The sequence below is a fragment of the Micromonospora sp. RV43 genome (assembly GCF_001029515.1).
GTDB lineage: Bacteria > Actinomycetota > Actinomycetes > Mycobacteriales > Micromonosporaceae > Micromonospora > Micromonospora aurantiaca.
On the sequence record NZ_LEKG01000038.1, the window covers coordinates 1 to 44546 of the forward strand.

48 protein-coding genes, 3 tRNA genes and 2 pseudogenes are annotated in these 44546 nt (G+C 72.7%); 30 read left to right on the forward strand and 23 right to left on the reverse strand.

Features of this window, described 5'->3' with window-relative positions; translation table 11 throughout:
- From ABD52_RS12210 to ABD52_RS12235, 6 genes are all read left to right on the forward strand, one after another.
- Positions 1-671, forward strand: a 671-nt coding sequence (locus ABD52_RS12210) for a type II secretion system F family protein (protein WP_047891866.1), incomplete at its 5' end; no start/stop codon positions are given.
- A gap of 25 nt (positions 672-696) precedes the next feature.
- Complete coding sequence (locus ABD52_RS12215) at positions 697-906, forward strand: hypothetical protein (RefSeq protein ID WP_013283462.1); 210 nt, start codon at positions 697-699, stop codon at positions 904-906.
- Positions 906-1388: a TadE family protein gene (locus ABD52_RS12220; protein ID WP_047891890.1), complete on the forward strand. Its 483-nt coding sequence runs from the start codon at positions 906-908 to the stop codon at positions 1386-1388. The genes ABD52_RS12215 and ABD52_RS12220 overlap by 1 nt, the downstream gene beginning before the upstream one ends.
- A complete protein-coding gene (locus tag ABD52_RS12225; RefSeq protein ID WP_047891867.1) occupies positions 1385-1858 on the forward strand; it encodes a TadE/TadG family type IV pilus assembly protein in 474 nt (157 codons plus the stop codon). The genes ABD52_RS12220 and ABD52_RS12225 overlap by 4 nt, the downstream gene beginning before the upstream one ends.
- The gene (locus tag ABD52_RS12230; RefSeq protein WP_047891868.1) at positions 1855-2286 is read left to right on the forward strand and encodes a pilus assembly protein TadG-related protein; all 432 of its coding nucleotides are present in this window, start codon (positions 1855-1857) and stop codon (positions 2284-2286) included. The genes ABD52_RS12225 and ABD52_RS12230 overlap by 4 nt, the downstream gene beginning before the upstream one ends.
- Positions 2287-2301: 15 nt before the next feature.
- Positions 2302-3318, forward strand: coding sequence for a LysM peptidoglycan-binding domain-containing protein (locus ABD52_RS12235; RefSeq protein ID WP_013283458.1), 1017 nt, complete (start codon positions 2302-2304; stop codon positions 3316-3318).
- A 1-nt stretch (position 3319) separates the two neighbouring features.
- Here the strand turns inward: ABD52_RS12235 and ABD52_RS12240 are convergent, their stop codons facing one another.
- A complete protein-coding gene (locus ABD52_RS12240) occupies positions 3320-4171 on the reverse strand; it encodes a Rieske 2Fe-2S domain-containing protein (protein WP_013283457.1) in 852 nt (283 codons plus the stop codon).
- A 110-nt stretch (positions 4172-4281) separates the two neighbouring features.
- Here ABD52_RS12240 and ABD52_RS12245 point away from each other — a divergent pair, with 110 nt between their 5' ends.
- From ABD52_RS12245 to ABD52_RS12255, 3 genes are read left to right on the forward strand one after another with little or no spacing between them, the layout of a single operon-like run.
- A complete protein-coding gene (locus ABD52_RS12245; RefSeq protein ID WP_047891869.1) occupies positions 4282-4491 on the forward strand; it encodes a type II toxin-antitoxin system VapB family antitoxin in 210 nt (69 codons plus the stop codon).
- Positions 4488-4913, forward strand: coding sequence for a PIN domain nuclease (locus ABD52_RS12250; protein ID WP_047891870.1), 426 nt, complete (start codon positions 4488-4490; stop codon positions 4911-4913). Before ABD52_RS12245 ends, ABD52_RS12250 begins: the two co-directional genes overlap by 4 nt.
- A 40-nt stretch (positions 4914-4953) precedes the next feature.
- A complete protein-coding gene (locus ABD52_RS12255; protein ID WP_047891871.1) occupies positions 4954-5718 on the forward strand; it encodes a crotonase/enoyl-CoA hydratase family protein in 765 nt (254 codons plus the stop codon).
- 4 nt (positions 5719-5722) lie between these two features.
- Here ABD52_RS12255 and ABD52_RS12260 read toward each other — a convergent pair.
- Positions 5723-7206: pseudogene (locus ABD52_RS12260) on the reverse strand (NAD(P)/FAD-dependent oxidoreductase).
- 92 nt (positions 7207-7298) lie between these two features.
- On the opposite strand from ABD52_RS12260, the gene ABD52_RS12265 reads away from it, so the two are divergent.
- Positions 7299-8399, forward strand: a complete 1101-nt coding sequence (locus ABD52_RS12265) for a serine hydrolase (RefSeq protein WP_047891872.1) — start codon at positions 7299-7301, stop codon at positions 8397-8399.
- Between the two features lie 370 nt (positions 8400-8769).
- Here ABD52_RS12265 and ABD52_RS12270 read toward each other — a convergent pair whose 3' ends face one another.
- Positions 8770-10092 (reverse strand): deoxyribodipyrimidine photo-lyase, encoded by a 1323-nt coding sequence (locus tag ABD52_RS12270; RefSeq protein ID WP_047891873.1) that lies wholly within the window; start codon positions 10090-10092, stop codon positions 8770-8772.
- A complete protein-coding gene (locus ABD52_RS12275) occupies positions 10089-11015 on the reverse strand; it encodes a phytoene/squalene synthase family protein (RefSeq protein ID WP_047891874.1) in 927 nt (308 codons plus the stop codon). Before ABD52_RS12275 ends, ABD52_RS12270 begins: the two co-directional genes overlap by 4 nt.
- Positions 11016-11079: 64 nt before the next feature.
- On the opposite strand from ABD52_RS12275, the gene ABD52_RS12280 reads away from it, so the two are divergent.
- From ABD52_RS12280 to ABD52_RS12315, 8 genes are all read left to right on the forward strand, one after another.
- On the forward strand, positions 11080-12234 hold the full coding sequence (locus ABD52_RS12280) for a polyprenyl synthetase family protein (RefSeq protein ID WP_047891875.1): 1155 nt from the start codon (positions 11080-11082) through the stop codon (positions 12232-12234).
- Between the two features lie 29 nt (positions 12235-12263).
- A complete protein-coding gene (crtI, locus tag ABD52_RS12285) occupies positions 12264-13745 on the forward strand; it encodes a phytoene desaturase family protein (protein ID WP_063778306.1) in 1482 nt (493 codons plus the stop codon).
- The gene (gene idi, locus ABD52_RS12290) at positions 13742-14335 is read left to right on the forward strand and encodes an isopentenyl-diphosphate Delta-isomerase (RefSeq protein WP_047891876.1); all 594 of its coding nucleotides are present in this window, start codon (positions 13742-13744) and stop codon (positions 14333-14335) included. The genes crtI and idi overlap by 4 nt, the downstream gene beginning before the upstream one ends.
- A complete protein-coding gene (locus ABD52_RS12295) occupies positions 14325-15272 on the forward strand; it encodes a MerR family transcriptional regulator (protein ID WP_047891877.1) in 948 nt (315 codons plus the stop codon). Before idi ends, ABD52_RS12295 begins: the two co-directional genes overlap by 11 nt.
- 76 nt (positions 15273-15348) lie before the next feature.
- Positions 15349-16137 carry a polysaccharide deacetylase family protein gene (locus tag ABD52_RS12300; RefSeq protein WP_047891878.1) on the forward strand — a complete coding sequence of 263 codons (789 nt, stop codon included), beginning with the start codon at positions 15349-15351 and terminating at the stop codon, positions 16135-16137.
- 143 nt (positions 16138-16280) lie between these two features.
- Positions 16281-16353: transfer RNA gene (locus ABD52_RS12305), tRNA-Glu, on the forward strand.
- 33 nt (positions 16354-16386) lie between these two features.
- A tRNA-Asp gene (locus tag ABD52_RS12310) sits at positions 16387-16460 on the forward strand.
- Positions 16461-16536: 76 nt separating this feature from the next.
- Positions 16537-16610 (forward strand) — tRNA-Phe (locus ABD52_RS12315).
- A gap of 96 nt (positions 16611-16706) precedes the next feature.
- Here the strand turns inward: ABD52_RS12315 and ABD52_RS12320 are convergent.
- Positions 16707-17234 carry a hypothetical protein gene (locus ABD52_RS12320; protein ID WP_047891879.1) on the reverse strand — a complete coding sequence of 176 codons (528 nt, stop codon included), beginning with the start codon at positions 17232-17234 and terminating at the stop codon, positions 16707-16709.
- Between the two features lie 202 nt (positions 17235-17436).
- Between ABD52_RS12320 and ABD52_RS12325 the strand changes: the two genes are divergently transcribed.
- The gene (locus ABD52_RS12325) at positions 17437-18357 is read left to right on the forward strand and encodes a hypothetical protein (protein ID WP_235437447.1); all 921 of its coding nucleotides are present in this window, start codon (positions 17437-17439) and stop codon (positions 18355-18357) included.
- Positions 18358-18420: 63 nt separating this feature from the next.
- Here ABD52_RS12325 and ABD52_RS12330 read toward each other — a convergent pair whose 3' ends face one another.
- The gene (locus ABD52_RS12330) at positions 18421-18858 is read right to left on the reverse strand and encodes an ArsI/CadI family heavy metal resistance metalloenzyme (protein WP_013283444.1); all 438 of its coding nucleotides are present in this window, start codon (positions 18856-18858) and stop codon (positions 18421-18423) included.
- Between the two features lie 180 nt (positions 18859-19038).
- On the opposite strand from ABD52_RS12330, the gene ABD52_RS12335 reads away from it, so the two are divergent.
- Positions 19039-19791, forward strand: a complete 753-nt coding sequence (locus ABD52_RS12335) for a hypothetical protein (protein ID WP_047891881.1) — start codon at positions 19039-19041, stop codon at positions 19789-19791.
- The gene (locus tag ABD52_RS12340; RefSeq protein WP_013283442.1) at positions 19788-20168 is read left to right on the forward strand and encodes a transcriptional regulator; all 381 of its coding nucleotides are present in this window, start codon (positions 19788-19790) and stop codon (positions 20166-20168) included. Before ABD52_RS12335 ends, ABD52_RS12340 begins: the two co-directional genes overlap by 4 nt.
- Before the next feature lie 57 nt (positions 20169-20225).
- On the opposite strand, the gene ABD52_RS12345 is transcribed toward ABD52_RS12340, so the two are convergent.
- Positions 20226-20984, reverse strand: a complete 759-nt coding sequence (locus ABD52_RS12345) for a hypothetical protein (RefSeq protein WP_047891882.1) — start codon at positions 20982-20984, stop codon at positions 20226-20228.
- Positions 20985-21243: 259 nt separating this feature from the next.
- Between ABD52_RS12345 and ABD52_RS12350 the strand changes: the two genes are divergently transcribed.
- Positions 21244-21759 carry an SRPBCC family protein gene (locus ABD52_RS12350; RefSeq protein ID WP_041784039.1) on the forward strand — a complete coding sequence of 172 codons (516 nt, stop codon included), beginning with the start codon at positions 21244-21246 and terminating at the stop codon, positions 21757-21759.
- Between the two features lie 25 nt (positions 21760-21784).
- Here ABD52_RS12350 and ABD52_RS12355 read toward each other — a convergent pair whose 3' ends face one another.
- Both ABD52_RS12355 and ABD52_RS12360 read right to left on the reverse strand, forming a co-directional pair.
- Positions 21785-22489, reverse strand: a complete 705-nt coding sequence (locus tag ABD52_RS12355; RefSeq protein ID WP_047891883.1) for a DUF2786 domain-containing protein — start codon at positions 22487-22489, stop codon at positions 21785-21787.
- A gap of 45 nt (positions 22490-22534) precedes the next feature.
- Positions 22535-22924 (reverse strand): hypothetical protein, encoded by a 390-nt coding sequence (locus ABD52_RS12360; protein ID WP_013283438.1) that lies wholly within the window; start codon positions 22922-22924, stop codon positions 22535-22537.
- Between the two features lie 166 nt (positions 22925-23090).
- Between ABD52_RS12360 and ABD52_RS12365 the strand changes: the two genes are divergently transcribed.
- On the forward strand, positions 23091-24428 hold the full coding sequence (locus ABD52_RS12365) for an ABC transporter substrate-binding protein (RefSeq protein ID WP_047891884.1): 1338 nt from the start codon (positions 23091-23093) through the stop codon (positions 24426-24428).
- Positions 24429-24491: 63 nt separating this feature from the next.
- On the opposite strand, the gene ABD52_RS12370 is transcribed toward ABD52_RS12365, so the two are convergent.
- A complete protein-coding gene (locus ABD52_RS12370) occupies positions 24492-25235 on the reverse strand; it encodes an enoyl-CoA hydratase/isomerase family protein (protein WP_047891885.1) in 744 nt (247 codons plus the stop codon).
- A 52-nt stretch (positions 25236-25287) separates the two neighbouring features.
- Positions 25288-26145 (reverse strand): 3-hydroxyacyl-CoA dehydrogenase family protein, encoded by an 858-nt coding sequence (locus ABD52_RS12375; protein ID WP_047891886.1) that lies wholly within the window; start codon positions 26143-26145, stop codon positions 25288-25290.
- A 162-nt stretch (positions 26146-26307) separates the two neighbouring features.
- Between ABD52_RS12375 and ABD52_RS12380 the strand changes: the two genes are divergently transcribed.
- On the forward strand, positions 26308-26595 hold the full coding sequence (locus ABD52_RS12380; protein WP_013283434.1) for a hypothetical protein: 288 nt from the start codon (positions 26308-26310) through the stop codon (positions 26593-26595).
- A 53-nt stretch (positions 26596-26648) separates the two neighbouring features.
- Here the strand turns inward: ABD52_RS12380 and ABD52_RS12385 are convergent, their stop codons facing one another.
- On the reverse strand, positions 26649-27428 hold the full coding sequence (locus ABD52_RS12385) for a bifunctional 2-polyprenyl-6-hydroxyphenol methylase/3-demethylubiquinol 3-O-methyltransferase UbiG (protein ID WP_013283433.1): 780 nt from the start codon (positions 27426-27428) through the stop codon (positions 26649-26651).
- 55 nt (positions 27429-27483) lie between these two features.
- On the opposite strand from ABD52_RS12385, the gene ABD52_RS12390 reads away from it, so the two are divergent.
- Positions 27484-27876 (forward strand): PPOX class F420-dependent oxidoreductase, encoded by a 393-nt coding sequence (locus ABD52_RS12390; protein ID WP_013283432.1) that lies wholly within the window; start codon positions 27484-27486, stop codon positions 27874-27876.
- Between the two features lie 71 nt (positions 27877-27947).
- Here the strand turns inward: ABD52_RS12390 and ABD52_RS12395 are convergent, their stop codons facing one another.
- Complete coding sequence (locus tag ABD52_RS12395) at positions 27948-28157, reverse strand: BldC family transcriptional regulator (protein WP_007073996.1); 210 nt, start codon at positions 28155-28157, stop codon at positions 27948-27950.
- A gap of 256 nt (positions 28158-28413) precedes the next feature.
- Positions 28414-29253, reverse strand: coding sequence for a hypothetical protein (locus tag ABD52_RS12400; RefSeq protein ID WP_013283431.1), 840 nt, complete (start codon positions 29251-29253; stop codon positions 28414-28416).
- Positions 29254-29428: 175 nt separating this feature from the next.
- Here ABD52_RS12400 and ABD52_RS12405 point away from each other — a divergent pair, with 175 nt between their 5' ends.
- Positions 29429-30511 (forward strand): Glu/Leu/Phe/Val dehydrogenase, encoded by a 1083-nt coding sequence (locus tag ABD52_RS12405; RefSeq protein WP_047891887.1) that lies wholly within the window; start codon positions 29429-29431, stop codon positions 30509-30511.
- 291 nt (positions 30512-30802) lie between these two features.
- Positions 30803-31018, forward strand: a complete 216-nt coding sequence (locus ABD52_RS12410; protein WP_013283429.1) for a DUF3073 domain-containing protein — start codon at positions 30803-30805, stop codon at positions 31016-31018.
- Positions 31019-31168: 150 nt separating this feature from the next.
- Here the strand turns inward: ABD52_RS12410 and amcA are convergent, their stop codons facing one another.
- The 5 genes from amcA to ABD52_RS12435 all read right to left on the reverse strand — a co-directional run bounded on the left by amcA (position 31169) and on the right by ABD52_RS12435 (position 35833).
- Positions 31169-31381, reverse strand: a complete 213-nt coding sequence (amcA, locus tag ABD52_RS12415; protein WP_013283428.1) for a multiple cyclophane-containing RiPP AmcA — start codon at positions 31379-31381, stop codon at positions 31169-31171.
- Positions 31362-32453 carry a cyclophane-forming radical SAM peptide maturase AmcB gene (gene amcB, locus ABD52_RS12420; protein WP_174361756.1) on the reverse strand — a complete coding sequence of 364 codons (1092 nt, stop codon included), beginning with the start codon at positions 32451-32453 and terminating at the stop codon, positions 31362-31364. Before amcB ends, amcA begins: the two co-directional genes overlap by 20 nt.
- A gap of 128 nt (positions 32454-32581) precedes the next feature.
- Positions 32582-33736, reverse strand: coding sequence for a phosphoribosylformylglycinamidine cyclo-ligase (gene purM, locus ABD52_RS12425; protein WP_047891888.1), 1155 nt, complete (start codon positions 33734-33736; stop codon positions 32582-32584).
- A 57-nt stretch (positions 33737-33793) separates the two neighbouring features.
- Entirely contained in the window at positions 33794-35311 is a 1518-nt protein-coding gene (gene purF / locus ABD52_RS12430) for an amidophosphoribosyltransferase (protein ID WP_013283425.1), read from the reverse strand.
- Between the two features lie 168 nt (positions 35312-35479).
- The gene (locus ABD52_RS12435; protein WP_041798746.1) at positions 35480-35833 is read right to left on the reverse strand and encodes a sterol carrier family protein; all 354 of its coding nucleotides are present in this window, start codon (positions 35831-35833) and stop codon (positions 35480-35482) included.
- A 160-nt stretch (positions 35834-35993) separates the two neighbouring features.
- On the opposite strand from ABD52_RS12435, the pseudogene ABD52_RS41575 reads away from it, so the two are divergent.
- A pseudogene (locus ABD52_RS41575) lies at positions 35994-38092 on the forward strand (carboxypeptidase regulatory-like domain-containing protein).
- Positions 38093-38182: 90 nt separating this feature from the next.
- Here ABD52_RS41575 and ABD52_RS12445 read toward each other — a convergent pair.
- The 4 genes from ABD52_RS12445 to purS form a co-directional block, all read right to left on the reverse strand.
- Positions 38183-38932, reverse strand: coding sequence for a 2-phosphosulfolactate phosphatase (locus ABD52_RS12445; RefSeq protein ID WP_047891892.1), 750 nt, complete (start codon positions 38930-38932; stop codon positions 38183-38185).
- A 10-nt stretch (positions 38933-38942) separates the two neighbouring features.
- On the reverse strand, positions 38943-41654 hold the full coding sequence (gene purL / locus ABD52_RS12450) for a phosphoribosylformylglycinamidine synthase subunit PurL (protein WP_047891889.1): 2712 nt from the start codon (positions 41652-41654) through the stop codon (positions 38943-38945).
- Between the two features lie 64 nt (positions 41655-41718).
- On the reverse strand, positions 41719-42402 hold the full coding sequence (gene purQ, locus ABD52_RS12455) for a phosphoribosylformylglycinamidine synthase subunit PurQ (RefSeq protein WP_013473440.1): 684 nt from the start codon (positions 42400-42402) through the stop codon (positions 41719-41721).
- A complete protein-coding gene (gene purS / locus ABD52_RS12460; protein ID WP_013473439.1) occupies positions 42399-42662 on the reverse strand; it encodes a phosphoribosylformylglycinamidine synthase subunit PurS in 264 nt (87 codons plus the stop codon). Before purS ends, purQ begins: the two co-directional genes overlap by 4 nt.
- 470 nt (positions 42663-43132) lie before the next feature.
- Between purS and ABD52_RS12465 the strand changes: the two genes are divergently transcribed.
- Positions 43133-43816 carry a trypsin-like serine protease gene (locus ABD52_RS12465; protein WP_013473438.1) on the forward strand — a complete coding sequence of 228 codons (684 nt, stop codon included), beginning with the start codon at positions 43133-43135 and terminating at the stop codon, positions 43814-43816.
- 12 nt (positions 43817-43828) lie between these two features.
- Positions 43829-44404, forward strand: a complete 576-nt coding sequence (locus ABD52_RS12470) for a YbjQ family protein (protein WP_200905184.1) — start codon at positions 43829-43831, stop codon at positions 44402-44404.
- Positions 44405-44546 lie beyond the last annotated feature (142 nt).

The following is a 44546-nucleotide window of genomic DNA, read 5'->3' on the forward strand; positions in this document are numbered from 1 at the left end:
GGCTGCGCCCGCCGCACCGGCAACTCGCCCTGCTCGACCGCACCCCGGAGCAGTACGCGCTGTCGGTGCTGCTCTCCTCGCTCGTCGGCTTCGCCACCCCGGCGGTCGCGTCGGCGGTGCTCTTCGTCGGCGGGGTGGCGCTGCCGGTGGCCGTACCGGTGGTGGCCAGCCTGGGCCTGGCGCTCGGCGCCGGACTGCTCGCGCACCGCACGGTCCTGGCCAAGGCGGACGCCGCCCGGGACGAGTTCCGGCAGGCGGTCTGCACCTACCTCGACCTGGTGGCGTTGCAGCTGTCCGCCGCGCACGGCCCGGTGCAGTCGCTGGAACGCGCGGCGGCGGTCTGCGACGGCTGGGTCTTCGACCGGATCCGGGAGGCGCTGCGGCTCGCGCAGCTCCAGATGCACTCGCCCTGGGACGAGTTGCAGGAGCTGGCCGAGCGCATCGGCATCCCGGAGCTGGGTGATGTGGGCGCCATCATGCGCTCCTCCGGCAGTGAGGGCGCCCAGGTGCACGAGACGTTGCGGTCCCGCGCCGACTCGCTGCGCGACCAGATCCGCACCGACAACCTGGCCCGGGCCGAGGGGGTCACCAGCAAGTTGGACATCCCCGGCTCGCTGCTGGTGTTCGTCCTGCTCGGCTTCGCCGTCTATCCGTTCCTCGCCCGTCTGTGAACCCACCTTCGAGAAGGAGACGACCATGCACCTCTACGCCTACCTGTACGTGGCGGTGAGCACCCGCCTCGCCGAGCTGCGCCGGGACTCCGAGCGCGGCGACAGCCCGGTGCCGACCGCGGTGATCATCTTCGGCCTGGTCGCGGTGGCCATGGCGGTCACCGGGCTCGCCCTGGCCAAGGCGAACAACTGGATGAACGCCATCCCGAACAACACGGCGCCGCAGGCCCCGTGATGCCCCGCCCCGCCCGTACGGTCCGGAGCCGGCCGGCGTCTGCCGGCCGGCCCGCCGGCCCGCCCGGTCCGGGGCGGTTCGCCGCCGCCCTGCGCGCCCGCCTGGCCGAGGGCGAGCGGGGCGCCAACCCGGTCGAGCTGGCCGTGGTGATGCCGGTGATCCTGGTGATGCTGTTCGGCTCGATCCAGGTCGCCGTCTGGTTCGTGGCCCGGTCCACAGCGCTGAACGCCGCGCAGACCGCTGTGAACGCCCAGCGCACGATCGACGCCGGGCCGGACGCCGGACGGCAGCGGGCGATCAGCTTCCTGCAACAGTCCGGGGACTGGCTGGTCGGCTGGGAGCAGACCGGCCCGACCTGCGTCGAGACAGCCACAGCTGTCACCTGCACGGTGCAGGGACGCTCCCTGTCGGTCATCCCGGGCGTCTCGTTCGAGGTCACGCAGACCGCGCACGGCCCGGCCGAACACTGGACCACCGGATGAGCGCCGGGCCACGGCGGGACCGGGGTTCCGTCTCGATCGAGGTGGCGGTGCTCGCGCCCGCCTTCATCGGGCTGATGGTGCTGGCCGGGGTCGCCGGGCGGACCGCGATCGCGGACGAGGCGGTGGAGTCGGCCGCCCACGACGCCGCGCGGGCCGCCTCGCTCGCCCGCACCGCCGACGACGGCGCGGAGGCCGCCGAGGTGGCGGCCCAGGACCAGCTCGGCTGGGCAGGGCTGAACTGCACCGGCCCACCCCGGATCGATCTCGCGGGCTCGGTGGCCGGGACGACGACGAGCTTCGCCGCCGCGTACCAGAGCGCCGCAGGCGTGCCGGCGACAGTGACCGTCACGGTGACCTGCACCGTCTCCTTCGACGACCTGAGCGCGCCCGGCCTGCCCGGCGTGCCGGGCGGCAAGACCGTCTCGGCGAGCTTCACCTCGCCGCTGGACACCTACCGGAGTCGCGGATGACCGGGCGGCGCGAGGCGGAGAACGGCCGGGTGAGCCTGTTCCTGGCCGTGGCGATGACGGGCGTACTCGCGATCATCGGCCTCGCCTACGACGGCGCCGGTCAACTGCGCACGCTCCAGCGCGCGGACAACCTGGCCGCCGAGGCGGCCCGCGCCGGCGGCCAGATGATCGACCGCGCGCGGGCCATCGAGGGCGGCCCGAAGCGGATCGACCAGGTCGCCGCCCGCGCCGCTGTCGCCGCCTACCTCGACGCCGCGGGCGGCGTCCGCGACCACGACGTCGACTTCCCCGTGGTCGGCACCGAGACCCAGATCCGGGTACGCGTGCAGATCACCTACAGCCGGGACCTGCTGAGTCTGTTCGGCGTGCAAGAGAACGCCACCGTCACCGGTGAGGCCACCGCTCGGGCGCTCACCGGACCACCGTAGGAAGGGAAGGCCGCCATGGGCGCACCCCGACGCTCCCCCGTCCGCCGCGCCGGCCAGGTTCTCACCGGCCTCGGCGCCCTCGTCGTGCTCGTCGGCGTGCTGGCCGGCGGGCCGGTCGCGTTGCTGGCGTTCGCCGGCAACCCGCTGCCGGATCACCTGCCCACGCTGGCCGAGGTCGGTACGGCGTTGACCAGCCGCGACGACGGCCGGCTGTTCCTGCGCGCGCTGGCGGTGGTGGGCTGGTTCGGCTGGGCCACGTTCGCGTTCTCCGTACTGGTGGAGCTGCTCGCGGCGGCGGTACGCCGGCCGGCGCCGAAGCTGCCCGGCATGCACCGCCAGCAGAAGGCCGCAGCCGCACTCGTCGGTTCGGTCGCGCTGATCCTGGTCGCGAGCCCGGCCGCGGCGAGTGCCGCCGCGCTGACCGCCCCGCAACCGGCGGTCGCCGCCGTCACCTCACCGGCCGTGGCCGCGAGCCAGGTCACCCCGCCGGCGCCGATCGCGTCGAAGGCGGACGACCCGGCCGTGTACCGGGTGGCGAAGGGCGACTACCTGGGCGAGGTGGCGGATCGCTACCTGGACGACTTCGACAGATACAAGGAGCTGGCCCGGCTGAACCGGCTCGCCGACCCGGACCGGATCCGCCCGGGTCAGCTCATCACGCTGCCGGAGGGCGCGACGGATTCGGGTGCCCGGCGGCACGCCACCGGACGGATCGTGGTCACCAAGCCGGCCGAGACGGCACCGGTCAAGCCGGGTGGCGGCGGCGCCTCGTCGACCACCCCGAAGGCGAAGCCCAAGCCCACGCCGCGGGACGCGACGCCCACCGTGGAGGCGCCTGTCGGTCAGCCGCCGGCCATGTCGGCGGGCGCGTCCCGCGCCACCGCCGAGGAGGGCATCAACCGTCCGCTCGCCATCTCGGCGGTGCTGGCCGTGGCGAGCATCGTGGGTGCGCAGATCGGCGCGCTGCTCGGGTTGCGCAAGCGGCCGGTACCCGCCCGCGCGTTGTCCAGCGGACGGCACCGGCGGGACTGAGTCAGGGCAGCCGGGCCTCGACCCGGCCGGACACGACGCGGCTGGGCAGCACGACCTGGTCGTTCGCGGCCGGGCCGTGCACCACCTCGCCGCCGTCGAGCCGGAACGCGCTGCCGTGCCAGGGGCAGACCACGCAGGCGTGGCCGTCGATCTGCTCCACCGTGCCCTCGCCGAGCGGGCCGCTCTGGTGCGGGCAGCGCTCCAGCATCACGCTGACGTCGTCGCCGTCCCGGTAGAGGATCACCGGGACGTCGTCGATCTTCTTGGTCACCAGCTCGTGCCGGGGCAGGCTGCTCAGGTCACCGACCCGGTGCCAGCCGTCGCTGATCAGGTGCAGCTCGGAGACGCTCTGGCTGGCCTGGGCGCCCTGCTTGTACGCGAGGTGCCCACCCAGGTACGCCCCACCGCTCGCGGCGGACAGCCCCAGATAGGACAGCGTCCGGCCGAGTCCGTGCCGCCCGTTGAGCCGCGCCGCCAGCGAGCCGGCGAACAACGCCAGGCCGACGGTGTTGGCGGCGGCGTGCACCAGCCCGACCCGGCGCTGGTCGCGGGTGAGTGTGGCCCAGTCGTTGAGCCCGGCGACCGCCGCGGGCACCGCGCTGACCGTACCGAGGCCCACCAGGGCGGTGGCGGCGCGGCGCTGGCCGGGCAGCAGGTCCACCACGGCGGCGGAGATCCATGCGCCGACCGGCACCTGCACCATCGCGGGGTGCAGCGGATGGCCGAGCCACACGCCGTGCAGCGCGTCGCGTACCCGCTGGGAACGCAGAGTGCCCTGGACGGCGCGCTGCAGCCGGTCACCCACCCGGTCGAGACCGGTGGCCTGTTCGAGTTTCGTCAGTAGTTCGCGCACCCGTTCCGACTTCCCGGCAGGAGAGCCCCCAAACCGGACGCCCCGGAATTCCCTCGCACGGCATCCCCGCTGGATATACTCAGGAGGCTAGCCGTATATAGGGGGTCACGATGACCAAGATTCTGGTGGACGTCGACGACGAGGTGCTCGCGGATGCCGCCGAGGCGTTCGGCACGAAGACCAAGAAGGACACGGTGAACGTCGCTCTCCGCGAGGGCGCGACGAGACTGCGCCGCGCCCGCGCGCTGGCGGAGCTGGCCGAGCGCGGACAGGCTGGTGACTTCGACGAACTGCTCGACAAGGGCACCTACCGCTCGTGAAGCTGGCCGACTACCTGATCGACACCAGCGCCCTCGTCCGGCTCCTGCGCGATCGCGAGGTGCTGGCGCGCTGGGACCAGCAGGTGACAGCGGGCCTGCTCGCCGTCTGCCCGCTGATCGAGCTGGAATTCCTCTACACCGCCCGGTCCGTCGCCGACCGGACGCGGCTGGCGGAGCAGCTCCGGGCCGCCTTCGGCTGGGTGGTCATGCCGGACCGGATCTACGAACGTGCCGCCGAGATCCAGGGCGAGCTGACCGCACGGGGGGCGCACCGGTCGGCGGGCGCGGTCGACCTGCTCATCGCCGCCACCGCCGAGTACCACGGGCTCTCGCTGCTGCATTACGACCGGGACTTCGACCAGGTCGCCGCCGTCACCGGCCAGCCGATGCGCTGGCTGACCCGGCCCGGCACGATCAAATAGGCCGTAGCCACGCCGACGCCGTCGCGGGCATGCTGAGCCCATGGGGGTACGCGTCGAGCACGCCGGTGCCGTGACCACTGTGATCCTGGACCGGCCCGAGGCTCGTAACGCCGTGGACGGGCCGACCGCACGAGCGCTGGCCGACGCGTTCCGCGCGTTCGACGCCGACCCGGACGCGGCGGTCGCCGTGCTCTGGGGCGCGGGCGGCACGTTCTGCTCCGGCGCCGACCTCAAGGCCGTCGGCACGCCGCGCGGCAACCGCGTCGAGCCCGGCGGCGACGGGCCGATGGGTCCGACCCGGATGCGACTGTCCAAGCCGGTGATCGCCGCGATCTCCGGGTACGCGGTGGCGGGCGGCCTGGAGCTGGCACTCTGGTGCGACCTGCGGGTCGCCGAGTCGGACGCCACGCTCGGCGTGTTCTGCCGACGGTGGGGCGTACCGCTGATCGACGGCGGGACGGTCCGGCTGCCCCGGCTGATCGGGGAGAGCCGCGCGATGGACCTGATCCTCACCGGCCGTGCGGTGGGCGCCGACGAGGCGTACGCGATGGGTCTGGTCAACCGGCTGGTCGCGCCGGGTGAGGCCCGCACGGCGGCGGAGGAGCTGGCCGCCGCTATCGCCCGGTCGCCGCAGACGTGCCTGCGCAACGACCGGGCGGCGGTGCTGGACGGCGCGGGGCAGCCGGAGCCGGAGGCGATGGCGACCGAGCTGGCCTACGGCCTGGAGTCGCTGGCTGTGGACGGGGTACGCGGCGCCGGCCGGTTCGCCGACGGGGCCGGCCGGCACGGCGCGCCGGCCGGTTGAGGCGTCACTTCAGCGCGCGTAGCGCGTCCTCGATGGCCCTGTGGAACGTCGGGTACGCGTAGATCATGTGCCGGAGCTGGCTGATCGGCACCGCGGCGTGCACCGCCACGACGAGGGCGGAGAGCACCTCGCCGCCGGCCGGTCCGGCCGAGGTGGCGCCGACGAGGACGCCCTGGTCGGCGTCGGCGATCAGCTTGATGAACCCGGCGTTGCCGGTCTTGTGGATCCAGCCCCGGGCCGACGAGGTGAGGTCGGCGTACCCGACCTGGACGTTGACGCCGCGCTCGCGGGCCTGCTGCTCGGTGAGGCCGACCGCGCCGACCTCGGGATCGGTGAACGTGACCCGGGGCAGCGCCCGGTAGTCGGCCACCGGGACGCTGCCGGCGCGGCAGTCGAGCCGCCCGCGCTCATCGCGCCGCCGACCGCGCTGACCACCCCGGCCGCGCCGCCGACGACACTCGCGGTGCCGCTGGCGTCCGGGCCGCCCTTGGTACGCCGCATGTGGTCGAGCACGTCCGGCACCACGATGCCGGCCTGGTACATGGCGATGTGAGTGAACGCGCCCTCGCCGGTGAGGTCGCCGACCGCCCAGATCCCGTCGGTGACGTGCATCCGGTCGTTCACCGGCAGGTAGCGCTGCCCGGCGTCCACCCCGACGGTGTCCAGGCCCAGCTCTTCCAGGTGCGCCTTGCGGCCGGTCACCACGAGCAGCTTCTCGCCGGTGAACTCGGCGCCGTCGGCGTGCACGGTGAACGTGCTGCCGTCGTGGCTCACCCGGCCGGCCTTGACCCCGGTGTGGATCTCCACCCCGTCGGCGCGCAGCGCGTCGGCGGCGAGCGCCGACGCCTCCGGCTCCTCGACCGCGAGCACCCGGTCGGCCGCCTCGATGACAGTCACCCGCACGCCGAACCGGGCGAAGACCTGGGCGAGTTCCAGCCCGATCGCGCCGCCGCCGAGCACCAGCAGCGACGCGGGCAGCTCCTCGGCCTCGATGGCCTGGTGATTGGTCCAGTACGGCGTGTCGGCCAGCCCGTCGATCGGCGGGACCGAGGGCCGGGTGCCGGTGCCGAGGACCACGCCGTAGCGGGCCTGGAAAACCTGGTCGCCGACGCGTACCCGGTTCGGGCCGTCGAGCCGCCCACTGCCTCGGACGAACCGGCCGCCCTTGCCGGTGAACCGGTCCACTGCCACCTTGTCGTCCCAGGTGTCGGTGGCCTCGGCGCGGATGCGCTTCGCCACCGGCGCCCAGTCGGGCCGCACCTGGGCGGACCCGGCCAGCTCGTTGACCCGGTGCGCCTCGGCCAGCGCGTTCGCCGCCCGGATCATCATCTTGCTCGGCACGCACCCCCAGTAGGGGCACTCGCCACCGACCAGGTCCCGTTCGATGCCGACCACGGTGAGGCCGGCCTCGGCGAGCCGCCCGGCCACCTCCTCGCCGCCGACGCCGAGCCCGACCACTACTACGTCCACCAGTTCCGGCTCCGCCATTCCGCAAGCATTCCGCACCTTCGGGACACCGACCACCGCACCGGGCCGGAATTCCCGCGCCGGTAACGAACGCGACCGCCTACCGTGGCCGCATGCACGCGCGCTTCACCCCGGTCCGGGACTGCTTCCACGACCTGTTCACGACCGGCCGGGAGACCGGTGCGTCGCTGTCGGTGTGGCACGACGGCGTACCGGTGGTGAAGTTGGTGGGCGGCACCACCGCGGCGGTCCCGCCCGGCACTGTCGTACCGGCCGCCGGGGCGGACCGGCCGTGGCGACCGGACACGCTCGTCGACGTCTACTCGGCCGGCAAGCCGGTGGTCGCGCTGTGCCTGCTGCTGCTCGTCGACCGGGGCCGGGTCGACCTGGACGCGCCGGTGTCGGCGTACTGGCCGGGTTTCCGCGCCCCGGCCACCGTGCGGCAGGTGCTCACCCACACCGCCGGGCTGCCCGCCTTCCCGGTGCCCCGGCCCGCCGCCGCCATCGCCGACTGGGACCTGCTCTGCGCCGATCTGGCGGCGGCCGAGCCCGAGTGGGCGCCGGGCGCCGTCGCGGCCGAGCACGCCTGGACGTACGGGCACCTGGTGGGCGAGCTGGTCCGCCGGGTGGACGGACGCCCGGTGGGCCGGTTCCTGGCCGAGGAGATCGCCGGACCGTGGCGCCTGGACCTGACCTTCGGGCTCGGTGAGGCCGACCGGCGGCGGTGCGCCGATCTGTCGTACGCCGATCCGGCCTGGCCGGACGCGATGCGCGGAGAGCCGGGCTCGTTGCGGGCGCGGGCGCTGGACAACCCGCCGGGCGGGCGCGACGTCGCGATGGTGAACAGCGACCTGTGGCGGGCCGCCGAGATCCCGGCGGTGAACCTGCACGCCACCGCCGCCGGGCTCGCCCGGCTCTACGCGGGCCTCCTCGCCCGCGGCGCCCTGGACGGGGTACGCCTGTTCAGCCCGGAACTGGTCACCGAGGCGACGCGGGTGCAGTACAGCGGACCGGACCTGCTGCTGGACCGTCCGGTGGACTGGACGCTCGGCATGCAGTGGGAGCCGGACGGCAGCTGGGGCATGGGCGGGATCGGCGGCAGCAGCGCCTGGGCCGACCCGGAGCGCGGCTACACCTTCGCGTACGCGACAGCCCGGCTGGCCGACCACGACCGGGTGAAGGAGCTGGTCGAGGCGTTGCACTCCTGCCTCTGACAGTCGGTCACCCTCGGTGATCCCGAGCCATCGTCACGCAGCGCATTCGACCGGCCGGGCGGCCCCGTGTTCCCTTTTTCGACTTTGCTCTGCAGCCATCGGCGCAGCACCGCGCTGAACAGGAATTTCCTCGCAGGTCCGAAAACCGCGCGAGGCCCAGGTGGTGACGTTCCGCGACCGATGCGGATATGGCTGCAGAGCAAAGGGGACGAGAGGCACACGGTCCCGGCGGGCGAGAGGTCACTTGGAGTGACCGATTCTGCCGAGCCCACACTGCCACGGGAGCGGTGCGCCGGCGTGTCCGGACACGTTCGTGCGCCGGTGATGCGCGGTGCCGACGGGACGCACGAGCCGGCGGCAGCGGGCGGCGTCAGCGCAGCCAGACCGGGTCGGCGCCGGGCACCTCCAGCGGCGGCGGGTAGTCGAGTGTGCGGCGTACCTCGTCGGGCAGCCGCCACGGCTGGTGCACCGCCTTGCCCGCCACCGACGCCAGCTCGGGCACCCAGCGCCGCACGTACGCGCCGTCGGGGTCGTAGCGTTCGGCCTGCCGTACCGGGTTGAAGCCGCGGTACGGCCGGGTGTCGTTGCCGGTGCCGGCCACCCACTGCCAGTTGCCCGAGTTGTTGACCCGGTCGCCGTCGAGCAGCCACCGGAAGAAGATTTCCAGGCCGGGCCGCCAGTCCAGCCCGAGGTGCTTGGTCAGGTAGCCGGCGGTGATCAGCCGGGCCCGGTTGTGCATCCAGCCCTCGGCGCGCAACTGACGCATGCCCGCGTCCACGATCGGCATGCCGGTCCGCCCCTCGGCCCAGGCGTCGAACGCGTGCGGGTCGTCGCGCCAGTCCTCCCGCGCGCCGCGCCGGTAGGCAACAGTGGACAGGTCGGGGAAACCGGCCACCACCTGGTGGTAGAAGTCGCGCCAGCAGAGCTGCCTGACGAACGGCCCGTCCCGGTCGCCGGCCCGGTTCGCCACCGCCAGCGGCGAGACACAACCGAACCGCAGGTACGGGCTGAGCCGCGAGGTCTCGTCGCCGGCCATGTCGTCGTGGATGTCGTCGTACCGGTCGAGGGTGGGCAGCCAGGCGGTGAGCCGGCGCCTGGCGACGGCCTCGCCACCGACGGCGGCATCCGGGCTGTCGCCCTTCGGCGGGTCCGGCAGCCGGCCCGGGTCGACGCCGTCGGGCAGCCGGACCCGCTTCGGCGCGGCCAGCTCGTCCCGCCACCGCACGCCCTGCCAGGCCCGGAAGTAGGGGCTGAAGACCCGGTAGTGGTCGCCGCCGCCGGGGCGCAGCGCGCCCGGCTCGACGATCGTCAGGCCGGGGAACAGGCGCAGGAACATCCGGTGCCTGTCGCACTCGGCGCGCAGGCGGCGTTCCCGGCGGTGGGCGTAGCGGCTCACGTCGGCGGAGAGCCCGACGCCCTCGGCGCCCACCTTCCGGGCCAGTTTCACCGTCTCGGCCACCGGGTCGCCACGCCTGATCACCAGGTCGCCGCCGCGCTTGCGCAGCGCCTCACGCAGGTCGGCCAGGCTCTGGTGCAGGAAGCGGGTGCGGTTCGGCGAGAGCTTCTGCAGCGCCGGGTCGAGCACGTAGAGCGGCACCACCCGGTCGAACGCGGAGCAGGCGGCGGCGAGCGCCGGGTGGTCGTGCACCCGCAGGTCACGGGTGAACAGCACGACCGCCGTACGGCCGGTCATCCGGCCAGGGCCGGTTCCAGTGCCGGGCCGGGCACCCGCACCGGCGTACCGGGCGGGGTGAGCAGCGCCCGCGCGGCCACCGCCATCCGGCGCCGCTGCGGCACCAGGGCACGGCGCACGAAGACGTCGTAATCCTGCGCGGCCACCTCGTCGAGGATGCCGCCGTAGAGCGCGTACGCGGTGCGCATGCACGCCTGCGAGGCCGGGTCGAGCAGCGGGATACCCGGTGCGGCGGCGACGTAGTGGGCCTGGGCGCGGGTCACCTCGTACTCGATCAGCTCGCGGATGCGCGGCGTGGTGCGGCCGGCGGCCTTGGCCGCGAGCAGGTCGTCGCGGGTGAGGTCGAACTTGGCCATGTCCTCGTCGGGCAGGTAGGTCCGGCCCCGGTCGAGGTCCTCGGCGACGTCCCGGATGAAGTTGGTGAGCTGGAACGCGAAGCCGAGCTGACGGGCGGGCTCGCGGGCGGCGGCCGGGTCGGAACTGCCCAGGATCGGCAGCATCATGGTGCCGATGACAGCGGCCGAGCCCTCCATGTAGTCGAGCAGGTCGTCGTAGGTCGGGTACGACCTGACAGTCAGATCCATCGCCATGCTGCGCAGGAACGACGCGAAGTCGTCGCGGTCCAGGTCGAACACGGCGATGGTGTGCAGCACCGCGGGGAGCAGCGGGTCGTCGACCGACGCACCGTGCAGCCCGGCGACGAATCGATCCGACCACTCGCGCAGCCGGGCGGCGCGCTCGGCCGGCGGCAGGTCCTCGGTGCGGTCGACGATCTCGTCCGCGTACCGGGTGAAGCCGTACAAGGCGTGCACATGTCGCCGTTTCCAGGCGGGAAGCAGCCGGGTGGCGAGATAGTAGGTACGGCCGTGACGGCGGTGCAGCTCGCGGCAACGGTCATAGGCAGCCGTCAGATCCGTGTCCATCGGCCCTCCTCAGTTTCGACGCAGCAATCGACGCAACTCGTAACCCTAGGGTACGCTCGCCCACATGGCCAACGACGCAGTTGCGGGTAATGCGCTCCGCGTCGCGCCGGCTCAGCCCGGGGCGACGGACGATCCGGTCCGCGGCGTACTGGCCGCGTTCACGAAAGACCTGATCAAAGGGGTCGATGAGACGCTCGCGGCGTTCCTGGCCGCGGAAGTCGAATCGCTCACCGAGATCGACGCAGCGATGGGTGGTTTCGCGGCCACGGCACGCGACTGCGTGCTGGCTGGCGGCAAGCGGGTCCGCCCCACGTTCGCGTACTGGGGATGGCGGGGTGTGGTCGGCGGGGAGGAACCGCTGTGCTCGGTGCTCCCGGCCCTGTCCGCGCTGGAGCTGCTGCACACGTTCGCGCTGGTGCACGACGACGTGATGGACGCCTCCGACACCCGGCGAGGACTGCCCACCGCGCACCGGGCCGCCGCCGCCCGGCACCGGGCCGCCGGACACACCGGCGACCCCGACCGGTACGGCGAAGCCGTGGCCGTCCTCATCGGTGACCTCTGCATGGTCTGGGCCGACCGGCTGATGGCGCACGCGGCGGTCCCGGCGGAGCGGCTGCTCGACGTGCGCCGCTGCTACGACCAGATGCGGGTGGAGACGGTCGCCGGGCAGTTCCTGGACGTGCTCGGCGAGAACGACTCGGCGAGCTGGACCGTCGACCGGGCGCTGCGGGTGGCCCGGTACAAGACCGCCAGCTACACCGTCCAGCGTCCGCTGCTGTTCGGCGCCTGTCTGGCGGGCGCCGACGCGGACGACCCACTCATCGCCGCGTACACCCGGTACGGGCTGGCCGTCGGCGAGGCGTTCCAGCTCCGCGACGACCTGCTGGGCGTCTACGGCGACCCGGAGACCACCGGCAAGCCGGCCGGGGACGACCTGCGTACCGGCAAGCCGACCGCCCTGCTGATGCTGGCCCGGCAGCTCGCCGACCCGGCGCAGCGCCGGGTCCTGGAGCGGGCCGGCTCGGTCACCTCGGCAACTGAGGTGGACCGGCTGGCCGACGTGGTCCGGGACACCGGGGCCACGGCCCGGGTGGAGCGGATGATCTCCGACCGGGTGACCGAGGCGCTCGCCGCGCTCGGCACCGCACCGATCGACGAGACCGCGCGCACCGCGCTGACCGGCCTCGCCACCGCCGCCACGGCGCGGCGGGCATGATGAGCAACTTCGTGAGCAAGGGGGCCGGAATGCGTACCGTCAAGGGACGGACCGACCGGGTGGTCGTGGTCGGCGCCGGGCTGGGTGGGCTGGCCTGCGCGCTGCATCTGGCCGGCAGCGGCCGGCAGGTGACAGTGCTGGAACGCGAGCCGGTGCCGGGCGGGCGCGCCGGGCGGCTCAGTGTCGACGGGTACGAATTCGACACCGGCCCGACAGTCCTCACCATGCCCGACCTGATCGCCGAGGCGCTCGGCGCGGTGGGCGAGGAGCTGACCGACTGGCTCGACCTGACCCCGCTCGACCCGGCGTACCGCGCCTACTACCCGGACGGGTCGACGCTCGACGTCATCACCGACACCACCCGGATGGCCGCCGAGATCGCCCGCGTCTGCGGCCCCCGGGAGGCCGACGGCTACCTGCGTTTCGTCGAGTACGCCCGCAACCTGTGGCAGTGGGAACGGGCCGACTTCATCGAGCGCAACCTGGACGCGCCGACGGACCTGCTCACCGGCAACCTGCTGAAGCTGTTCGCCGGCGGCGCCTTCCGGCGGCTCCAGACGAAGATCAACCAGTTCTTCCGCGACCCGCGTACCCAGCGGATCTTCTCCTTCCAGGCCATGTACGCGGGCCTGTCGCCGCACGACGCGCTGGCGATCTACGCGGTCATCGCGTACCTCGACTCGGTGGCCGGCGTGTGCTTCCCGCGCGGCGGCATCCACGCGGTCTCGCGTGGGATGGCCGGCGCGGCCGAGAAGCACGGCGTGCAGATCCGCTACGGCACCACGGTGACCCGGGTGGAGACCGCCAACGGCCGCGCCACCGGCGTCGTCACCGCCGACGGCGACTTCATCCCCGCCGACACGGTCGTGCTCAACCCGGACCTGCCGGTCGCCTACCAGGACCTGCTGCCGCCCAGCCGGCAGCGCAAGCTCACCTACTCGCCGTCCTGCGTGGTGCTGCACATCGGTTCGACGCAGGGCTATGGCAAGATCGCCCACCACAACATCCACTTCGGGCGGTCCTGGAAGGGCACGTTCGACGAGGTGATCCGCCGAGGCGAGCTGATGACCGACCCGTCGCTGCTGGTGACGAACCCGAGCCGCACCGACCCGTCGGTGGCGCCGGCCGGCAGGCACACCTACTACGTGCTGGCCCCGGTGCCGAACCTGGAACGGGCGCCGTTCGACTGGACGGGCGACCTCACGCAGCGGTACGCCGACCAGCTCGTCACCACTCTTGAGGAGCGCGGCTACGTCGGCTTCGGCGACGGCATCGAGGTGATGCGGGCCGTCACCCCGGCCGACTGGGCGGCGCAGGGCATGGCCGCCGGCACCCCGTTCGCCGCCTCGCACAGCCTCTTCCAGACCGGCCCGTTCCGCCCCTCCAACCTGCACCGGACGCTGGAGAACGTGGTCTTCGTCGGCTCCGGCACCCAGCCGGGCGTGGGGGTGCCGATGGTGCTGATCAGCGGCAAGATCGCCGCGGCCCGGATCACCGGGGCGATGTCGTGAGCGAGCGGGAGACCCACCTGGTCGAGCTGGTCGACGACGACGGGCTGGTGATCGGCGAGACCACGGTGGCGACCGCCCACCAGCCACCCGGGCGGCTGCACCGCGCCTTCTCGGTGCTCCTCGTCGATCCCGACGGGCGGGTGCTGTTGCAGCAGCGGGCCGCGGTCAAGACGCGGTTCCCGCTGCGCTGGGCGAACTCCTGCTGCGGGCACCCGCTGCCCGGTCAGTCGCTGACCGAGGCCGCCAACCGGCGGCTCGCCGAGGAACTCGGCGTCGACCCGGTCGACCTCACCGAGGTGGGCGTCTACCTCTACTACGCCGAGGACCCGGCGACCGGACGGGTCGAGTTCGAGTACGACCACGTGCTGCGCGCCGACGTACCCGCCGACCTGGTCACGCGGCCCGACCCGGACGAGGTGGCCGACCTGCGCTGGGTCGACCCCGGCGCGGTGGTGGCCGACCTGGACGCCCACCCCCGCGAGTACGCGCCGTGGCTCGGCGGCGTGGTCAACCGGCTGCTGCACCCCACCGACGCGTCCCGGCCGGGCGTACCGGCCACCGAGGCACCGGAGCGGTCGGGTGGCCGATGAGGCGCTGAGCGCGGGGGCCGTCGCACGCCGACTGGGCGTGGCGGTCACCACGCTGCGTACCTGGCACCAGCGCTACGGTCTCGGCCCCAGCGAGCACGTACCGGGCCACCACCGGCGGTACACGCCGGCCGACCTCGCCCGCCTGGAGATCATGCGCCGGCTGACCACCGAGGGGGTCGCGCCCGCCGAGGCCGCCCGCTGGGCCCAGCAGGCGCCGGCCGTGCTGCCTCCGGAGCGGCTCGGCCTCAAGGCACGGGCCTCGACGGTACGCGACGGCGGCGGCACCACCATCCCGGTCGGCCGGGCCGGGCCGGCGGCGCGCGGGCTGGCCCGTGCCGCCATGCGACTGGACTCGGTGACCATCGGCCGGACCATCGCCGACGCACTGGCCGCCGACGGGGTGGTGGCGACCTGGGAGGGGCTGCTGCGGCCGGTGCTCGCCGGCATCGGGGAGCGGCACGCCGCCACCTCCGCGCTGATCGAGGTGGAACACCTCATGTCCCGGTGCGTCTCCGAGGCGTTCGCCACAGTGGCGCGGACGTACCCGATGACCGGTCCGCCCCGGATCCTGCTCTCCTGCGCCGACGAGGAGCAGCACTCGCTGCCGTTGGAGGCACTCGCCGCCGCGCTGGCCGAGGTCGGTGTGAGTTATCGCATGCTCGGTGCCCGCGTACCGGTGCCGGCCCTGGTCGAGGCCGTCAACCGGACCGGTCCGGCGGCCGTGGTGCTCTGGTCGCACATCCGCGCCACAGCCGACCCGTGCCAGCTCACCGCGCTGCTGGCGGTACCGCGCCGGCCGCTGCTGGTGCTCGCCGCCGGGCCCGGCTGGCGGGCCGACTCGCTGCCGGCCGGGGTGGTCCGGCCGGTGGACCTGGCCGAGGCGTTGTCGCTGGCCGTGGCGGTACGGGACTCGCTGGACCAGTCCACGACAAGCTGAGCCCCTCTCCCGTTCCGGGTCGGCGTCCACTACGGTCGGAAAGTCCGTCTGACCCCGACCCCTCCGGGAGCGACGAATGCGTCCACGCGCCCTGTCGGCGCTCGCCCTGGGCCTGGTGCTGCTCGTCACCGGCTGCGGCGAAGCCGGCAAGTCACCCGAGAAGGCCGCCGCGCCGCCGTCGGCCTCGGCGTCCCCGTCACCGACGCCGGTGACGAAGCCCTCACCGACCCCCACCACCCCCGCGAAGCCCAAGCTGCGCCCGCTGCCGAAGAAACTGCCGGCGGGCCTGCACCGGGCCAGCGGGAGCAACGGGGTGGCGCTCACCTTCGACGACGGGCCGGATCCCCGCTACACCCCGCAGATCCTGGCCCAGCTCCGGGCGGCCCACGTGAAGGCCACCTTCTGCGTCGTCGGCAAGCAGGCCAAGCGCTACCCGGAACTGGTGGCCCGGATCGTCCGGGAGGGGCACCAGCTCTGCAATCACAGCTGGCACCACGACGTGAACCTGGGCCGGCGCTCCGCCGCCGAGATCCGATCCGACCTGGAACGGACGAACGAGGCCATCCACGCCGCCGCGCCCAAGGCGCCGATCACCTGGTTCCGCCAGCCCGGTGGCCGCTGGACGGCCGAGGAGGTCACGATCGCCAAGCAGATGGGCCTGCGCCCGCTGCACTGGAGCGTGGATCCGCAGGACTGGGACCACCCACCGGCGAAGACGATCATCAAGCGGGTGAAGGGCGCCACCCGGCACGGCTCGGTCGTGCTGATGCACGACGCGGGGGGCGACCGGGCCCAGACGATGGCCGCCTGCCGGCACCTGATCCCGGACCTGAAGCGGCGGTACGGCATCGCCCTGCCGCGCTGACCTGCGGTTTTGCCCGGCTCCACGGCCATGCCCATACCGGTTTTGTCGTCCGCGCAGGCATGACATATGCTTCTCCTGCCTCCGGCGGGGCCGGATGGGAGCAAGTCCGCTTGAAGTTGCGAGTGTGCAATGATGGCGGGGCCGCCCTCATCGTCTAGCGGCCCAGGACGCCGCCCTTTCAAGGCGGTAGCACGGGTTCGAATCCCGTTGGGGGCACGGTCCGGCTCGCGCCGGATGCAACACCAGCCAGGTCCTGTGGAGCAGTTGGAGTGCTCGCCGCCCTGTCAAGGCGGAGGTCGCGGGTTCAAGTCCCGTCAGGACCGCAAGCGCTGACGCCGCGCAGCTCGATGCGCGGCGTTCTGCGTATCGGCCCGTGCGGTAGCATGTGCCGAGCACCACGGCCAGGTAGCTCAGTTGGTACGAGCGTCCGACTGAAAATCGGAAGGTCGGCGGTTCGACCCCGCCCCTGGCCACATAGCCTTTCGCCGGGCTACAGGAGCGCCGACCAGCGGGAACGCAGGTCGGCGTTCTGCTTTGTGCGCTAGAAGCCTGCCTGTCCGGTCTGCCCGTTACCTTTTCGCTTCGATCCGGCGCCGTCGCATGGACACAGCGACCAGTCCGGCGGCGAGAACTGTCAGCACGGCACCGCCCACGAGCCACAGACGGCCCGGCACCTGTGCAGGTGCCGGTAAGGCCGTGACGAGCGTCGGGGCGGCTGCGGGCGCGGACGGTGTGGTCTGCACCTGCGCAGGTGCGGCGGTGATTCCCGCGCACAGCCCGGTGACGCCGTCGCGGGAGTTCACGCGGTACCGGGTGCCGGTGCGGAAGTCGTAGCCGCAGCTCTCCTCCTGGCGGCCCACCCTCAGCCGGAGCGTGGCCCCTGCCCGGAGGCTGCCCTTCTCGACCGATTCCACCGCGAGCTGGACCCCGGTGTCCGTCACCTCGGTGATCGTGCCGACGACGATGAGGTCGGCACGCTCGTCCGCGCCGGTGCGCGCGCAACTGCACGCCCAGGCCGGCTCCGGCGGTGAGGCGACCACGACGAGGCCGAGGCTGAGGGCGGTCAGGGCGAGCAGAATCGCGGCGCGCAGCTTCACACCGATACCGACGCTCGGACGGCCCCGGTGGTTCCATCTGCCGGGTGCGTCGCGACGGAGGCACCGCGGTGTGGAGCGGGCACTCGCGCGACGCGTCCCGCGTCTACGGTGAGCGGGCCCGCCGAGTGGCGGACAGGATGCCACCGGAAGGCCACGTGTGCGTGCGCTGCGTACGGCTCTGACGCCGGTCCTCGTACTGGCCGTGATCCTGCTCAGCGGGTGTGGCCGGGTCTCGGGGCTCCTGGACCGAGTCTCCCTGTTCCATCCGGTCTGGGCCGCCGACGGCTGGGTCTACTACCTGCGGGAGGTGACCTCGACCTCGGGCTCGGGAGTAGCCGAGGTGTGGCGGCAGCGACCCGATGGGAGCGCCGAGAAACCCGTTCTCAGGCACGCGCCAGCGGTATCCACCTGCGAAGCGGGCTTGTTCAGCTTCCTCTTCGCCGGCCCCGGCGGCGACCTCGGGGTGGCCCTCGAATGCGGCTGGGACGGAACCGAGCTGCTCAGCTACTCGCCGGCCGACAGGACGTTCGAGCCTCTGGCGTCGACGCGTTTCCTCGCCGAAGCCGCACTCGTGAACCGTGGCGGCGGGGGATATGTGGAGGCGCCCCGGGAGTGCGGTCCGGGGGGAGTCCAGTTGCTCGCCGACGGGAAGGCGTACGAGTTCGGCTCTCCGGTGACGGTGGGCGGAGTGACCTTCAACCTGAGCGGCGGTGACACGGATTGCGAGTCGACGGTGCTGGCGCGGTCGCCTGCGGTGCTGGGTGAACGGCTGTTCTTCATCACCGCGCCCGACTCCGTCGGCAGGTTGCCGCTGCCGCCCGAGGTGAGTCCGGACGATCTCACCTGGCACCTGACGGAGTGGGACGTCGGATCGGCCACAGCCAGGTTCATCACGGAGCTTCCCGGCCTCGCCGACCTGGCGGTGTCGCCGGACGGCCGGTCGGTGATCGCCGCCGTCGCGTCGGACCACGCGGGCGGGGTCTGGTCGGTCGACGTCCGCACCGGGAAGAAGACGAGGATCGCCGGCGGCGCCCGCGCCTACCACCCGAGCTTCTCGCCGGACGGGAAGCGGTTCGTCTACGTCGAAAAGCTCGAACGGCTGAAATTCGCCGAGGCACGGTAGCCGCCGGCGCACAAAAGAGGTCCCCACCGGCGTGCAGGCCGGTGGGGACCTCGTGGCATCCGCTCAGACAGCGGCGGGCTGCTCCGCCGCGTCCGAGGCGCAACAGGCGCTCTCGGTCGCCTTCGCCAGCTGCGGCGAGTCGGCCTTGACCGTGTAGACCTCCCACGGCTCGTCGCCGGGGCCGCGTACCCAGACCTTGTCCTGGAGCGCGTAGCAGCACTCGGTGTCGTTCTCCTCCAGCGTGATCAGGCCGGACTCGGTGAGGCGGTTGGTCGCGGCGTTGACCTCCTCGGTGGTGGACACCTCGACCCCGAGGTGGTCCATCACCGTCGGCAGGCCGGGCTCACCTTCGAGGAGTACGAGCTTCAGCGGCGGGTTCTCCACCGCGAAGTTGGCGTAGCCGGGGCGGCGCTTGGCCGGCTCGACGCCGAACAGCTTGCTGTAGAAGGCCACGGAGCCTTCGAGGTCGGACACGCGCAGGGCGAGCTGGACGCGGGACATGGGAACCCCCTGTCTAGATGTTCATCGAAGCAGTCTCCACCCTGCCTCTTGATTCGAAGTCTGTCAACCTAGAGAAATGTCGAAACAGGCGCCGATGTTCGAGCCTCTCGGCCTCTTGCGCGAACAGGTTTGCGATGCAAATCTGTTTGGGTCACAGCGCTACGGCTGCCGGGAGGAACCATGCCGTCCGAGTCACCCCGCGAGGACGATGCCCAGGAACTGCTCGCCTCGATGACCACCCTCCGCCGGCAGGCGCGGGCGGCCCGTCAGGCGTACTGGCTTCCGCTCCTGCTCTTCGGGGTGCTCATCGCGGCGGCCGCGCCGCTGTACGTGGAGTCGGCGGAGCCACCCGCGCTGCGCGCCGGGCCCGACGGTCCTGTCCTGACCGGTCTCGGCGGCGGCTTCCTGGAGAAGTCGACCGCTCTGGGCTGGTACTGGCTGGCCGCGCTCGTCGGCGGCTACCTGGCCGGCCTGGCCTGGTACCGCTGGCACGGCCGGCGAGCGGGCGTTCAGACCCCGACCCGTGCGTACGTCATCGCCGGCATCGCGGGCACACTCGTCGGCCTCGCCCTTCCGGTCGTCCTGGAGTTCCTGCTGTTCAACACCAGCGCACCCGTTTCGGGCGGCACCAGTTGGCTGACCGGTCCGCTGCTCGGCCTCGCCAACCGGGGCATGCTGCCGCACCTCGTGATCGCCGTGGGCCTGGCGGTCCTCGCCCACCTCGAACGCAGCCGTAGCCTGTGGGTCGTGGTCGGGCTCTACACCGTCGTGCTCGTCGCCGTGAACGCCTGGTTCCAGGTCTCCGACCTGCAACCGGGTGATCTGACCCGGTTCAGCTTCATGCTTGCGGCAATGCTCCCGGCACTGGTCCTGCTGATCGGCGGGGGTCTGACGCTCGCCGCCGCGAAGAAGCAGCACAATGGGTACGCGTGAGCACCGTGGACGACCCTCGCGCGGGCGGGCCATTCCCGACGAACGGTCTCGACGACACGGTCCACCAGCGGCACCGGCTCGGCATCCTGACCATCGCCGCCGAAGGCGAGCGGGTGGAGGTGGCCTATCTCCGGGAGGCCCTCGAACTCACCGCGGGCAACCTGTCCCGGCACCTCACCGTGCTGGAGGAGGCACGCCTGATCCAGGTGGAGAAGGGTTACCACGGACGTCGTCCGCGGACGTGGATCCGGATCACCAGGGAGGGACGTCAGGCCCTGCAGTCTGAGATCGCCGCCCTCCAGGAACTCCTCCGCCGCCACCAGCAGGCCGCACAGCCCTCCACCTCGGCCGGTCCGGACGACTTCCCACCCGCGTGACGCCCTCCCCGGTCACCCGATCCCGGACGGACGGGCGGCGGGACCGGCGGCGGGCGGTCAGGTCTTTGGGGGGCGGCGGTCCTGGGTGGGGCTGCCCTGGATCGCCTCCCAGACGCTCCGGCCGGCCTGCCGGAGTGCCTGTCCGGCCCGTCCCGCCAACTGTGCCGCCTCGGCGGCGGCGCTCGCCGGCTGGCCGGCCCCGCCCGGGCGCTCCGAACCGCGCTTCTTCTCGGTGGGACGTTCCGCCGACGGGCCCGCACCGGCGCCCTGCCCCGATCCGGCGGCACGCTCGGACTCCGTCCGCGCCGGGCGCCGGGGCGGCTCGGGTGCCTCGATCGGGCCGGACACCGCCGGAGCGGTGCGCTCGACCACCTCGCCGGCCGCGGCCACCGTACGACCGGTCTGGTCCACCACCGGCGCGGCGAGCCGGTGCACGTCGTCCAGGGTGACACCGGCCGAGCGGGCCAGCGCGTCGATCAGCTGCGGGTTCCGGTCGATCGTGGTCAGCGCCCGGTCCAGGATCTGCACCAGCTTCTCCAGCCGTACCTTGAGCAGCGCCTCGGCGCTCACCCCGGTGATGTCCAGCTCGACGCCCTCCAGGTGCACCCGGACTCCGGCGTCGAGCTGGAGCAGGTTGGCCAGCCGGGCGCGCAGCGACAGGTCTGCGTCGAGCCCGTCCACCGCGAGCCGGATCTCGTCGACTGTCAGCTCAGGCACGTCGAGCAAAACGTCCGGCTCCGACTCGGGACCGGCCGGCGAGCCGGTCAGTTCGTCACCGGGGTCCGGCACTGGTTCGGTGGCTCGGCTGTCGGTCATGCTCCCCGCTCTCCCATCGGTCCGATCGGCCGCGGTTACCCGCTTTCCGGTACGGCATCCGTCGCCCACCCCCCACCTCGCGGACGCCCGCCCTGACCTCCCGGAAGCCCCGCCGGGGCACCTCCCGGAAGCGCCGTCGCGCCTTGCGCAGAGCGCCTGTCCCACCACTCAGCGCTGTCGGGAACCGTTGTTCCCGGTGTCCGGAAGCGGGCGGAACGGAAGCTGCACACCGAGACATGAGCCGGTATGGTCCGGACCTATGGGACAGGAGATGGCCGATCCGGATGAGGTCCGGCAGGAATCCGACCGCTTCTCCCTCCGCAGCAGCCTGCTCGTTCCGGCGTCCGCCGAGCGGGCGTACGCCGTCTTCACCGGCGCGCTCGCCGACTGGTGGGTGCGCGAATACACCTGGTCCGGCCCGGAGGCGCTCGCCGCGATCGGCATCGAGCCGCGGGCCGGCGGCATGCTCTACGAGATCGGCCCGTACGGCTTCCGCAACGACTGGGGCCGCGTGCTGACCTGGGATCCGCCCCGGCGCCTGGTGTTCACCTGGCAGATCGGCCCGGACCGGGTGCCGGTGCCGGATCCGGCGCGGGCCAGCGAGGTGGAGGTCCTGTTCCACGCCGGCGGTCCGGAGCGGACCCGGGTGGACGTCGAGCACCGCTACTTCGACCGGCACGGCACGGCGGCCGAGGGCTACCGCGAGGCGCTCACCGCGGGCTGGCACGAACTGCTCTGCCGCTACCTGGCGACCGTCGCCCGCACCAGCGCCTGACCCGCACCGACCGGACAGCAGCCCGTCAGCCGGCGATACCGGGCGCCGCGCCGGTCCCGGCCACGCCGGTGCCACCGAGGTCGGCCCGGCGGCCGGCGTCCGCGCCGGAACCGAAGCCACCGCCCGCCAGCCGCCGTCGCGGGGCGGTGCGCAACCGGGGGTACGCCTCGGCGACCCGGCGCTGGACCCGATCGGAGCGGTCGGCGAGCACCAGAGCCGTGGAGGTTCCGCCCGACTCCGCCACCGCCTTGCTCTCGGCCGCGCGCAGTCGTTCCGCGACGACGTACGCGAACCCGGCCAGCCAGGTACGCCGGAACGCCGCCGGGTGCTCCCCGGCCGGTACGACAGCACCGGCGAGCCCGTGCGCGGCCTGCACCAGTAGCGAGGTGAACAGCAGCTCGACCCGTTCCAGGTCGCTGGCGAAGCCGAACAGGTGCATGACGAAGCCGTTGCCCTGCCGGCGGCGTACGCATCGGCACCGCAGCGGTTCGGCGATCGCCGCGAGCAGGCCGGCCTTGTCCCGGGCGTACGGCGCGATCACGTCGACGGTCCGGTCACCGACCGGGTCGGCGGCCGGGTCACGGGCGGCGAGCAGCGCCCGGTCGACGCCGTAGCGGGCGATCAGCTCGGTGGCCTTGGCCATGAAGGCGGCCGACTCGGCGGGCGTGCAGGCCGGGTCCTCGGCCTGGGCGAGCAGCTTGCGCACCTTGCTGAGCATCGCCTCGGACATGCACCCAGAGCTACCACAGCCGGGGGGCCGGGCCGCGCGCCGGGCTCAGTCCGACCGGCTGCGCAGCGTGGCGATGGTCGACCCGGCGAGCGTGAGCAGGCAGTCGGGCAGCAGCCCGTCGGCAGCCGCCGCCCCGAACAGCGCTTCGCCGGTGTCCGCGTCGTCGTTGGCGCACGCGCTGACGAAGCGGGCCACCCAGCGGGTGTCGTAGTCGGCCTGGTCGATGCCGGGAAAGTCGAGGGCGGCGCCGCCGCCCGGGGTGTCGTCGCCGAGCATGGTGGCGGCGAGGCACCACGCCACTCCGTACGCCCCGGCGAGGCCGGAGCGGTCCACCACCGCGTCGAACGTGCCCACCACGCCGGCGCCGTCACCGGCGAGGGCGGAACGGAGCACGGCGGTCGCGTCGTCGAGCGTCTGCTGTGCTTCGTCGTTCACCCGCGGAACAGTATCGCCGGGGGTCAAGCCGTGACCCGGAAACGGCCCGTCGACCACGCAGAGTGATACCCGCAGTCGGGGTGCCGACGGAGCCGACTCCACAGTCCCGCATGCCGCGCGAGCACGCTAAGGTGCGCAGCGGACCTTCGCCGGAGGAAGGACGACCATGCTGAGAACACGCACGTCGCGCGCGGCCCTGTCCATGGCCTGCGCGGCGCTTCTGCTCGCCACGAGCGCCTGCGGGAGCGACGAGCCGGAGGAAACGCCTGCCACCCAGGTACGCCTCTACGGCACCGACGGCAACATGCTCAATTCGTACGCCGCGGAACTCAAGGACCGCGCGGACCTGGTGAACGGGATGAAGGGCACCACGCCCCTCACTCCGCTTGCCGAGAGCTTCAAGGAGCGACTACTCGCCGTAGACCCGAAGCTGGGTGACTTCCTCTACTCCGCCGAGTCGTACGACGCGGTGGTGATCAGCGCGCTGGCCGCCCAGCTCGCCGGCACCACCGCTCCGGCCGAGATCGCCAAGCAGATCGTCGGGGTGACCACCGGCGGTGAACGCTGCGACGACGTGACGGCCTGCCTCCAGCTCGCCCGCGCGGGCCGGGACATCGAGTACCGGGGCGTGTCGCTGACCCGCGCCGGGTTCACCGACACCGGCGAGCCGGCCACCGCGAGCTACGGCACCATGCACTTCGACAACCAGAAGATCGACGACAGCAAGACCGAGTTCGTCGGCGCCGGTGAGGAGTCGGGGGCGAGCACGAAGGCCCCGCCGCGCGGGCGCAAGCCGCGCGACGGCAAGGCGAAGGACGCCCCGCTGGTCCTCGGCGGGCTGCTGCCGAAGACCGGTGACCTGGCGCTGGCGAACCCGCCGCTGGCGGCCGGCGCGGCGCTCGCGATCCGTGAGGTCAACGCCGCAGGTGGTGTGCTCGGCGAGCCGGTGAAGTGGATCGAGGGCGACGACGGCACCAACCCGGACGTCGCCAAGGCCACCGTCGCCTCGCACGTCAGCAAGGGCGTCCAGGTCATCATCGGCGCGGGCGGCTCCGGCATCTCCCGGGCCGTACTGCCGGACGTGGTGGCCGCCGGCCGGATCCTGTTCTCCCCGTCGAACACCGACGCGGGGCTGAGCGCTGTGGACGACAAGGGCCTCTACTTCCGTACCGCGCCGCCGGACAGCCTCCAGGGCCGCGCGCTGGCCGACGTGATGCTCCGGGACGGGCCGCGCAAGATCGCAATCCTGGCCCGTAAGGACTCGTACGGCGAGGGCCTCCAGGAGAACGTCCGCTCGGAGCTGGAGAAGGCCGGGATCGGCGCGGACCGGATCAAGCTGCTGACCTACGAGCCGCCGGCCGACCCGAAGACGCCTGTCGACTTCAGCGGCACCGCCAAGGAGATCAAGGCGTTCGGCCCGGAGGCGCTGCTGCTCATCGGCTTCGCCGAGTCCGCGCCGGCGATCACCGCGCTGGACGACGCGGGAGTCGACATCAAGCACTGACGCGTACCGACGCGGAGGGCCGCACCGGGGACACCGGTGCGGCCCTCGTCGTCTCTCCCGGGCTCAGCGGGCCCGGCGCCGGTCCAGGAACTCCGTCATCCGCCGGTGCTTCTCCTCGTCCTCGAAGAGCACCGCCTGGCTCAGCAGGTCCAGCTGCGGGTGCGCAGCCGCCGGGGCGTCCACCGCCATCTTGGTCAGCCGCAGCGCCAGCGCGGAGCCCTTCGCCATCTCGTCGAGCAGGCCGTGCGCGGTGGGCAGCAGCTCCGCCGGGTCGGCCACCACCCGGTTCACCAGCCCGATCCGCAGCGCCTCCCCGGCGTCCACCCGCCGGCCGGTGAACAGCAGCTCCTTGGCCCGGGCCTCACCGATCAACGCCGGCAGCCGGTAGGTCGCGCCGGCGCCGGCCAGGATGCCCAGCCGCACCTCGGGCTGACCGAACACCGCTCGGTCCGTGCACACCCGGAGATCGCAGGCGTACGCCAGCTCGGCGCCGCCGCCCAGCGCCGGCCCGTCGACTGCGGCCACGGTGGGCATCGGCAGCGCCCGGATGCGGGCGAAGACGCCCTGGTTGATGGCGGCCAGCGCGTCCAGCCGGCCACGCTCCCGGAGCTGGGCGATGTCGGCGCCCCCGGCGAAGATGCCCGCCGTCCCGCCGGTGAGCAGCAGCAGCCGGGGACGCGCCTCCAGGTCGGCGCAGACCGCGTGCAGCTCACCCACCAGGTCGGCGTCGATGGCGTTGCGCTTCTCCGGCCGGTCCAGCGTGACCACGAGCCGGTCCGGCAGCTCCTCGATCCGCAGCCCGCTCACTGTGCCGGCCTGTCGTTCGTGACTGCGGGGCTCGCAAGCTCACTCCTCGCGCTCACTGCTTCACGCCGTCCTTCCACGTGTAGAAGCCCTGCCCCGCCTTCTTGCCCAGCTTCCCGGCGGCCACCATCTCGACGAGCAGCGGTGGCGGCGCGAAGCGGTCCCCGTACGCGGCCTGGAGCGTGCGCGCGATGTCGAGCCGCACGTCCAGGCCGACCAGGTCGGTCAGCTCCAGCGGGCCGACCGGGTGCCGGTAGCCGAGCACCATCGCCTTGTCGATGTCGGCCGGGCTCGCCACCTCGTCGGCCACCATCCGGATCGCCTCCAGGCCGAGCGTGACGCCCAGCCGGGAGGTGGCGAAGCCGGGCATGTCGCGTACGACGACGGGGTCCTTGCCGAGCCGGGCGGCGAGCGCGACGGCCGCCTCGGTGGTCTCCGGCGCGGTGGCCGGGCCGACCACGACCTCGAGCAGCGCCATCGCCCACACCGGATTGAAGAAGTGCAACCCGACGAAGTCGGCGGGGCGGTCCAGCCCGGCGGCCAGTTCGGCGATCGGGATGCTGGAGGTGTTGCTGCCCAGCAGCGCCGGCCGGCGGCTCTCCGCCTCGCGCAGGACGGCACGCTTGAGGTCGAGCCGCTCGGGCACCGCCTCCACGATCACGTCGGCGCCCTCGGCCACCTCGGCGAGCCCGGCCCGGAGCGTGACGCGCTCACGGTTGGCGGTGGCGGCCTCCTCGGTCAGCTTGCCGCGCTGCACGCCCCGGTCCCACAGTTCGCCGAGCCGGCGCAGGGCCTCGGCGCCCCGGGCGGGGTCGACCTCGACCAGTTCGACCGCGTACCCGGCGCCGGCCGCCACGTACGCGATGCCGAGGCCCATGGTGCCGGCCCCGACGACCACAAAACGACCACTCATCGACGTCCCCTCGCCGCGGCGGGGGCGCGCGGGGTCTCCGCCGCCGGGCCCGTCCGCTCGCTCGTTCCTGCATGCGACCCTATGCATGGCCGGGCCGCCGGGATGCGTGGGGGCGGAGCGGACGGGGTAAGGACGGCCCTCAACGCCGAAGGAAGGAACGAGATGAGCCAGGCACCGGAGAGCGCGGAGAGCACCGAGACGGTCGAGACCCGCGGCGACGAGCGGGTGGACCTGCTCCGTGCGGACACCAACAACGACGGCAAGACCGACGTGTGGGTGGTGGACACCGACGGCGACGGCAAGGCCGACCTGTTCCAGTTCGACACCGACGGTGACGGCAAGGTGGACATCACCATGGTGGACATCGACGAGGACGGCACGCCGGACGAGGTGGTCGACGGCGACGGCGGGCTGCCCCCGGAGCAGACCACCCCCACCGTCCAGGTCTGAGCACGTAAGGAAGGGCCCCTTCTTAACGCCTAGGCGCTTGAAAGGGGCCCTTCCTAACGCCGCAGCTCCAAGGTGGCGAGGTAGTAGGGGTGGTCGGTGTCGTCCACGTCGGTCAGTCGCCACTGTGAGCCGTGGACCAGCTCGGCGAACTCCTCGGGCGAGCAGACCAGGTAGTCGAACCAGTCGGTGCCGAGCAGCCGGTAGCGCAGCCGCAGCCGTAGTTGCCCGCCGATCCGGCCCCGCCGGCGGTTGCGCTCGTGGTAGGCGGTGTGCACCGGGTCGGTGGTCCCGTACGGGTCGGTGCCGTGGGCGATCACCCGGGCGCCGGGACGGGCCAGCGCGGCGAGCGCCGCCAGCATCGCCGGGGCGCGTTCCCGCCCCTCGAACAGGCCGAGGTTGTTGCCGAGCAGCAGGAACGTGTCGTACCGGCGGCCGTCGGCGGCGTGCTCGTCGACTGTGCCGTGCACCAGGTCGCGTACGCCCCGGTGGCGGCTGACCCGCAGCGCCCCGAGCGACGTGTCCAGCCCGGTGACCGGTACGCCCCGGTCCTGGAGGTGCAGCGCGATCCGGCCGGCGCCGACGCCGACGTCGAGCACGTGTCCGCGTACCCGGTCCACGGCCCGGTGGTCGTGCGGCTGCCACCGCTGCGGCGGATCCAGGTAGTGCTCGGCGGGCGCGCCGTTGACCAGCCCGTCGTCGCGCTCGATGATCTCGATGACCGGGCGGGGCAGGCGACCGCCGGCCATCGGGCGCGGTCCGATCCCGGTGGCGACCGCGTACGCGTCGCGGATCATCTCGCCGAACACGTCGCCGATCTCGGGTTCCCCGGTCATGCCCGCAACGCTATCCGGGGGTCGGCGGCTCCGTCGCCGCCGTATCCTTGGCGGCGTGACCGACCTGGACCGCCTGGCGGCGGAGAAGTACGTCCTGCTCACCACGTTCCGCAAGGACGGCCGGGCGGTGCCGACTCCGGTGTGGGCGGTACGCGACGGCGACGGGCTGGCGGTGTGGACGGTGGCCGACTCCGGGAAGGTGAAGCGCATCAGGCGCGATGGCCGGGTGACGGTGGCCCCGTGCGACGTGCGCGGCCGGCCGCACGGCGAGGCGGTGCCGGGTCACGCGACGATCGCCGACCCGGAGAGCACGAACCGGGTCCGAGGGCTGCTCAAGCGGAAGTACCGGCTGATCGGGCGGCTGAGCCTGCTGGGCAGCCGGCTGCGCCGGGGTGAGCGCGGCACTGTGGGGCTGCGGATCGTGCTGGACGGTCCGGGGCGCGACTGAGTCCGGACACGATCAAGGGCGGCGCCGCGACGGCACCGCCCTTTATCGGAACGCCGGAGAACGCCGGTTCGTCAGTCTCCCTGGCGCTGCTGGGGGATCTGCCCCTGCAGCAGGGCCCGAACCTCCGACTCGCGGTAGCGGCGATGGCCGCCCAGGGTCCGGATGGCACTGAGCTTGCCAGCCTTGGCCCACCGGGTCACCGTCTTCGGGTCGACACGGAACATCGACGCCACCTCGGCCGGTGTGAGTAGCGGCTCAGGTTCGTGCGTTCGCGATGCCATCGGGGTCACTCCTCCACATGTATAGACATCGGCCGGGGTCCCGCCGGCCGACGCGTCTCCCATGGTCCGGCTAGTCCCCGATGTCCGACATGGGCCGAACGGCTGAAGGTCCCTAGACGGACGGATGAAGCATGCCCGATTTTTACGACTTTTATGCCGCAGAAACTACCTTATTCGGACTCATGATCACGGTTCGTGACGCATCAACTACGAGACACTCTCGTGTCCAAGGCCACTTAGCAGGGCAAACCGGGCGTCAGTTGCACCGTTCGAGCAGCTGCACCGCGCGCCAGCGGGCGACCAGCTTGTCGTACGCGGCGGACGCCTCCTCGGCCTCGCCCCGGCCCAGTCCGGACAGTCCGGTGGCCACCAGCTCGGTCGAGTCGTCGGCTTCGAGCGTCTCGTCCGGCAGCAGTTGCACCAGGCCGCCGTAGTCCAGCTCGACCACCGAGCGCGGGTGGAACTCCTCCAGCCACCGGGCCGCCTCCTCGACCGCCTCGGTGATGGGCGCCTCGCCGATCGATTTGCGCAGCACCGACAGCGCCCGGGACGCCCGGCGGCGCGCCTTGGAGATCTCGGTGCGGTAGCGCAGCGCCCGCCGCTCCGGCTCGGTGACCAGGTGCCGCTCGCCGGCCTCGAACAGCACGAACCAGCGCAGGGGCACGCCCCAGGTGGCGATCTGCTCGTGCACCCGGGGCACCCCGTGCTCCAGCACCCGGGCGCCGCTGCGCCAGTCCTCCACCACGGCCTTGGCCTGCCCGGCGAGCACGGGCGGCACGAACGCGTCGGCCAGCACCGAGGGCACGCCGTCGCGGGCGCTCAGCGCCGCCTCGGCGACCCGGATACGCAGGTTCCAGGGGCAGACCAGCAGCGCGTCGTCGGACTCCAGGACGTACGCCTCGTCGGGCAGGTCGGGCAGCCGGGTCCAGCCGGCGCCGAGCGCCTCGATCACCGCCGTCCGCTGCCGTACCGGTCCCTCCAGCGGGGCGATCGCGCGGCCCTCGCTGACGTACCGGCGCCAGTACGACTGCCGGTCCCGGTCGAAGGCGGTCAGCGGCTCGTACACGCGCAGGTATGAAGCGAAGAGCGACGGCACGGCGCGATCCTCCCACGAGACGGGACCGCCCGTCGCCGCCCTCGGGCCCGTGGCGTGACATGCGCGACAGTACGGTTCGGGCCGATATTAGGCTCAACGACACCGGCAGCATCCCGCCGGCGTGCCACCCGGGTTCCGCGCCCCACAAGGGCGCACACCGACACAGGAGTCAGCCATGGGCGTATTCGCCAGTACCGACGACCCCGTCTCCACGGGGCATGAGCAGGTCGTGTTCTGCCAGGACAAGCAGTCCGGCCTGAAGGCGATCATCGGGATCTACTCGACCGCGCTGGGCCCCGCGCTCGGCGGCACCCGGTTCTACCCGTACGCCAGCGAGGCCGAGGCCCTCGCCGACGTGCTCGACCTCTCCCGCGGCATGGCCTACAAGAACGCCCTGGCGAACCTCGACCTCGGTGGCGGCAAGGCGGTCATCTGGGGTGACCCCGAGCAGATCAAGAGCGAGGCGCTGCTGCGGGCGTACGGTCGCTTCGTCGAGTCGCTGAACGGCCGCTACTACACCGCCTGCGACGTGGGCACCTACGTGGCGGACATGGACGTGATCGCCCGGGAGACCCGCTACGTGACCGGCCGCAGCGTGGAGCACGGCGGCGCGGGCGACTCCTCGATCCTCACCGCCTGGGGGGTGTTCCAGGGCATGCGGGCCGCCGCCGAGCACGTCTGGGGCAGCCCGACGCTGGCCGGCCGCCGGGTCGGCGTGGCCGGGCTGGGCAAGGTCGGCAAGTACCTGACCGCCCACCTGCTCGACGACGGCGCCGAGGTCGTGGCGACCGACGTCAGCCCGCGCGCCCTGGAGTGGGCGCGCACCACCCACCCGCAGGTCACCCTGGTCGACGACACCGAGGCGCTGGTCACCTCCGACATCGACGTGTACGCCCCGTGCGCGCTCGGCGGCGCGCTGAACGACGACACCGTGCCGGTGCTGCGGGCGAAGGTGGTCACTGGGGCGGCGAACAACCAGCTCGCCCACCCGGGCATCGAGAAGGTGCTCGCGGACCGGGGCATCCTCTACACGCCGGACTACGTGGTGAACGCCGGTGGCGTGATCCAGGTGGCCGACGAGATCGAGGGCTTCAACTTCGACCGGGCCAAGCTGCGCGCGACCCGGATCTTCGACACCACCCGGCAGATCCTCCAGCTCGCCGACGACGAGGGCGTGCCGCCGGCGGTCGCCGCGGACCGGCTCGCCGAGCGGCGGATGGCCGAGGTCGGCCGGCTGCGCACGATCCATCTGCGGTGAAGCTCACCTCCGGGGGCGGGGCGGCGCTCCACCCCCGGAGGCGGCGCGCGTTAAGCTGATTCTCGGGCTCGTTAGTACCGGTATGTCCGGTGTCATGGCCAGCCCCGGTGCTTACCCCTTACCCGGTACACTTTGTGACGGCTGGACCACTGCGACGCGCAGGTCCGGTCGACGGTGACCCGAGGTGCCGAACGATGGCATCCCCATGTACCGTAAGAGCCACGAGAGATGCCTGACGTCATCGGGGCCCGCCTTCGGGCTGCCCCGCATTCTGTGCGAGGGGGTCGAGCCATGGGGCGCGGCCGTGCTAAGGCCAAGCAGACGAAGGTGGCCCGGGAGTTGAAGTACCACTCCCCGAACACCGACCTAACCGCCTTGCAGCGCGAACTGGCGGGTAGTGGAAAGTCTGAGCACAACTTCGACGACGACTACAAAGAGTATGTCGACGACGATGACGAGGACCACGCGGACGACGACCCGGACACCTGGGCTCGTCCGACCCGCTGACCTCCGGTCACATCTGAGCACGCGGTAACCCCCGCGTGCTCACGCATGTGCTCTGCTGAGCCGGCGTACGACCGACGATCAGGGACCTGCCGGCGCTCCGGGGCGCCCGCTCCGACGCGCCGGCAGGTCCTTGATCGCGGAACCGTTCCCTCAGCGTGGCCGGTTGTTCCAGTTGTAGAACGTCGGGATGTTCTCGAAGTGGTTCCACGCGCACACCGCGTCGGCGCCGTCGCCGCCCGACACCTCCGCCCGCAGCAGCCGCGCCGCCTCCGCCTCCCGAAGCAGAGCGGTAAGCCCCGCAGCGGCGTCCCGCACCCGGTCGGCGACCGCCTCCCGGTCGGTGTCACTGATGGTCTCGGGCATGCTCCAACACTCCCTCCAGTAGGCGGATCTTGCTGTTACGGCAGTGCTCGGTCTCCGTACCGTCGAAACGCCCCAGCTCGAAGTAGCGGTTGGCGGCGTGCCCGCCGCCACAGAACCCGAAGTACGCGCAGGACGCCCGGCACGCCTCCACGCCGGTGAGGAACTCGCCCACCCACGGCGTACCGGCCGCGCCCGCGAGGATGTCGCCCAGCGGCGTGGTCAGCACGTTTCCGCTGGCGAAGTCGCCGTACCGGGGGTCGGTGAAGCCGGCCAGCTCCGGCGAGAGCACCACCACCGAGCCGTCGTGCCCGACCGTCGGGATCGGGTCGAGGCTCCGGGGCAGCAGGTCGTCGGCGGTGCCGGCCAGGACCGCGCCCGCGTACCGCAGCGACCACTCCACCTCACGCAGGTGGATCCGGGGATCCCGGCGCCAGGCCGCCACCAGCTCCGCCCAGAACCCGGTGACCGCGCCCTCGTCGCGCGCGTTCGTCCGGGTGTTGACGCCCTCGGTCTCCTCGATGTTGACGCCGAGCACGTCGCAGCCCAGGTCGAGGAAGTAGTCGTACAGCTCGGTCGCCAGGCCCGGTTCCGGCCGCGAGACCACCGCGAGCGCCGAGAACGGCAGGCCGTGGCGGCGCAGCGCCGCCACACCCGCCACGATCCGGTCGTACGCGGGCCGCCCGCCCCGGGTGACCCGCTCGCCGTTGCGCGCCCGCGGCCCGTCCACGCTGATGCTGACCCGCACCCGGTGCTCGGCGAAGAACGCGCACCAGGCGTCGTCGATCAGGGTGGCGTTCGTCTGCACGTGGTGCTCGACGTCGGGCCCGAACGGCGCCAGCAGCGCGGCCAGGTGCTCCCGGCCCGCAGCGAGCGGCTCCCCGCCGTGCCAGACCACGGAGAAGCGACCGCCCGCCGCCCACGGGTTCACCGACGCCGCCACCGCCTCGGCGACGGCCACCGGCATCCGCCTGTCGACCGCCCGGAAGGGGAGGTAGCAGTAGGCGCAGTCGAGGTTGCACAGCGTCGTCGGCTGCATCACCACGTACGACGGGACGGCAGAGATGCCCCGCATCCCTCCGGGCGTGCGCGCAGCCATCAGCACCTCCCCCGCCTGCCTGAAAAACCGAACCTCCAGGCTAGGCCGCGGCGACCGCTCGGGTGAACCCCCGATCACGTGCCCGGCCGATCGGCGCAGGGTGATCAGCCTCGGGTGTGCTGCCCGACCATCTGCACGTTGCCGGACCCCTCGATGATCTCGCCGGCCTGCCAGGCGTCCACGCCCCGGCCGGTCAGGGTGGCCAGCGCGCGGTCGGCGTCCTCGGCGGAGACGATCGCGAACATGCCGACGCCCATGTTGAAGGTCGCCTCCATCTCCGGGTCCTCGATCCGGCCCTTGGACTGGATCAGGTCGAAGATCGGCTGCGGCTTCCAGGTGGAGCGGTTCACCACGGCGTCGACGTGCTCGGGCAGCACCCGGACCAGGTTGCCGGGGATGCCGCCGCCGGTGACGTGGGCCAGCGCCCGCACCTCGGCCTCGGCGATCAGCTTGAGGCAGTCCTGTGCGTAGATCTTGGTCGGGGTGAGCAGCTCCTCGCCGAGCGTCCGCTGACGGCCGAAGTCGTCGATCACCACGTCCAGCCGCATCCGGCCGGCGCCGAGCAGCACGTGCCGGACCAGGGAGTAGCCGTTCGAGTGCAGGCCGGACGAGCGCATGGTGATCACCACGTCGCCCACCTCGACGCGCTCCGGGCTGAGGATCTCGCTCTCCTCCACCACGCCGACGCCGGTGGCCGAGATGTCGTACTCGTCGGGGCGCAGCACGCCCGGGTGCTCGGCGGTCTCGCCACCCAGCAGCGCGCAGCCGGCGTACCGGCAGCCGTCCGCGATGCCCGCGCCGATCTCGGCGACCTTGTCCGGCACGACCTCGCCGGTGGCGATGTAGTCGAGCAGGAACAGCGGCTCGGCGCCGCAGGCCACCAGGTCGTCGACGACCATGGCGACCAGGTCGATGCCGACCGTGTCGTGGATGTCGAGCTGCTGGGCGATCACCAGCTTGGTGCCCACGCCGTCGGTCGAGGAGGCCAGGATCGGGTTCTTGTACTTCTTCGTGTCCAGCCGGAACAGGCCGGCGAAGCCGCCCAGGTCACCCATGACCTCGGGGCGCCGGGTCTCCTTGACCTTCGACTTGAGCAGCTCGACCGCGCGGTCGCCCGCCTCGATCGACACCCCGGCGTCGGCGTACGAGACCGAGCGTTTGCGCTGCGTCCGGCCGGAACCCGCCGACCAGGGCTGGCGGTCGCCGCCGGCGCCCGTCGGGCTGGATCCTGCGCCGCTGCGCTCGGACACGTGCGTCACGGTTCTCCCCTTTGTGGTTCCCGCGGGCCCGGAGCGGCCGGACCCGCGTCGGTGGTGCTACGGGTGGTGGGTCGGTGTGGCGACGAGCGGACCGGTCGGCCCGGCCGCCTCGGCGGCGACCCGGCGTCCCACTCCTTCGAGCACGTGCTTGCCGATCAGGTTCCCGGCCGGCAGTTCGATCGGGTACTCCCCATCGAAGCACGCCCGGCAGAGCCGGCTCTTCGGCTGCTCGGTCGCGGCGATGAGACCGGGCAGCGATACGTAACCGAGCGAGTCGGCGCCGATGGACCGCCGGATGCCGTCGTTGTCGAGCCCGTTGGCGAGCAGCTCGGCGCGGGTGGCGAAGTCGATGCCGTAGAAGCAGGGCCAGCTCACCGGCGGCGAGGAGATCCGGACGTGGACCTCCAGCGCGCCCGCCTCGCGCAGCAGCCGGACGATCGCCCGCTGGGTGGTGCCCCGCACGATCGAGTCGTCCACCACCACCAGGCGCTTGCCGCGTACGTTCTGCCGCAGCGGGTTCAGCTTCAGCCGGACGCCGAGCGCGCGCAGCGTCTGCGAGGGCTGGATGAACGTGCGCCCGACGTACGGGTTCTTCATCAGGCCCTGGCCGTACGTGATGCCTGATTCCTCGGCGTAGCCGATCGCGGCCGGCGTGCCGGACTCCGGCACCGGGATCACCAGGTCGGCCTCGACCGGATGCTCCTTGGCGAGCTGGCGGCCGATCTGCACCCGCGCGGCGTGCACGTTGCGGCCGGCGATGGTGGCGTCCGGCCGGGCGATGTACACGTACTCGAAGAGACAGCCCTTGGGCTCGGGCGAGGCGAACCGGCTGGAACGCAGCCCGTTCTCGTCGATGGCGATCAGCTCGCCCGGCTCGACCTCGCGCACCACGCTCGCGCCGACGATGTCCAGCGCGGCGGTCTCGCTCGCCACCACCCAGCCGCGTTCGAGCCGGCCGAGCACCAGCGGGCGTACGCCGTGCGCGTCGCGCGCCGCGTAGAGCGTCGACTCGTCCATGAAGACGAAGCTGAACGCGCCGCGCAGCTGCGGCAGCACCTCCAGCGCGGCCGCCTCGACCGACAGGTCGGGCCGGCTCGCCAGCAGCATGGTGACCAGCGAGGTGTCGTTCGTCGAGCCGTCCGAGTCGAGCCCCCGCACGGCCGCCTCGCGCTGCAACTCGGCGGTGTTGACCAGGTTGCCGTTGTGCGCCAGCGCGATCGTGGTGCCGGCGGTCGTGGCACGGATGGTCGGCTGGGCGTTCTCCCAGGTCGAGCCGCCGGTGGTGGAGTAGCGTGCGTGCCCGATCGCGACGTGGCCGCGCAGGCTCGCCAGCGTCGGCTCGTCGAACACCTGGGCGACCAGGCCGAGGTCCTTGTAGACCACGACACCGGAGCCGTCACTCACCGCGATGCCCGCGGCCTCCTGACCGCGGTGCTGGAGGGCGTAGAGCCCGAAGTAGGTGAGGTTGGCGACCTCTTCACCCGGTGCCCAGACGCCGAAGACGCCGCACGCGTCCTGTGGGCCGGGTCGCTGGGGGTCAAGGTCGTGGCTCAGCCGGCCATCGCCTCGGGGCACCTGCCGCTCCCTCGCAGTGGGGTCTGGACTGGCCTGGCGGAGTCAGGGGGGCAGCTCCGCACGCATGGGCCGGGACCGTCGTCGGCTCTCAGTGTACGCGACCAGCAGTCGACACCGACAGTCACGAAGCGTCCGCTCAGCGTGAGCAGAGTTTGCCCTGCTCGACGCCTAAATCGGGAGGTACGGGGAGAGGTCAGCCCGGTTCCCGGAAACCCGGATGCGACCCTCGGTGACCGTTTCCGCCCATCCCTGGCGCCCGGTGGCGACCGCCAGCCAGGTCGGCGGGTCCATCTCCACCACGTTCGGCGGCGTACCACGGGTGTGTCGTGGACCACTCACGCACTGGACCGCACCGTAGGGTGGGACGCGCACCTCCACCGATCGGCCGGGGGCGCGATCCGCGAGGGCAGCCAAGAGCGTCCGGACCGCCTCCCGGAGCACCGGCCGTTCGGGCGTACGCCCCTCGTCCAGCGCCACCAGTGCGGCGCGTACCGCTTCGGAATAAGCGTGCGGAGAGGACACGACGGGACGATACGACCCGGCAGAAGGCCGCCCGACGGCGGCCCTGGGTAGAGATGATCCGGTCAGACAAGGCATAGTTGCCGACGGCGTTATTCGTACCGTGAGTGATCAACCTCGGCCGAGCGGCCGACGGGGGGATCAGACCCGGAAGGCGGTGGACGTGTCAACACACCGACGTGCCTGGAAGCAGCGGGCCGGTGTGGTCGTAGCGCTGGTCTTCGGCGCCCTGCTCACCGTCCCCGCAGCTCCCGCCTTCGCGGAACCCCCCGAAGTCAGCGTCAACCCGAGCTCCCTGACGATCAGCGCCGACAGCGATGCCTCCATTCAGGTGAGGGTCAAGGTCACCGACTCCGGTCCGACCCAGGTCACGATCAGGGTGGCCGGACTGCCATCAGGCGTCACCTGCAGCGCTGGCTGCAATGCGCCAGTTGCTGTGGTCGGACAGCGCAACGTGCCTGTAACGCTGAAGGCCAGCTCTGGTGCGTCGGCGACCGATGGCGCAAACGTTCAGTTCACTGCAGAAACGCCGACTGACTCGAACAGCGCCGCACTTTCGCTGACGGTGCGGGCTGCTGCACCGCCGTCGCAGCAGCCGCAGACCGTCAAGACGGTCTCGGGCAAGGTGGTCAACGCCGACGGCGATCCGATCGAGGGCGCCCTCGTCATGCTCCGCGACAGCGCGGGCAAGGAACGCCGCACCAACACCAGTGGTAACGGCAACTTCAGCTTCAGCGGCTCCGAGTCCAACCCGATCGCGCCCGGCCGGATCGACCTCGGCGCCTCCACCGACGGTGCCTCGCCGGTCGCCCGGTCGATCAACGCGAACGCCGGCCAGTCGGTCACCGGCGTCCGGCTCAGCATCCAGGTGAAGGCGTCGGCGAGCCCGAGCGCCACCCCGTCGGCGAGTGAGTCCGCCCCGCCGTCCGAGGAGCCGCTCGACGAGGAGGCGACCGACACCCCGTCGGCCGAGGCGCCCGCCGCGCAGCAGCCGGCCGCGAACGAGGACTCCGGCGGCTTCGGTTCCTGGCTGCTCATCCTGCTCGGCGGCCTGTTCGTCGCCGTCGGCGTGGGCACCATCGTGCTGCTCTACATGCGCCGCAAGAACGAGGGCGACGACGGCGACGGCGACGGTCCGGGTGGACCGACCGGTCCGGGTGGTCCCGGCGCGGCCGGTGCGATCCCGGCGGCCCGGGGCGCGTACCACGGCACCGACGACCAGACCCGCGTGGTGAACGGCATGGGCGCCCCGGCCGCGACGATGGTCGGCGGCCCCTCGATCAGCGACGCCCCCACCATGCTCCAGCGGCCGGTCGTGGACGACGTCCCGCCGGACCCGTACGGCGCGCCGCCCGGCCCGGCGTACGGCGCAGGCGGCGGCCAGGGCGGCTACGGCTACGGCGACGACGCAGCGGGCCAGGGCGGTTACGGCGGCGCGGGCGGCTACGGCAACGCGCCCTCCTCGGGCGGCGGCTACGGCAACGGACCCTCCTCCGGTGCCGGCTACGGCAACCCGGACTATGCCGCAGGTGCCGCTGCTGGGGCAGCCGGCTACGCGGCCCAGGGCGGTGGCTACGGCAACGAGCGCTTCGACGAGCCCACCGGCCGCTACACCGGTGACAGCACGCAGTACGCGCCGGCGGCCGACCCGTACCCGACCAGCACCTACCAGCCGGAGCAGGACCGCGGCGGCTACGACCAGGCCGGCTCGGCCCCGTACGGCCGTGGCCCGGAGCAGGGCGACGCTTACGGCGCGGCCGGTGGCTACGGCGCCGCGTCGGGCGGCTACGGCAACGGCGCGACCGGCGGCTACGACAGCACCCGCCAGCAGGGCGGATACGGCGATCGCCCACCGGCGCCTACGGCAACGCCGCCGGTGGCTACGACAGCCGGTCCCAGGGTGGCTACGACAAGGGCGCCGGGGGGTACGACAGCGGCGCGACAGGTGGCTACGACAGCACTCGTCAGCAGGGCGGGTACGGCGACGCGCCGGCCGGTGGCTACGGCAACGCCGGTGGCGGTTACGACGGCGGCCACCAGGCGGGCGGCTACGGCCAGCAGGGCGGCGGGTACGGCGAGGGCTACGGTCAGAACCCGCAGGGCGGTTACGGCCAGCAGGGCGGTTACGGCCAGGAGCCGCCGCAGCAGCGCGGGGGCGGCTACGACAACGGCTACCCCAACGACCCGGCGCAGGCCGGTCGCGCCCGCCCGGACGGGCAGGCGGACCGGAGCGGACGACGCCTCGACTGGCTGGACGACTGACAGACACCAGATGTGAGAACTGTGGCCGCCCGCGAACAGCGGGCGGCCACAGTCGTCAGCGGGCCCGCAGGTCGGGAGCAGAAGCGGTGCTCAGGCGGGGGCGAAGTAGCCCTGGCGGAGCACCGGCACCACGTCGGAGACGCCCACCTCGGTCGCGACCGTGACGTCCTCGGCGAAGCCGCCCTCGGCGAGTTCCCGCCCGGAGACGCATCCCCGGACCGCTGCCGGCACGTCCGGCGTGCTCGCCAGCGCGGCGAGCGCCATCGCGGCCTCCACCGAGAGCCCGCCGGGCACATCGGCGAGCGCGTCGAGCACGCAGGCCGCACCGAGCTGGTCCTCCACGCACGGCCGGAGCGACCCGTCGGGCCAGCGCTCCCCGGCCGCCACCACGCCCACGGGTGCGTCCTTCGAGCCGTACCCCTCGGCGCGCAGCCAGCGCCCGACGGCGGGTGCGTTACGCAGGCACGCCGCGACCACCGGCACTCCGGTGGCGCTCGCAGCGGCGCTGATCGCCGAACCGTTGGGTGACGGCAGCACCAGGTCGGCGACGACCGGCGCGGCCCGCAGCGCCGCCGGGGACAGCGACCACTGGTGTTCGGTCGTCGTCTTCCGGCGGCCCACAGCGGCCACGGCCCCCACCCGGCGGGCGTAGTCGGCGGCCTGCTCGCCCCACGGGAACGGGTGCACCCGCATGCCGCGGCTCACCGCAACCTCCACGGCGGTGGTGAACGACAGCACGTCCACCACCACCAGGGCGGCACAGACCCGGCCGAGTTCCGCCGCCCCGGTCAGTCCCCAGTCGAACCGGGCACCGGCGCCGGGTTGGGCGAAGACGGCCAAGGCCAGCGCCTCAGCGCTGACCCGGCGCCGGCTCACCGGGAGCCGGACCGTCGGACCCGTCGGCGGGCGCCGACTCGTCCTGGGCCGGGGTTCCGTCGACTGCCGGCGTCGCCGTACCCTCTGCCGGCTCGGCCTCGTCGGACGCCGCAGCGGACGCCTCGGGCTCCGCCGCGGCGGCGGGTGCGGACGCCTCGGCGTCGGCCGCCGGAGTGTCCCGACCGGCCTTGGCGATCGGCTCGGCGTCGACAGCGGCCGGGTCCACGCCGACCGGCTGCTCCGCGGTGGCCGGAAGCACAGTGGTCGTGCCGGTACGGGTCGCCTCCACCTCCACCCGGGCCGCCTCGGCGGCACCGAACAGGCGCGGGAGCGTACCGGTGTGCGCCTCGCGCAGCTCGTCCAGGCCGATCCGGAACTGGCCGTGCACCTCAAGCCCGCCGGAGGCCGGGTCGGTGACGCCGATGAACTCCCACGGCACGCCGCGCTCGGCGCAGAGGGCGGTGAACGCCTTCTCGTGGCCGCGCGGCACCGACACCAGCACGCGGCCGGCGGACTCGCTGAACAGGAACACGAACGGCATCGAGCCACCGGCGAAGTGCTCCGGCACCACGACCCGGGCGCCCACGCCGCGGCGCAGAGCCGACTCGACCAGGCTCTGCGCCAGGCCGCCGTCGGACAGGTCGTGCGCGGAGCTGAGGTGCCCGACCCGGGCCGCCTCGGCCAGCAGTTCGGCGAGCTGCCGCTCGCGGGCCAGGTCGACCTGCGGCGGGATGCCGCCCAGGTGCTCGTGCGTCACCCAGGCCCACTCCGAGCCGGACAGCTCGACGTGCGTCTCGCCCAGCAGGAAGAGCTGGTCGTGGTCGCCGGCCGGGCGCGGCACGAAGCCCATCGGCACCCGGTTTGCGACGTCGTCGAGCACGCCGAGCACGCCGACCACCGGGGTCGGGTGGATGGCGGCGGCGCCGGTCTGGTTGTAGAAGCTGACGTTGCCGCCGGTCACCGGGATGCCCAGCTCCAGGCAGCCGTCCGCCAGGCCGCGCACGGCCTCGGCGAACTGCCACATCACGCCCGGGTCCTCCGGCGAGCCGAAGTTCAGGCAGTTGGTCACCGCGATCGGCTTCGCGCCGGTCACCGCCACGTTCCGGTACGCCTCGGCCAGCGCCAGCTTCGTCCCGTGGTACGGGTCGAGGCGGGCGTACCGGCCGTTGCCGTCGACGGAGAGCGCGACACCGAGGCCGCTGCGCTCGTCGATCCGGATCACGCCGGAGTCCTCCGGCTGGGCGAGCACGGTGTTGCCGAGCACGTACCTGTCGTACTGCTCGGTCACCCAGGTCTTGTCGGCCAGGTTCGGCGACGCGATCATGCGCAGCACGGTCTCCCGGAGCGCCTCCGGGGTGCTCGGCCGGGGCAGCGTCTCGGCGCGGTCGGCCTGGAGCAGGATCAGGTCGGCCGGCTCGCGCATCGGCCGGGCGTACACCGGGCCGTCGTCGACGAGCGAGCCCGGCGGCACGTCCACCACGAGCTGGTCGCGCCAGGTGACGACCAGGCGGCCCGGCTGGCCGTCCGCCGACGGCGCGGTGACCTCGCCGATGGCGGTGGCCCAGACGCCCCACTTCTCGGCGGTCTTCAGCACGGCGTCGAGCTTGTCCGGCGAGACGACGAGCAGCATCCGCTCCTGGGACTCGCTGGCCAGGATCTCGTGCGGCTCCATCGACGGCTCGCGCAGCGGCACGCGCTCCAGCCAGACCCGCATGCCGGTGCCGGCGGAGGCGGCGGTCTCGGTGAGGGCGCAGGTCAGGCCGGCGCCGCCGAGGTCCTGGATGCCGACGACCAGTTCGGCGTCGTACAGCTCCAGGCACGCCTCGATGAGCAGCTTCTCCATGAAGGGGTCGCCCACCTGCACGGACGGGCGGCGCTGCTCGCTGCCCTCGTCGAAGGTGGCGCTGGCGAGCACGGACACTCCGCCGATGCCGTCGCGGCCGGTCTTGGCGCCCATCAGCACCACGATGTTGCCGGGGCCGGTGGCGTCCTTCTTCTGCAGCCGGTCGACAGGCAGCACGCCCAGGCAGAGCGCGTTGACCAGCGGGTTGCCCTGGTAGCAGGGGTCGAAGACGACCTCGCCGCCGATGTTGGGCAGGCCCAGGCAGTTGCCGTAGCCGCCGACGCCGGCGACCACGCCGGGCAGCACCCGGGCGGTGTCCGGGTGGTCGGCCGCGCCGAAGCGCAGCGGGTCCATCACGGCGACCGGGCGGGCGCCCATGGCGAGGATGTCGCGGACGATGCCGCCGACGCCGGTCGCCGCGCCCTGGTACGGCTCGACGAAGCTCGGGTGGTTGTGCGACTCGACCTTGAAGGTCACCGCCAGCTCGTCGGAGACCCGGACCACGCCGGCGTTCTCCCCGATGCCGGCGAGCAGCCGGTCACTCGGCGGCGCCTTCTCGCCGAACTGGCGCAGGTGCACCTTGCTCGACTTGTAGGAGCAGTGCTCACTCCACATGATCGAGTACATGGCCAGCTCGGCCTGGGTGGGCCGGCGGCCGAGGATGTGCCGGATCCGGTCGTACTCGTCGTCGCGGAGGCCCAGCTCGGCGTACGGCTGAAGCTCCTCCGGCGAGTCGGCGGCCCGGGGAACGGTGTCCACGCCCAGCGCCCAGTCGTCGGTCGGGCCGGCCTGCGGCACCACGCCCTGCGGCTCGCGCAGGGCCGGGTCCGGATGGGTGGTCATGACGTCTCCTTGCTGCGCTCGCCGCCGGTGCGGCGGGTGGGCCGACCGATGTTCCCGGCCACCATCACGCCGGCGCTCCCACCAGATGCTTGAGCACCGAGGTGAAGAAGCCGAGGCCGTCCAGGGAGGGGCCGGTGAGCGCCTCCACCGCGTGCTCGGGGTGCGGCATGATGCCGACGACGTTGCCGGCCTCGTTGGTGATCGCGGCGATGTCGCGCTGCGATCCGTTGGGGTTGCCGCCGACGTAGCGGGCGACGACGCGGCCCTCGCCCTCCAGCCGATCGAGCGTCGCGGGGTCGGCGACGTAGCAGCCCTCGCCGTTCTTGACCGGGACGAGCACCTCCTGGCCCGGCTGGAACGCGTTCGTCCAGGCGGTGCCGGTGCTCTCGATCCGCAGGACCTGGTCCCGGTTGCGGAAGTGCAGGTGCTGGTTACGGGTGAGCGCCCCGGGCAGCAGATGGGCCTCGCAGAGGATCTGGAAGCCGTTGCAGATGCCGAGCACCGGCAGTCCACCGCGCGCGGCCTGGACGATCGTCTCCATCACCGGTGCGAACCGGGCGATGGCGCCGCAGCGCAGGTAGTCGCCGTAGGAGAAGCCGCCGGGCAGGACGACAGCGTCCACCCCGTGCAGGTCCGGGTCGCCGTGCCAGAGCCGGACCGCCTCGGCGCCGGCGATCCGTACGGCCCGGGCCGCGTCCCCGTCGTCGAGCGAGCCGGGGAAGGTGACCACACCGACCCGGGCGGTCACGACTGCGCGCCCGCGGTCTCGTCGGCGGTGACCACGCGGACGGTGAAGTCCTCGATGACCGGGTTGGCCAGCAGCTTGTCGGCGATCTCCCGGGCCCGGTCCAGGTCCGGTTCGCCGGTGAACTCGATCTCGATCCGCCTGCCGATCCGAACCGAGGCGACGTCACTGACGCCGAGGCGGGGCAGCGCGTTTGCGACGGCCTGGCCCTGCGGATCGAGGATCTCGGGCTTGAGCATGACGTCGACTACGACGCGAGGCACTGGGCACTCCTGACTGTGTACGCAGTTGGGTGCCGGCCCAACAATCGGGCGAGCGGAGCCAGCCTACCTGGCAGATACCGCCCGGCCCGCACCGGCCGGGGGCAGTTCCGGCACTGATCGGCCCCACCGGCGGCACCGGACGGGCACCGTTGCCCGTTCGTTGCGGCGCCGATGCGAATTCGTTGCGCTCCGTGCTTGTGGACGCCCCCTGGCACCACCTCCTACCAGGCATTCTGCCGCGAAACACCCCACCTTCGACCGGTATCCGACAGCGCGCCCGCGCGGCACGCGGCGCGCGTCACGCCATCGGCGCGATTCGATCCGCACCTTGTGACAGAGGGTGTCACGGCCGTAGCATGCATCGTCAGATGTCGATGAGTTAGATCGATGTCCCTCGCCGGACCACCCCATCCGGCGGGTGTCACCCCCTGCCCGGCAACCCCGGGCGTCCGCGCAGAAGGAGCCCCGACATGCGCCTCCGTCCCCTGCTCGCCGTGCTGACCACCGCGCTGGCCGGCGTCCTGGCCACCGCCTCCGGCGCCACCGCCGCGCCGGCCGGCCCCCAGCCGATCATCGGCGGCGGCACCGTCTCGTCGGCGCCGTGGGCCGCCGCCGTCTTCAGCAACGGCTCGTTCACCTGCTCCGGCAGCGTGATCGCGCCCCAGTGGGTGCTCACCGCCCGGCACTGCGTCAGCGGCACCATGTCGGTCCGGGTCGGCAGCGTCTACTACGCCTCGGGCGGCGTCACCCGCACCGTGAGCGCCTCCTACACCCGCTACGACCTGGCCCTGCTGCGCCTGTCCAGCACGGTCAGCACCTCCGCCGTCTCGCTGGCCAGCAGCAACCCGCCGGTCGGCTCGACCAACACCATCTACGGCTGGGGCATGACCTGCTACAGCGGCTGCGGCGCGTCGCCCCAGCTCAAGACCGCCAGCGTCCGGGTGACCAGCACCAGCGTCACCGACGCGTACGGCGGCCAGGCGATCCGGAGCACCCGGGTCAACGGCAACGCGTGGCGGGGCGACTCGGGCGGCCCGCAGTTCTACAACGGCCGGCAGGTCGGCGTCGCCTCCACCGCCGACGGCCAGAGCATCCAGAACTACGGCAGTGTTGCGTACAACCGGGCCTGGATCACCTCGACGGCCGGTGTCTGACGGTTGATGCCGATGCGGCGCGGATCGGTCGGGTGCGGCCCGGCCGTCCGCGCCGCGCCGTTTTTCAGCATCCGATCAGCTGAACACGGCTCGCGAACCACCCGGCCGGGGACTGACAGCATCGGAAGCGTGCTGGTCGTGACGACGGATCAACTGCCCGGCTACGAGATCCGCCAGATCCTCGGCGAAGTGGTCTCCTCGATGGCGAGGACCCGCAACCCGTACCGCGAGGGGGTCAAGAACCTGCGCGGTGGCGCCTACGACCCGATGGCGCCGGACAACCTGACCCGGTGGCGTACCGACTCGGTGGCCCGCCTCGGCGAGGAGGCACGCCGCCTGGGCGCGAACGCGGTGATCGGCATGCGCTTCGACAGCCGCGACTGCGGCGAGATGTGGATGGAGATCTGCGCGTACGGCACGGCGGTGATCGTCACGCCGAAGATGCCGGACGTCATGCCGCCGGACCAGCCGGCGATCGCGGCCGAGACCGCTCACGAGCCGGAGATCGCCTCCGCGCCCGGCGGCATCGCCGAGCCCGCGAGCGCGCCCAACCTGAGTTCCGCGGCCGAAACCCCCACCGGCCCCTGACCGGCGCTGTCTGCCGCCTCTGCCGCCTCTGCCGCGTCGATCATGAAGTTGACGGCAGGAATGATCTCCCTGAGTGCCGCCAACCTCATGATCGACAAGAGGAACAGGGCGGTCAGAGGATGGGGGGCGGGGAGTAGGCCGC

Bases quoted from the DNA above. Each gene is read 5' to 3' on its own strand.
- ABD52_RS12235 (WP_013283458.1), top strand. From the start codon at position 2,302: ATGGGCGCACCCCGACGCTCCCCCGTCCGCCGCGCCGGCCAGGTTCTC.
- ABD52_RS12275 (WP_047891874.1), bottom strand. From the start codon at position 11,015: ATGGACACGGATCTGACGGCTGCCTATGACCGTTGCCGCGAGCTGCAC.
- ABD52_RS12230 (WP_047891868.1), top strand. From the start codon at position 1,855: ATGACCGGGCGGCGCGAGGCGGAGAACGGCCGGGTGAGCCTGTTCCTG.
- ABD52_RS12380 (WP_013283434.1), top strand. From the start codon at position 26,308: ATGAGCCAGGCACCGGAGAGCGCGGAGAGCACCGAGACGGTCGAGACC.
- amcA (WP_013283428.1), bottom strand. From the start codon at position 31,381: ATGCCCGAGACCATCAGTGACACCGACCGGGAGGCGGTCGCCGACCGG.
- ABD52_RS12375 (WP_047891886.1), bottom strand. From the start codon at position 26,145: ATGAGTGGTCGTTTTGTGGTCGTCGGGGCCGGCACCATGGGCCTCGGC.
- ABD52_RS12465 (WP_013473438.1), top strand. From the start codon at position 43,133: ATGCGCCTCCGTCCCCTGCTCGCCGTGCTGACCACCGCGCTGGCCGGC.
- ABD52_RS12215 (WP_013283462.1), top strand. From the start codon at position 697: ATGCACCTCTACGCCTACCTGTACGTGGCGGTGAGCACCCGCCTCGCC.
- purL (WP_047891889.1), bottom strand. From the start codon at position 41,654: ATGACCACCCATCCGGACCCGGCCCTGCGCGAGCCGCAGGGCGTGGTG.
- amcB (WP_174361756.1), bottom strand. From the start codon at position 32,453: ATGCGGGGCATCTCTGCCGTCCCGTCGTACGTGGTGATGCAGCCGACG.
- ABD52_RS12255 (WP_047891871.1), top strand. From the start codon at position 4,954: ATGGGGGTACGCGTCGAGCACGCCGGTGCCGTGACCACTGTGATCCTG.
- ABD52_RS12395 (WP_007073996.1), bottom strand. From the start codon at position 28,157: ATGGCATCGCGAACGCACGAACCTGAGCCGCTACTCACACCGGCCGAG.
- ABD52_RS12225 (WP_047891867.1), top strand. From the start codon at position 1,385: ATGAGCGCCGGGCCACGGCGGGACCGGGGTTCCGTCTCGATCGAGGTG.
- ABD52_RS12265 (WP_047891872.1), top strand. From the start codon at position 7,299: ATGCACGCGCGCTTCACCCCGGTCCGGGACTGCTTCCACGACCTGTTC.
- ABD52_RS12345 (WP_047891882.1), bottom strand. From the start codon at position 20,984: ATGACCGACAGCCGAGCCACCGAACCAGTGCCGGACCCCGGTGACGAA.
- ABD52_RS12220 (WP_047891890.1), top strand. From the start codon at position 906: ATGCCCCGCCCCGCCCGTACGGTCCGGAGCCGGCCGGCGTCTGCCGGC.
- ABD52_RS12350 (WP_041784039.1), top strand. From the start codon at position 21,244: ATGGGACAGGAGATGGCCGATCCGGATGAGGTCCGGCAGGAATCCGAC.
- ABD52_RS12365 (WP_047891884.1), top strand. From the start codon at position 23,091: ATGCTGAGAACACGCACGTCGCGCGCGGCCCTGTCCATGGCCTGCGCG.
- ABD52_RS12330 (WP_013283444.1), bottom strand. From the start codon at position 18,858: ATGTCCCGCGTCCAGCTCGCCCTGCGCGTGTCCGACCTCGAAGGCTCC.
- ABD52_RS12470 (WP_200905184.1), top strand. From the start codon at position 43,829: ATGCGGCGCGGATCGGTCGGGTGCGGCCCGGCCGTCCGCGCCGCGCCG.
- ABD52_RS12245 (WP_047891869.1), top strand. From the start codon at position 4,282: ATGACCAAGATTCTGGTGGACGTCGACGACGAGGTGCTCGCGGATGCC.
- ABD52_RS12300 (WP_047891878.1), top strand. From the start codon at position 15,349: ATGCGTCCACGCGCCCTGTCGGCGCTCGCCCTGGGCCTGGTGCTGCTC.
- ABD52_RS12385 (WP_013283433.1), bottom strand. From the start codon at position 27,428: ATGACCGGGGAACCCGAGATCGGCGACGTGTTCGGCGAGATGATCCGC.
- ABD52_RS12405 (WP_047891887.1), top strand. From the start codon at position 29,429: ATGGGCGTATTCGCCAGTACCGACGACCCCGTCTCCACGGGGCATGAG.
- ABD52_RS12280 (WP_047891875.1), top strand. From the start codon at position 11,080: ATGGCCAACGACGCAGTTGCGGGTAATGCGCTCCGCGTCGCGCCGGCT.
- ABD52_RS12335 (WP_047891881.1), top strand. From the start codon at position 19,039: ATGCCGTCCGAGTCACCCCGCGAGGACGATGCCCAGGAACTGCTCGCC.
- ABD52_RS12410 (WP_013283429.1), top strand. From the start codon at position 30,803: ATGGGGCGCGGCCGTGCTAAGGCCAAGCAGACGAAGGTGGCCCGGGAG.
- ABD52_RS12270 (WP_047891873.1), bottom strand. From the start codon at position 10,092: ATGACCGGCCGTACGGCGGTCGTGCTGTTCACCCGTGACCTGCGGGTG.
- crtI (WP_063778306.1), top strand. From the start codon at position 12,264: ATGCGTACCGTCAAGGGACGGACCGACCGGGTGGTCGTGGTCGGCGCC.
- ABD52_RS12355 (WP_047891883.1), bottom strand. From the start codon at position 22,489: ATGTCCGAGGCGATGCTCAGCAAGGTGCGCAAGCTGCTCGCCCAGGCC.